This window comes from Negativicoccus succinicivorans (genome assembly GCF_018373335.1).
Taxonomy (GTDB): domain Bacteria; phylum Bacillota; class Negativicutes; order Veillonellales; family Negativicoccaceae; genus Negativicoccus; species Negativicoccus succinicivorans_A.
In genome coordinates this window covers 1-48,845 of record NZ_JAHAHH010000003.1, presented here as the reverse complement: position 1 = coordinate 48,845, position 48,845 = coordinate 1, and the positions used below count along the sequence as shown (strand labels likewise).

The 48,845-nt window shown below is 54.0% G+C and carries 49 protein-coding genes and 1 other annotated feature; of the genes, 43 read left to right on the top strand and 6 right to left on the bottom strand.

Annotation, left to right across the window (positions count from 1 at the left end; all coding sequences use genetic code 11):
- Window positions 1-564: 5'/3'-nucleotidase SurE (surE, locus tag KH813_RS00815; protein ID WP_303992015.1), on the top strand; the 564-nt coding region annotated here is incomplete at its 5' end.
- A 50-nt stretch (window positions 565-614) separates the two neighbouring features.
- Here the strand turns inward: surE and KH813_RS00810 are convergent.
- Complete coding sequence (locus tag KH813_RS00810; RefSeq protein ID WP_303992012.1) at window positions 615-1,751, bottom strand: amidohydrolase; 1,137 nt, start codon at window positions 1,749-1,751, stop codon at window positions 615-617.
- 200 nt (window positions 1,752-1,951) lie between these two features.
- Between KH813_RS00810 and KH813_RS00805 the strand changes: the two genes are divergently transcribed.
- The gene (locus KH813_RS00805) at window positions 1,952-2,683 is read left to right on the top strand and encodes a nucleoside recognition domain-containing protein (protein ID WP_303992009.1); all 732 of its coding nucleotides are present in this window, start codon (window positions 1,952-1,954) and stop codon (window positions 2,681-2,683) included.
- A complete protein-coding gene (locus tag KH813_RS00800) occupies window positions 2,676-3,143 on the top strand; it encodes a YjiG family protein (RefSeq protein WP_303992006.1) in 468 nt (155 codons plus the stop codon). Before KH813_RS00805 ends, KH813_RS00800 begins: the two co-directional genes overlap by 8 nt.
- 44 nt (window positions 3,144-3,187) lie before the next feature.
- Here the strand turns inward: KH813_RS00800 and KH813_RS00795 are convergent, their stop codons facing one another.
- Genes KH813_RS00795 through KH813_RS00785 form a run of 3 tightly spaced genes read right to left on the bottom strand, consistent with a single transcriptional unit; the run spans window position 3,188 to window position 5,839 of the window.
- Window positions 3,188-3,907 carry a cysteine hydrolase family protein gene (locus KH813_RS00795; RefSeq protein WP_303992003.1) on the bottom strand — a complete coding sequence of 240 codons (720 nt, stop codon included), beginning with the start codon at window positions 3,905-3,907 and terminating at the stop codon, window positions 3,188-3,190.
- Between the two features lie 42 nt (window positions 3,908-3,949).
- A complete protein-coding gene (locus KH813_RS00790; RefSeq protein WP_303992000.1) occupies window positions 3,950-4,771 on the bottom strand; it encodes an alpha/beta fold hydrolase in 822 nt (273 codons plus the stop codon).
- 15 nt (window positions 4,772-4,786) lie between these two features.
- The gene (locus tag KH813_RS00785) at window positions 4,787-5,839 is read right to left on the bottom strand and encodes an ABC transporter substrate-binding protein (RefSeq protein ID WP_303991997.1); all 1,053 of its coding nucleotides are present in this window, start codon (window positions 5,837-5,839) and stop codon (window positions 4,787-4,789) included.
- A 398-nt stretch (window positions 5,840-6,237) separates the two neighbouring features.
- Here KH813_RS00785 and KH813_RS00780 point away from each other — a divergent pair, with 398 nt between their 5' ends.
- The 14 genes from KH813_RS00780 to rsmA all read left to right on the top strand — a co-directional run bounded on the left by KH813_RS00780 (window position 6,238) and on the right by rsmA (window position 23,031).
- On the top strand, window positions 6,238-7,788 hold the full coding sequence (locus KH813_RS00780) for an S-layer homology domain-containing protein (protein ID WP_303991994.1): 1,551 nt from the start codon (window positions 6,238-6,240) through the stop codon (window positions 7,786-7,788).
- A 241-nt stretch (window positions 7,789-8,029) separates the two neighbouring features.
- Window positions 8,030-8,854, top strand: coding sequence for a Cof-type HAD-IIB family hydrolase (locus KH813_RS00775; RefSeq protein ID WP_303991991.1), 825 nt, complete (start codon window positions 8,030-8,032; stop codon window positions 8,852-8,854).
- Window positions 8,844-9,746, top strand: coding sequence for an RNase adapter RapZ (gene rapZ / locus KH813_RS00770; protein WP_303991988.1), 903 nt, complete (start codon window positions 8,844-8,846; stop codon window positions 9,744-9,746). The genes KH813_RS00775 and rapZ overlap by 11 nt, the downstream gene beginning before the upstream one ends.
- 3 nt (window positions 9,747-9,749) lie before the next feature.
- Window positions 9,750-11,090 carry a YvcK family protein gene (gene yvcK, locus KH813_RS00765; RefSeq protein ID WP_303991985.1) on the top strand — a complete coding sequence of 447 codons (1,341 nt, stop codon included), beginning with the start codon at window positions 9,750-9,752 and terminating at the stop codon, window positions 11,088-11,090.
- Between the two features lie 20 nt (window positions 11,091-11,110).
- Window positions 11,111-12,055: a DNA-binding protein WhiA gene (gene whiA / locus KH813_RS00760; protein WP_303991983.1), complete on the top strand. Its 945-nt coding sequence runs from the start codon at window positions 11,111-11,113 to the stop codon at window positions 12,053-12,055.
- Window positions 12,052-13,170 carry a hypothetical protein gene (locus KH813_RS00755; RefSeq protein WP_303991981.1) on the top strand — a complete coding sequence of 373 codons (1,119 nt, stop codon included), beginning with the start codon at window positions 12,052-12,054 and terminating at the stop codon, window positions 13,168-13,170. The genes whiA and KH813_RS00755 overlap by 4 nt, the downstream gene beginning before the upstream one ends.
- A 173-nt stretch (window positions 13,171-13,343) precedes the next feature.
- On the top strand, window positions 13,344-14,303 hold the full coding sequence (locus KH813_RS00750) for an aspartate carbamoyltransferase catalytic subunit (protein WP_034437271.1): 960 nt from the start codon (window positions 13,344-13,346) through the stop codon (window positions 14,301-14,303).
- Window positions 14,287-15,576 carry a dihydroorotase family protein gene (locus KH813_RS00745; protein WP_303991977.1) on the top strand — a complete coding sequence of 430 codons (1,290 nt, stop codon included), beginning with the start codon at window positions 14,287-14,289 and terminating at the stop codon, window positions 15,574-15,576. The genes KH813_RS00750 and KH813_RS00745 overlap by 17 nt, the downstream gene beginning before the upstream one ends.
- Window positions 15,573-16,637, top strand: a complete 1,065-nt coding sequence (gene carA / locus KH813_RS00740) for a glutamine-hydrolyzing carbamoyl-phosphate synthase small subunit (protein ID WP_303991975.1) — start codon at window positions 15,573-15,575, stop codon at window positions 16,635-16,637. The genes KH813_RS00745 and carA overlap by 4 nt, the downstream gene beginning before the upstream one ends.
- The gene (carB, locus tag KH813_RS00735) at window positions 16,634-19,852 is read left to right on the top strand and encodes a carbamoyl-phosphate synthase large subunit (RefSeq protein ID WP_303991973.1); all 3,219 of its coding nucleotides are present in this window, start codon (window positions 16,634-16,636) and stop codon (window positions 19,850-19,852) included. The genes carA and carB overlap by 4 nt, the downstream gene beginning before the upstream one ends.
- Window positions 19,839-20,600 carry a dihydroorotate dehydrogenase electron transfer subunit gene (locus KH813_RS00730; protein ID WP_303991970.1) on the top strand — a complete coding sequence of 254 codons (762 nt, stop codon included), beginning with the start codon at window positions 19,839-19,841 and terminating at the stop codon, window positions 20,598-20,600. The genes carB and KH813_RS00730 overlap by 14 nt, the downstream gene beginning before the upstream one ends.
- The gene (locus KH813_RS00725; protein ID WP_303991968.1) at window positions 20,597-21,523 is read left to right on the top strand and encodes a dihydroorotate dehydrogenase; all 927 of its coding nucleotides are present in this window, start codon (window positions 20,597-20,599) and stop codon (window positions 21,521-21,523) included. Before KH813_RS00730 ends, KH813_RS00725 begins: the two co-directional genes overlap by 4 nt.
- A gap of 112 nt (window positions 21,524-21,635) precedes the next feature.
- Window positions 21,636-22,184: a ribonuclease M5 gene (gene rnmV, locus KH813_RS00720; RefSeq protein ID WP_303991965.1), complete on the top strand. Its 549-nt coding sequence runs from the start codon at window positions 21,636-21,638 to the stop codon at window positions 22,182-22,184.
- A complete protein-coding gene (gene rsmA, locus KH813_RS00715; protein ID WP_303991964.1) occupies window positions 22,174-23,031 on the top strand; it encodes a 16S rRNA (adenine(1518)-N(6)/adenine(1519)-N(6))-dimethyltransferase RsmA in 858 nt (285 codons plus the stop codon). Before rnmV ends, rsmA begins: the two co-directional genes overlap by 11 nt.
- Here the strand turns inward: rsmA and KH813_RS00710 are convergent.
- Window positions 23,007-23,576, bottom strand: a complete 570-nt coding sequence (locus tag KH813_RS00710) for a GDSL-type esterase/lipase family protein (protein WP_303991963.1) — start codon at window positions 23,574-23,576, stop codon at window positions 23,007-23,009. The genes rsmA and KH813_RS00710 overlap by 25 nt on opposite strands.
- Before the next feature lie 304 nt (window positions 23,577-23,880).
- On the opposite strand from KH813_RS00710, the gene fsa reads away from it, so the two are divergent.
- The 12 genes from fsa (at window position 23,881) to KH813_RS00650 (ending at window position 36,696) form a co-directional block, all read left to right on the top strand.
- A complete protein-coding gene (gene fsa, locus KH813_RS00705; protein ID WP_303991961.1) occupies window positions 23,881-24,534 on the top strand; it encodes a fructose-6-phosphate aldolase in 654 nt (217 codons plus the stop codon).
- Window positions 24,535-24,546: 12 nt separating this feature from the next.
- Window positions 24,547-25,509, top strand: a complete 963-nt coding sequence (glpX, locus tag KH813_RS00700) for a class II fructose-bisphosphatase (protein ID WP_303991959.1) — start codon at window positions 24,547-24,549, stop codon at window positions 25,507-25,509.
- A gap of 142 nt (window positions 25,510-25,651) precedes the next feature.
- Entirely contained in the window at window positions 25,652-26,224 is a 573-nt protein-coding gene (locus KH813_RS00695; RefSeq protein WP_303991957.1) for an HD domain-containing protein, read from the top strand.
- A 384-nt stretch (window positions 26,225-26,608) separates the two neighbouring features.
- Window positions 26,609-27,685: a 3-phosphoserine/phosphohydroxythreonine transaminase gene (gene serC / locus KH813_RS00690; RefSeq protein ID WP_303991954.1), complete on the top strand. Its 1,077-nt coding sequence runs from the start codon at window positions 26,609-26,611 to the stop codon at window positions 27,683-27,685.
- Between the two features lie 74 nt (window positions 27,686-27,759).
- A complete protein-coding gene (locus KH813_RS00685) occupies window positions 27,760-28,395 on the top strand; it encodes a histidine phosphatase family protein (protein WP_303991951.1) in 636 nt (211 codons plus the stop codon).
- A 57-nt stretch (window positions 28,396-28,452) separates the two neighbouring features.
- A complete protein-coding gene (serS, locus tag KH813_RS00680; protein WP_303991948.1) occupies window positions 28,453-29,742 on the top strand; it encodes a serine--tRNA ligase in 1,290 nt (429 codons plus the stop codon).
- Between the two features lie 138 nt (window positions 29,743-29,880).
- Window positions 29,881-31,257: a trigger factor gene (gene tig / locus KH813_RS00675; RefSeq protein WP_303991944.1), complete on the top strand. Its 1,377-nt coding sequence runs from the start codon at window positions 29,881-29,883 to the stop codon at window positions 31,255-31,257.
- A 41-nt stretch (window positions 31,258-31,298) separates the two neighbouring features.
- The gene (clpP, locus tag KH813_RS00670; RefSeq protein WP_075939582.1) at window positions 31,299-31,907 is read left to right on the top strand and encodes an ATP-dependent Clp endopeptidase proteolytic subunit ClpP; all 609 of its coding nucleotides are present in this window, start codon (window positions 31,299-31,301) and stop codon (window positions 31,905-31,907) included.
- 9 nt (window positions 31,908-31,916) lie between these two features.
- The gene (gene clpX / locus KH813_RS00665) at window positions 31,917-33,158 is read left to right on the top strand and encodes an ATP-dependent Clp protease ATP-binding subunit ClpX (RefSeq protein ID WP_075939583.1); all 1,242 of its coding nucleotides are present in this window, start codon (window positions 31,917-31,919) and stop codon (window positions 33,156-33,158) included.
- 55 nt (window positions 33,159-33,213) lie between these two features.
- Entirely contained in the window at window positions 33,214-35,565 is a 2,352-nt protein-coding gene (gene lon / locus KH813_RS00660) for an endopeptidase La (RefSeq protein ID WP_303991938.1), read from the top strand.
- A 2-nt stretch (window positions 35,566-35,567) separates the two neighbouring features.
- Entirely contained in the window at window positions 35,568-36,230 is a 663-nt protein-coding gene (gene yihA, locus KH813_RS00655; RefSeq protein WP_303991935.1) for a ribosome biogenesis GTP-binding protein YihA/YsxC, read from the top strand.
- The gene (locus tag KH813_RS00650) at window positions 36,223-36,696 is read left to right on the top strand and encodes a hypothetical protein (RefSeq protein ID WP_303991933.1); all 474 of its coding nucleotides are present in this window, start codon (window positions 36,223-36,225) and stop codon (window positions 36,694-36,696) included. The genes yihA and KH813_RS00650 overlap by 8 nt, the downstream gene beginning before the upstream one ends.
- Before the next feature lie 48 nt (window positions 36,697-36,744).
- On the opposite strand, the gene KH813_RS00645 is transcribed toward KH813_RS00650, so the two are convergent.
- Complete coding sequence (locus tag KH813_RS00645) at window positions 36,745-37,680, bottom strand: hypothetical protein (RefSeq protein ID WP_303991930.1); 936 nt, start codon at window positions 37,678-37,680, stop codon at window positions 36,745-36,747.
- A 169-nt stretch (window positions 37,681-37,849) separates the two neighbouring features.
- Here KH813_RS00645 and KH813_RS00640 point away from each other — a divergent pair, with 169 nt between their 5' ends.
- The 14 genes from KH813_RS00640 to KH813_RS00575 all read left to right on the top strand — a co-directional run.
- Window positions 37,850-38,359, top strand: coding sequence for a flavodoxin family protein (locus KH813_RS00640; RefSeq protein WP_075939588.1), 510 nt, complete (start codon window positions 37,850-37,852; stop codon window positions 38,357-38,359).
- Window positions 38,360-38,404: 45 nt separating this feature from the next.
- Entirely contained in the window at window positions 38,405-39,385 is a 981-nt protein-coding gene (locus KH813_RS00635) for an ABC transporter substrate-binding protein (RefSeq protein ID WP_303991925.1), read from the top strand.
- Window positions 39,386-39,506: 121 nt separating this feature from the next.
- The gene (locus KH813_RS00630) at window positions 39,507-40,994 is read left to right on the top strand and encodes a DUF1538 domain-containing protein (protein WP_303991922.1); all 1,488 of its coding nucleotides are present in this window, start codon (window positions 39,507-39,509) and stop codon (window positions 40,992-40,994) included.
- On the top strand, window positions 40,991-41,650 hold the full coding sequence (locus KH813_RS00625) for a P-II family nitrogen regulator (RefSeq protein ID WP_303991920.1): 660 nt from the start codon (window positions 40,991-40,993) through the stop codon (window positions 41,648-41,650). The genes KH813_RS00630 and KH813_RS00625 overlap by 4 nt, the downstream gene beginning before the upstream one ends.
- A gap of 51 nt (window positions 41,651-41,701) precedes the next feature.
- Window positions 41,702-41,771: a sequence feature (ribosomal protein L21 leader region), on the top strand.
- An 11-nt stretch (window positions 41,772-41,782) separates the two neighbouring features.
- Window positions 41,783-42,097: a 50S ribosomal protein L21 gene (gene rplU, locus KH813_RS00620; RefSeq protein WP_303989470.1), complete on the top strand. Its 315-nt coding sequence runs from the start codon at window positions 41,783-41,785 to the stop codon at window positions 42,095-42,097.
- Window positions 42,098-42,100: 3 nt separating this feature from the next.
- Window positions 42,101-42,418 carry a ribosomal-processing cysteine protease Prp gene (locus KH813_RS00615; protein WP_303991917.1) on the top strand — a complete coding sequence of 106 codons (318 nt, stop codon included), beginning with the start codon at window positions 42,101-42,103 and terminating at the stop codon, window positions 42,416-42,418.
- A gap of 4 nt (window positions 42,419-42,422) precedes the next feature.
- Entirely contained in the window at window positions 42,423-42,707 is a 285-nt protein-coding gene (gene rpmA, locus KH813_RS00610; RefSeq protein WP_075939594.1) for a 50S ribosomal protein L27, read from the top strand.
- 114 nt (window positions 42,708-42,821) lie between these two features.
- Window positions 42,822-44,306: a sodium/proline symporter PutP gene (putP, locus tag KH813_RS00605; RefSeq protein ID WP_303992017.1), complete on the top strand. Its 1,485-nt coding sequence runs from the start codon at window positions 42,822-42,824 to the stop codon at window positions 44,304-44,306.
- Between the two features lie 53 nt (window positions 44,307-44,359).
- Complete coding sequence (locus tag KH813_RS00600; protein ID WP_303991912.1) at window positions 44,360-44,947, top strand: C-GCAxxG-C-C family protein; 588 nt, start codon at window positions 44,360-44,362, stop codon at window positions 44,945-44,947.
- 249 nt (window positions 44,948-45,196) lie between these two features.
- On the top strand, window positions 45,197-45,445 hold the full coding sequence (locus tag KH813_RS00595; RefSeq protein WP_303991910.1) for a ribosomal L7Ae/L30e/S12e/Gadd45 family protein: 249 nt from the start codon (window positions 45,197-45,199) through the stop codon (window positions 45,443-45,445).
- A gap of 85 nt (window positions 45,446-45,530) precedes the next feature.
- Window positions 45,531-45,905, top strand: a complete 375-nt coding sequence (gene rpsL, locus KH813_RS00590; protein ID WP_024048631.1) for a 30S ribosomal protein S12 — start codon at window positions 45,531-45,533, stop codon at window positions 45,903-45,905.
- A 37-nt stretch (window positions 45,906-45,942) separates the two neighbouring features.
- Entirely contained in the window at window positions 45,943-46,413 is a 471-nt protein-coding gene (gene rpsG, locus KH813_RS00585; protein WP_303991905.1) for a 30S ribosomal protein S7, read from the top strand.
- An 18-nt stretch (window positions 46,414-46,431) separates the two neighbouring features.
- Window positions 46,432-48,516: an elongation factor G gene (fusA, locus tag KH813_RS00580; RefSeq protein WP_303991902.1), complete on the top strand. Its 2,085-nt coding sequence runs from the start codon at window positions 46,432-46,434 to the stop codon at window positions 48,514-48,516.
- Window positions 48,517-48,543: 27 nt separating this feature from the next.
- Window positions 48,544-48,845: GTP-binding protein (locus KH813_RS00575; protein WP_303991899.1), on the top strand; the 302-nt coding region annotated here is incomplete at its 3' end.

Genomic DNA, 48,845 nt, shown 5'->3' with positions numbered 1-48,845 from the left:
ACCGGGCGGCCCGCCGATTGCGCGAAGTTCGGCATCGCGTATTGGTTGCAGGACACGCCGCCGGATTTGGTGGTGTCCGGTATCAATAACGGCTACAATGTCGGCAGCGATGTGACGTATTCCGGAACGGTGGCGGTCGCGCTCGAAGGGCATTACGAAAAAATCCCGTCGCTCGCGGTTTCGGGGCAGACTTTTGATGAAGAGTTTTTGGAACGGGCGGTACCCTTTGTCCGCGACTTTATTCAAAAAGTTTTCGTGGAAGGCAAATACCCGGGATTGCTGAATTTAAATATTCCCAATATTCCGGAAATCGACTGGCATCATGTCAAAGTTTGTCGTCAGGGCGTGCAGGTGTATGAAAACGCGATCAGTTCGGCGGTGGACGAAAACGGTCAGACTTACTACCGCGTCAAAGGACGCGCGCTGCCGGATTCGGATCAGGAAGATGATGTTTACTTGTTGCATCGCGGCTGGATCACGGTGACGCCGCTGACCTGGTACCAGGGCGCGGACAAGGAGATCGGCGCGATAGAAGATCTGTTGCACGCGATTACGGAATCATAATAAAAGAAATAAAAAAAGACGAGCTCAGCTCGTCTTTTTTTATTGTGAGATTAGCGGTTATGTTCACCGTTGTATTTTGAATTTTCGCCGAGTACTTTGGATACGGCCGTTTTCAGAATTTTTTTGCCGTACGTGAGGGCCTCGGTATTGAAATGCATATCCGGCTGATGCAACCCGGGTTTGAGATCGGCGCCCAGGCCGTAGAAGCCGACATGCAAATTCGGCTTGGCGATGACGTAGTGGCAGAAATCTTCGCCGCCCGGCGTAGTTTGCGCCGGCAATGTGTTTTCACGGCCGAGAACTTCGGCAATACTTTCTTCCAACAGTTCGCACATGTCGTCGTTATATACGGCGGCCGGCAAATCGATCAATGTTTTGCAGGTGCAGGTGCAGGAAAAAGCGGCGACGGCGTTTTCCACGGCGATTTTGATTTTTTCATTGAGTTCCGCCATGGTATCGTTATCACCGGCTCGCATATCAAAAGCGAGCAATACTTTGTCGGGGATCGCGTTTGTCGCGCCGGAATCACAGAGGCAGCGGGTGGCTTTCACGCTGAATGAGCGCTCCGGATTCGGTTGGATTCCCGTGGCGGCGAGAATCGCCAGCGCCGCTGCGTGCAGCGCGTTGTGACCCAAATGCGGGCGCGCGCCGTGCGCGCGTTGTCCTTTGATTTCGAATTCCACGGTGTGGCTTGCCGAGTAGTAGAGGGCGGCGATCGCCTGTCCCAATTTCGCTTCCTGGATCGGACGGACATGTTGCCCGATCAGATAATCGACATCATCCAACACGCCGCTGTCGACGATTGTGTACGCGCCCTGGCCGATTTCTTCCGCCGGCTGGAAAATCACTTTCAGCTTACCGCGTTTGATGATGCCTTCTTTAATAATTTCTTCGCCGGCCGCCAGCGCCATTGCCGTGTGGCCGTCATGACCGCAGCTGTGGATCGCGACATGCTTACCGTCGATGATGTGTCCGAGCGCATCCATGTCGGCGCGTACGGCCATCGTCGGACCGGGTTTTCCGCTGTCGAAAACACCGACGACACCGGTGTGCCCGCCCAGTCCTTCCGTGGCGTCAAAGCCTGCTTCCCGCAGCGTTTTGGCCACGAATTCGGACGTTTTATGCTCCTCCAACCCAAACTCCGGGATGGTATGTAAATATTCCCTAAAATCCTGTTCTCTTGCCATACTATTCCCTCCTTTAGTACCATCAGTATAACACAATCGCTTCTGCTGAACGGACAAATTCTAATTTTCGACTAAAATATGTTGGTAAAGCAAATGATAAATGTTATAATGGACGTAATATTTTTTTAGGAATATTCTATTCCGCCCGACGCGTGCCTTGGCATCGCGCGGTTTTTTTAACAGGAAGGAAGGGGATGCAGATGGCAGAAGAAAAGCAGAAAACTGCCGCGCCGCAAGGCCAACCTGCCGAATCGACAGCAAAGTCAGATCGACGGCAGGAAGCGGAACGTCTGCTCGGCGGTAAAGTCGGTATCGGCGCTTACATCGCGTTGATTGCGGCAATCATTTTTTTCTCCGGCATTTTGATGAAAGTCGACGGTATGAAATGGTTGAGCGCGTTTGACTATACGACCTTGATCGGTAAGTACGGTACGATGAAAGTACCGGAAAAAGCGACTTGGCTCGGTATGGGCGGTTTCGCCGCACGGCAAGGCTTTTTATTCGCGCTTTCGTTGGCGCCGTCCGTGATGCTTGCATTGGGCGTGATCGAAGTGCTTGCGCAATACGGCGCGATTCGCGCGGCGCATAAATTGATGACGCCGTTGTTGAAACCGATTTTAGGCTTACCGGGATTGACGGGGCTGGCGTTGATTACGGACTTGCAGAGTACGGATGCCGGCGCGGCGCAGACGAAAGAATTGTTTGATGAAGGCTTGATCAGTGATAAGGAACACACGATTATGACCTCCTGGCAGTACAGCGGCGCGGGCATGATCAGTAATTACTTCGCCACCGGTTCGGCGGTGTTTGCCGTATTGACCGTACCGGTTATTTTGCCGCTGGGAATTATTTTCGTCATGAAATTTGTCGGCGGCGCCTTTGTCCGCTTTATGTTAAGTACGGTTTACGGAAAGGATTTTGCCAATGAATAACACAGATACGCAAAGCAAAAATCCTTTTGACGTATTCGTCATCGGGGCTCGCAAAGGTTGGAACATCGCGGTCAACAACATGATCCCGAACGTCTTGATGGCGTTTGCGATCGCGCACATTTTGGATCTTCTGGGCGTGCTCGATTTCATGAGCGTGATTTTCGGACCGGTCATGGGGATCTTCGGCTTGCCGGGACAGGCTGTCATGGCGCTTTTGACGGCGTGGCTTTCTCTTTCCGCCGGCGTCGGCATGGCGGTATCGCTCGCGGGGCAGGGCCTTTTGAACGGCACGCATTTGACGATTTTGCTGCCGGCGATGGTTCTGATGGGATCGCAGCTGCAGTACATGGGTCGACTGCTCGCGGTCGCCGATGTCAAAAAGAAATACTGGCCGCTGTTGATGCTGACCAGTATCTTGAATGCCGTAATTGCCATGTTCATCATGCGCATACTGGCGTAACGACAAATAAAAAAGCACACCGAAAGGTGTGCTTTTTTATTGCGTTATTTAGCGTGTTTTTCCCGCGCTTCGTCAAGCAGAGCGATCGTTTGATCGGTCGAGAGTACCTGGCAATAAATCAGATTCATGATTTTCAGTTCCGCGTCGTGAAGTTCCTGCGTCGCGGCCGCGCACGCATCTTCTACGCAAATGACTTGGAAGCTGTCGTCCGCTAAGCCGCGCACCGTTCCGGCGACGCATTGGTCGGTGACGATGCCGCCGACGACCACCGTTTTAATGCCCATATTGCGCAAAATACGGCAAATATTCGTGCCGGTCGTCACGCTGTCGGTCGTTTTGTTGAAAACGAGCTCATTGTCTTGCGGGGTGAGTTCTTCCACCATCGCGGCTTCCGTCGAATCCGCGTGAATGAAGATGCCGTTCCAGCCGTCCGACTTCTGTACGGTTTCCCGATCTTCTCCGTCAGGCAGCAAACAGGCGATTCGTCCGAATGTGACGCGCAATTCATGGTCGCGGAAATAATCGAGCAGGCGTCGCGCGTTGGGGATCGTCGTCGTTTTCAAACGATCGCGGAAATACTTCCAGCGATCCCATGTGCCTTCTTTTTTCAATTCCAGCGCTTCGCCCATTTCATCATGGGCGAATTCGTTTTGCAGATCGACGAGCAACAAGGCCGTTGTTTTCGGATCCAGATTCAGCTCCGGATAGGTTTCGACGTCCTGGTAGTAAAACGAACGGTACTTCGGATCCACTTGAATTTTCATAAAAGACCTCCTTAAATAATATACACTTCTTTATTGCCAATATTACTTCCCAAAGGAAATGACAGCCTGATTGAATTTTTCCGGCTGTTCAAAGAAAAAGAAATGACCGGCATCGGTAAATTCTTTATAATCGCCGCGCGGCAACAAGGTCGTGATGTGCTGACCCTGCGTAACGCCGGCGGGGAAGACGTGGTTGTCCGAACTCATGACAAGTGTCGGTACGCTGACGGTCGGCAAGACCGCGGAAAAATCATTCGCCAGATAATCGTTGTAAATCGCGACCGCGCTCCATGGAGCGGCGGCGCGCATGTCCTCGAGAGCAAACGCCGCATCGACGGGCGGCTCTCCGTGCCAACATTTACGGAAAAACGCTTCGGTAAAACCGTCGCGATCGTTAAGGTATTGGTTGACCTGCGCATTCCATTGATCCGCGTTGAAACCTTTCAGCGCATGACTGTTCCAACGCTCGGGACTGTAGGGGAACGGCGTCATATCAATCAGCAGTACGCCCGTGACGCGGCCTTCCGTACCGAACTGGTCCCAGTAGGAAAGCACGGTCGGTCCGCCGAGCGACCAGCCGCCTAAGATAACGTCCTGCAAACCGAAATTTAAAATAATTTCGTGAATATCGGAAGCATATTGACGGATCGTGTGCCCCGCCAATGTTTTCTGGGAGCGACCGTGGCCCCGCAAGTCCAAAGTAATGACCTGAAAGTGGCGATTGAGTTCGTCACGATTTTTTTGCCAGCAGCGACCGGAACAGAGCCAGCCGTGACACAACATCAGCGGTCGGCCTTTGCCGGAAATCTCCACGTAGAGTGACGTGCCGTCTTTGGTCTTGAAATACAGCGATCCGTTTTTCATCTCGCACCTCCGTAATTATTTCAAACTGTCATATGCGGCCTGCCAGCTTTGTGTCCGAATACAGGTTTCGGCCGCGAGGTCATGTTCCATAAAACCGTTGACCCGATACCAGGCAATTTGCTTGGCGATATCATCGGTCGCAAGTTTACCGTCGCGATCGATGTAGGGAAGACTGCGACTGACATCGGCGGCCGGCGTTTGCGTATACCGACTGATGATTTCGACCACTTCGCGAAAACGCGCATCCGTTTCCAGACGTTTGGCCGGCGTCACCGCCGGTGCGTCGGCGAACACCGCATCATAGTAGTCTCTGCAGGCGCGGATATACGCTCGCATAAAACGCTTCCCGGCGTCATTATTTTGGGCAAAACGCGGCGCGTAAAAAACGGCTGAGGTCTGATAGGTCAAGCGTTCTCCCACCGGCGTCAGCAATTTTACCTGACCGCTTTCCAACAGCTGGGAGGCAAAGGGTTCATTGACAATCGCGCCGTCAATTTGTCCCGATGTCAGCGCCGCTAAAACGGCACTCACTTTGCCGAGGTTCGCATAATTTACTGCGGCGCGATCCAAGCCTGCCTGCTCCAGCAAATGACCTGCCATGTACTGGTAAGTGGAACCCGCCTGCGTATTTCCCAGCGTTTTCCCCGCCAGATCTTTCACCTCGTGCACGCCCGTCGCATACGCTTGCGGCGTTACAACAAGAAAGCTGCCGGAGTGTTCGGGAACTTCCCGGCCTTTATCGGCGACAAGGTAGGGAACCTGTCCGGCCGCCGCCAAATTGTAAAGACCCGCCGTCAAACCGGTAGCGCCCACGTCAATGGCGTTCGATGCCGTCGCGACCGCGATCGGTTGCGCCGCGTCAAACCAGACCGGTTCCGGCGCGATGCCCTCCTCCGCAAAATATCCTTTTTCGATGCCGATGAAAAGCGGCGCGGAACTGGCCAGCCGCAACATTCCCACTTTGACGGGGATGGGCGTCGCGGAAGGGGACGCGGACTCTTGGCCGCAACCCGCCAGCATCAATACTCCCAAACAAAGCGCCAGCAGGCGCCACAAAGTTTCTTTCATAATACCCCCTTACCTTATTGTTATTATACCATTCTTGACTCGTCAATGCGTGCGTAAAACCGGATTTGTCGTCGGCGCAGATTCGCTAAAACCATCCGAGCGTAAAATGATATCAATTTATGATCGCAAAAGTATTACAAACAGGCAGCCATCATGTACGTTTTTTACTGTTTGAAAATTTTTGCAGCACACCGTCGGGCACGATATTCGGCGCTTTCAGAAAAGAATACCGGCGCGGCAAGTACGGTTTCTGTTCCCGTAGAGAATTAAAAATGGTTTTTAGTCTTGACGTATCATGATGCTTTCTTTATAATTAACGGGAAAGATTTATAAAAATGTCAAATGTTGTTAGACTTTTTGACACCTAATTGAGAATGAAGAGTAGAGGAGTTTATTTTATGAAATTAAAATCCGCAACATTGTTGCTTGTGTTGGCGGGCGTGGTAAGCGCGCAGGCAGCGCATCCGTTCAGTGATGTAACGCCGCAGGATTGGGCGTATCAAGCGGTACGGCAGTTGGCTGCCGAAGGGATCATCGAAGGGTATCCCGATCGGACGTTTCGGGGAGAAAACGCGATCACTCGTTACGAAATGGCGCAATTGGTCGCCCGCGCGATGGTCAAAAAAGACCGAATGAATGCGGAACAGCAGCAACGGTTACAACAACTCGAAGCGGAATTTGCGAAAGAGCTCAGCAGTCTGGGCGTTCGTGTCAGCGCACTGGAAGACCGCGTCGGCAATGTGAAAGTCAGCGGCGCGGTTCGTTTATCTTACCAGACCGGCGATTCGGATATTCGTGATGGTTACGGCAGCGGTGATGATCGTGTCGAAGCGAAAGCCGATATTAAATTTGCCGCCCAAGTCAGCCCGAAAACCACGGTGACCACGGTTTTGGAATCCACGCTCAACCTCAACGGCGAACCATATACGGATGCGGGGTATGACGGATTTAAAGACTACAATAACTATGAGAATTTGGAAGTCAAATATCTTTTTGCGCAGCATCATTTCGACAAAGGCTCGCTCGTTTTCGGTAAATACCGCGCGGACTTGGGCGTAACCGGTATTTTCTACAATGACGCGTTCAGCGGTATCGGTCTGACTTTAGGGGACCCGACGCGGGGCAGCCATGTTAAAGTTTCCTACGGTAATGTACAGAGCCTGAACATGCCGTTTGTCCATCCGATGCTCGCTGCCTACGACATTCAGAGTCGTGAAGATCATTCGGCATTTACACCGGAGTCGTTATTCCTCGAATATGCCTATCACCAGCAGCGCAAAGTCGATTTTACCGCTTGGCACTTGCTCCCGAGCAGCAAAACCGGTGAAGTCGTTAAAGTGTACGGCGCAGGCCTGTCCGTTTGGCCGCATCCGTTCGTCAACATTCATGGCGACTATATTTTGAATAACGCGAAAAACATGGTGAATAACGAAAAACCGAAACTCTGGACCGCCGGCGCGTCTTTCGGCATCGCGCATCCGGCGTATCCGAGTTCCTTCCAGGTCGGTATTGATTACTTCTCCAGCGATGCCGGTTCGTACTTTGGCGGCAACAAATTGGAAGTACTGCGTCCGTACCTGAGCGGCATGCAACAAGCGGATGCTCACTTCCTGCAAGGTGATTCATGGAAACCGACGGACAACCCAATCTATGATGGCGCGCAGGCGCAAGTCAAACAGCATCTGGAAGCCATTTACGGTAACCAATCGACCGCGTCCTACTTCGCCGGCATGATGGAGGAATGGACATTCGATCCGAAAAATGCGCCGCGCTACTTCCGCCAGAACTACAATCGAAAACACGGTGGCGCGGAAGGCTGGATGGCCAGCCTCAAATATGTACCGGTGAAAAACGTGTACATGGAAGCGTTCTACGTTTTCGATGTGAAAAATAAAGCGGGCGCAAAACTCGACGATACGTTCCGCATCCAGGCGACCTATCTCTTCTAATGATAAAAAAGCGGCTTCGGCCGCTTTTTTGTTGCGTTATTTACAATCGGATTTTGCCGATCGTCTGCCGAAGCAAAGCGCAGGTATAACAAGATCGCAGAAAATCTTTCGGCGACACTCAACTTTTTGTCAAAATACTCGCCGTAAAAAGAAGCGCAAAAGCGCGTTAAAAGACTGTCAAGTAAGGGCAACGAAAGATGGAACACGCCGCTCCGTGTTATAATACACTCGAGGTGATGAAGTGAATCCAAATATTCGTATGTTGGCGATCGACATGGACGGCACGCTGTTGCATGACGACACGACGATTTCGCCATACACACATGACATATTGACGCGGGCGCTGGCAGCCGGCGTTCGGGTGGTTGTGGCGACCGGGCGCATGTTTTGCTCGGCGCGACAACTGGCGACCGAACTCGGGCTGGGCGATGTGCCTCTGGTCACGTATTCGGGCGGCTTGATCGCCAAGTGCATTTCCGGTGAAATTTTATATCATGCGCCGATTCCGCTGGCCACCGCGCGCGAAATCGTGGCGACGGCGCGCGAGTTGGACGCGTTCGTACATGCCTATGTGCATGATGAATTGTGGGTGCGCTTTCGCGACCGGCGCGTTGACGATTACGAGAAACATTGCCGCATCGAAGCGAAAGTGATCGGTGCTGAAATGGATGCATTAGCAGCCGCGCCGACGAAACTTTTGATTAATGAACCCGATCCGCAAAAAATAGCGCGCATAGCCAAAGTATTGCGGGAAAAATTTGCCGGGCGGGTGCACTTTGTACAGTCATCGCCGATGTTCTTTGAAATGGTGGCGCCTCACGTCAGCAAAGGGGTCGCCGTCGAGCAGCTGGGACTTCGGTACGGTATCGGTATGAAACAGACGATGGGATTCGGCAACGCGCAAAATGATTTTGATCTGTTGCGTGCGGTCGGCTGGCCGGTGGCGGTCGCCAATGCCGTGCCGGAACTGAAAGCGGTAGCGGGGTATATTGCGCCGAGCAACAATGAGGACGGCGTCGCGAAAACAGTCGCGAAATATGTATTGGAGGCAAATGATGGCCGGTGATTTTCAGCTGATTATTATGACGGGCATGTCCGGGGCGGGAAAGTCTCGCGCGCTCCAAATTTTGGAGGACATGGGTTACTTTTGTGTGGACAATTTGCCGCCGGTACTGATTCCGAAATTCGCGGAAATCTGTCGCGAAGGCGGTCCGAAAGTCCAGCACGCGGCGCTGGTCGTCGACATTCGCGGCGGTGAATTTTTCGCGTCGCTCGTGGACGCGCTGCAACAATTGGCGGCGGGCGGTTACCATTACCGGCTGCTCTTTTTGGACGCGACGGATAATGTGCTGGTGCGCCGCTATAAGGAAACCCGTCGGGCGCATCCGCTGGCGCCGCGCGATCGTATTTTGCAGGGCTTGCAAAAAGAGCGCGCGCTTTTGCGTGGCATTAAGGAGCAAGCGAACTCGGTGATCGATACGAGCGAACTTTCTTTGCAGGGATTGAAGGGTCTGTTGCAGCAGCAGTTTAAAAATTACAGCACGGCGGAAGGGTTCAACATTACGGTGGTGTCGTTCGGATTTAAGTTCGGAACGCCGCTGGATTTGGATATGATGCTGGATGTGCGTTTCTTGCCGAATCCTTTTTACTTGGAAGAATTAAAACACTCGTCGGGACGGGTACCGGCGGTGAGCGAGTATATCGGCAAGTGGGATGTCACCAAAGAATTCATGCAAAAACTCACGGAATTGGTCGATTTTCTCACGCCGCACTATGAGCAGGAAGGTAAACAACAGTGGATTATCGGTGTCGGCTGTACCGGTGGCATGCATCGTTCCGTTTGGGTAGCCGAAGCGCTTTCCCGTCACTTCAAAGAAGCGGGGTACAGCGTGTCGACGGAGCACCGCGATTTATTTAAAAATGACGTGCACGAGGATTACGCGCCGGCAAAGGAGTAGCTTATGTGGCATTCGGCATGGCGCTGGCTCTATCCGGGGCTGCGCATCAAGCGCTGGGTCCTGCTCTTTTCGGTAGGACTTCTGTTCTTGGTCTTAGGTCTGACAACAATTATTAACTACCAGGTTTTCGGCGTACTGGAAGAATTTTTGTTCCGCGTTCTTTACGAGACGACGGGACGTTACAATTACACATTGCTCGCCGGCGTCGGGGCGATCCTGATCATCGTCGGCGCGCTGGTCATGATTTTCTCGTTCCAGCGTCTGATGCAGCGTATTTTGCAGAGTATCGCGCCGGAAGGCTCCGGCAAAGTCAGTCAGATGATGTTGGAGCGCGCGCGGCGGGATCGCGGTCCGGCGATCGTCTCCATCGGCGGCGGCACCGGCCTTTCGAAACTGCTGCGCGGTTTGAAAACGAAAACCTCCCATCTGACAGCGATCGTCACCGTCGCCGACGACGGCGGCTCATCGGGACGTTTGCGCGAGGAAATGGATATTATCGCGCCGGGAGATTTGCGTAACTGCCTGGTGGCTATGGCGGACAAAGAAAGTCAGATGGAATACATTTTCCAACACCGTTTCGGCGGCACAGGGGAACTTGCCGGTCACAGTTTGGGGAATCTTTTCCTGGCGGCATTGATGGAAGAATATAAGGATCCCGTTTTGGCACTCGAAGCGGCAAGCGAAATTTTGAACGTGCGCGGGGAAGTGGTGCCGGCGACGACCGAACCGGTGCGTTTGCGCGCGGAAATGACGGACGGCGTCTGCGTAATCGGTGAGTCCGAAATTCCGGAGTACGGCGGTCGTATTCAACGGCTGCATATTTTACCGGATATGCCGCAGGCGGTGACGGCAGCCTTGGAGGCGATCGAAGCGGCGGATGTCATCACGCTTGGGCCGGGGAGTCTTTACACGAGTATTTTACCGAATCTTTTGGTGCCAGAAATTGCGACCGCCTTACGACGCAGTGACGCCACCAAAATTTATATCTGCAACGCGATGACCCAACCCGGGGAAACGGACGGTTATACGGTGGCGGATCATTTGCGGGCGTTGATCGATCATATCGGGCCGGGAGTGGCGGATTACGTCTTGGTGAACGATTACGAGCCGGCCGGCGAAGTGCTCGAACGTTACGCGGCTATGGGTTCCTATCCCGTGATCTGCGACACCGAAGCGGTGCAGGCGCTGGGCGTCAAAGTCGTGCGCGCGAAACTGATCGCGGACGGTATGACGGTAAGCCATGCGCCGGACCTGGTCGCCGATGCGATTGTGAACATGGTGCACGCGGTGCAGTCGGATCTTCATCCGCAATTATTGGATTACTATTTCGATCGCAGTTTATAAGCGTCAGAAAGGAGGCGGCGATGTCCTTTGCCGAACAAGTAAAAGACGAATTGGCGCGAGTGGTGCCGACGGAAGTCGATGCCCGTCGCGCGGAACTCACCGCCTTATTGCGCATGGGAGGATCGCTGGTCATGGGGAACGGCGGCGCGGGCATTCGGTTTGTGACGCATCATAATCCGACGGCGCGCAAAATGCTGACCTATGTCAAAGCAACGGGCGGTATCGTGCCGCAGGTGATGGTGCGGCGCGGCAATAAATTGCGCAAGAAAAATGTCTACACATTGACGATTTTACCGGGACCGGTCGGCCAGCGTTTTCTGGAAGAATTGGGATTACTGCCCGTGACCGAGATCCGTGACGATGAAATGTTTCGCGGTCGGGAAACCCGTCGCGCTTACTTGGCCGGCGCTTTTTTAGGCGGTGGCTCGGTCAATCGTCCGCAAGGTGATTACCATTTGGAATTCGTCACGGAGTCCGTCGCTTTCGCGAAAACCTTGGTGCGCATGCTTAAAACCTTTCGTCTGCAGGGGCGAATCGTCGAACGCAAAGACGATTACATCGTTTATCTTAAAACGGGAGAAAGCGTGGCGCGGTTGTTGCAGATTATGGGCGCGGATCAGGCGTTACTGGAATTTGAAAATGTCCGCGTGTTGAAAGATATGCGGAATCAGGTCAACCGCGTGGTCAATTGCGAGACGGCCAATTTACAAAAAACGGTAGACGCCGCGGTGCGACAGCTGCGTGACATCGAACTGATCCGCAGCGTGCAGCCGCTGCACACCTTGCCGCCGCGTTTGAAAGAAGCGGCGGAACTGCGGTTGGCGCATCCTGATGTGCCGCTTCGGGAACTGGCCGGTTATACCGATAAAAAAATGACAAAATCAGGATTGTATCACCGATTCAGAAAATTGTCGGATCTTGCGGACGCATTGCGGGCTCAAGGTCAGGACAGGGGGAAATCATGAAGCAAACCTGGAAGAATTGGCTCAATATTGTCGGCGGAATGCTGGTAGCGTCGTTAGTCAACGGTCAGGCGGAAGCGTATCCCGCTGCGGAGTTATCCTCTTGGCAGGCGCCGTATGAAGGGGAAGAGCAGGCGGCGATACGTAGGGATGACAGCGCGACCTTGGTGTTTTCCGACAGTCCGGAGTATGTCAAGGGGGAAGGTCTGCTTTGCCAAGGAACGATTGACGGCCATGGACGGCTTTACTTTTACCATGTCAACGGATCTCCGCGGCCGATGCAATTGGTGGTGTATGCGCTCTCCGAAAACGCTGACGCGGCGATCGGCGTGACGCGGGAAGTAGTCGGCATGCCGGACAGCTTTTATACCCGCCACGGTCGGGAATTATCGCGCAAAGAACTTTTCGCGCCGGCGGCGCAGCGGGTGTTGCGCCTGACGGAAGGGCGGCCTGAACTGCTGCTCCAAGAAGAACGGATTGTCGTGCAGCCGGGTGAATTGATTTCAGGCATTTTGGACTTGGAAACGTCAGCTCCCGTCAATGTGCGAGTCGCCATGCTTGGCACTTCACGCACCGCGTTGCACCGCTTGGCGTACTTACCGTCCTTAGAACACGATGCGGCGCATGACCGCGGCACCTTTCCCGCTACGGCGCGCGAAGTCGAGCTCGCACCGTATCGTCCGGATCGGGACGGCATGCGTGTCATTCATTTGGCCGACGGTACTCGCGATCCCTATCTTGTCGGGCGCGATGAAATCACCGGACGCGAAGTGACCTTACGCGGTAATTACGGCATGACGTATACCATTAAAATTCCTCTCATCGGACTGGGGCCGGTGGATCTCTTTTTCAATCCGCAGGGAGGAGGCTATGCCGGCGATATGGCAATCGAAGCCAACGGCCGTTGGCGACCGGTATCGCTCGCGGGCCATTACCAAAAACGCGCTATCGGTACCGATACGGTGCGGGATACGATTCATCTCGGAACGTTTCCTACCGAAAGCACGGTGACGGTTACATGGACGCCGGCGGGGGCGTCTTTCCTGCCTGTACGGATATGGCTGGTACCGCACACCATGGGCGCTTCCCAAGTCGCTCGCGAGCAGGAAAACGATTGACAAAAGAACCGGCAATGAGTACAATAGTACAGAAAACATTACCGCTTGCGAGCGGTGGTGAGAGCATCTTTTAAACTGGTCCCGTGAGGCTAGTAAGGGTGGTCGTAGCTGTGTTTGCTATGCAACCTCTTTGTCCCGGGACAAAGAGGTTTTTTTCATGAGGAGGCAACAGCATGGTCGACTGGCAAGGCCGTTCGCTGATTGATTTGGCGTCACTCACGGCGGCGGAAATCGAAGCGATTTTGACGCAAGCTCTGGCAATGAAGAAATTCATTGCGAGCGGCGCCAAAAAAACGGATTTATTACGGGGCAAAGCGATTGTCAATGTGTTTTCGGAAAATTCGACACGCACGCGCAGTTCCTTTGAGCTCGCGGGGAAGTACCTCGGGGCGGATGTCATTAACATCAATAAAAGCACCAGTTCAATGACCAAGGGCGAAAGCCTCCGCGATACGTTGTTGACGGTGGCGGCGTTGGCGGCGGACGCGATCGTCATGCGTCATGAAGCATCGGGCGCCGCGGCCTATGCGGTGGAAATCGGTAAACGTTTCCCGCATTTTCCGGTCGTTATCAATGCCGGTGACGGTTTGCACGCGCATCCGTCGCAGGGACTTTTGGATCTCTTCACCGTGCGGGAACAGAAAGGCAAGATTAAAGGACTTAAATATGTTATCGTCGGCGACATTCTGCACTCGCGCGTCGCGCGCAGCGATCTAGCCGGCTTTACCAAACTCGGAGCCGAAGTGCACATGGTCGGCCCGCGTACGTTGGTGCCGCGCGAATTCGCCGAGCTCGGCGCGATCCTGCACACGGATCTGAAAGAAGCGCTGCGGGACGCTGATGCGATTCAGATTTTGCGCTTGCAAAACGAACGCGCGGCGGCCGGTTTTATTCCGAATAATCGCGAGTATGCCCGCACCTACGGGATCTCGAGCGCATTGTTGCAAGAGGTGGCGCCGGACGCGATGATCATGCACCCGGGCCCGATTAATCGCGGCGTGGAAATTTCGCATGAATTGGCGTATGCGCAAAACGCCTTTTTACAGACGCAGGTCAAAAACGGCGTATGCGTACGGATGGCTATTTTAAATGAAGTATTGAATGGGGGTAACGGCATTGAAGCGCTTGCTTAAGAACGGCACGATTATTAATCCCGCCGCAGGTCAAAAGGCGGTCGGCGATGTGCTTTTTGAAGACGGTAAGATACTCAGTGTCGGCGAAACCATTACGGCGACCGACGGCGTCGAAGTGATTGATGTAACCGATTGCTACGTCACGCCGGGTTTGATTGATATGCACGTGCATTTGCGCGAACCGGGGCAGGAAGCGAAAGAATCCATGACAACCGGTACGCAGGCGGCGGCGGCCGGCGGGTTCACGCGCGTTGCCACTATGGCCAATACCACGCCCGTCATTGATGACCTCGTCACTTTTAACGGTGTCAAAGAACGCGCCCGCGCGGAAGGACGCGTGAAAGTGGACATCATCGGCGCGGTTTCCCAAAATTTGGAAGGACGCGTTTTAAGCGACATGGGCGATCTGGCGCTCGCCGGCGCCGTGGCGTTTTCGGATGACGGGCACTATGTGGAAAGCGCGGACTTCATGCGCCGCGCGATGGAATATGCCGACACCTACGGCAAAATGATCATCGACCATGCGGAAGATTGGACGATGGCGGCGCAGGGTTTTATGCATGAAGGCAAAGTTTCGACGGCGCTGGGCGTTGTCGGACGACCGCGCGCGGCGGAAGATATCGCCGTTGCTCGCGACATTTTGCTTGCCGAAATGACGGGCGCGCATATTCATATCGCGCACGTGAGCTCCGCGCATGCCGTGGAACTCATTCGGGCGGCGAAACAACGCGGTGTCCGCGTTACCTGTGAAGTGACGGCGCATCATTTGGCGCTGACGGATGCCGAAATTCAAAATTACGACGCGGCGTTTAAAGTGGCGCCGCCGTTACGTGAAGAAGACGATCGTCAGGCGCTGCTGGCAGCGCTGGCGGACGGCACGATCGATGCGATTGTGACGGATCATTCGCCGCATGCCGATGAAGAAAAAGACGTACCGTTCTGCTGCGCGCCGAACGGCATGAGCGGCTTGGAAACATCGCTCGCCGCCGTCATTACGTACGCGCTTACCCCCGGTCACATCGACTGGGAGCGGCTGGTCGACGCGATGTCCGTGCAGCCGGCGCGACTTTTGCAGAGGGAAGCGGGCGTGCTGAAAGCGGGCGCGCCGGCGGACATTACCGTCATCGCGCCGCAGAGCCAATGGACGGTGAAACCGGAAAAATTATATACGAAATCTCTATTTTCTCCGTTCGCGGGCAAGACCCTGACCGGTCGCGCCGTGCAGACGTGGGTGGACGGTGAACAGGTAATGCGGGAAGGAGCTGTACGATGAAAGAAGGATATCTGTACTTGGCGGACGGCCGGAAATTTCCGGGTTACCTTGTCGGCGGACACAGTAAAGCGGCGGAAGTCGTTTTTAATACGGCGATGACAGGCTATGAGGAGTCCTACACGGATCCTTCCTATACCGACCAGATTTTGACGTTGACCTATCCTCTGATCGGTAACTACGGTGTCAATCACCACATTTGGCAGGGCGAAAGACCGTCGATTTCGGGCGCTATCGTTTCGGAATTGACACGTTTCCCGAGCAACTGGGAAAGCGAAGATTCGCTGGGCCGATTTTTCAAGGCGAATCAGATTCCGGTGCTGATTGGCGCGGATACCCGGGCGATCACCCGCGCGATTCGTAAAGAAGGCACACCGATCGGGGTGCTTGCGACAGCCGCGGAAGAAAATTATGTGAAAGAAGCGCTTGCGCATCCTTTGCCGCAGGATCAGATCGCGCGCGTGACAACGCCGGTCGCTTATAAAATGGGCGAAGGCCGGTTGCGAGTTACCGTCATCGACTGCGGTATTAAACGGCGCATGCTGGATCATCTCGTGGCGGCCGACTGCCACCTGACGGTCGTGCCGGCGCAGACCAAAGCGGCGCAGATCCTCGCGACCCAACCGGACGGCGTTTTCATCAGTAACGGCCCGGGCAACCCCGCGGATGTACCCGATACGATCCAGACCCTGAGTGAGCTCGTCGGTAAAGTGCCGATGTTCGGTATTTGCATGGGCCATCAGTTGCTCGCGCAAGCGTTGGGCGCAGTCACGTTTAAATTGCCCTTCGGTCATCGCGGCGCGAACCACCCGGTCATCGATCTTGCCACGAAAAAAATCACGATGACGGCGCAAAACCACGGTTACGCCGTCAGTGAAGAAAATTTCCCGGCGGAGCTCGTGGTTACGCACCGTTCGTTGAATGACGGTACGATCGAAGGCTTCCGCCACCGCACGCTGCCGATTCAGGGCATTCAGTACCATCCCGAAGCGGCGCCGGGACCGACGGACAACGAATACTTATTTACGGATTGGATGAAAAGCCTGAAAGGAGAACGCGCATGAGTAAAGAAATTAAGAAGGTTCTCGTGATCGGCTCCGGCCCGATCGTCATCGGTCAGGCCGCGGAATTCGACTATGCCGGCACACAGGCTTGCCTGTCGTTAAAAGAAGAGGGCTGTGAAGTCGTTCTGATCAACAGCAACCCGGCGACGATCATGACGGATACGGATATCGCCGATCGCGTGTACATCGAACCGCTGACGCTCGATTTTGTCACATCGGTCATCGCGCAGGAACGTCCGGACGGGATTCTGGCGACACTGGGCGGTCAAACCGGTTTGAATCTCGCGATGGAACTTTTCGACAAGGGCATCTTGGAAAAATACGACGTGGAACTTTTGGGCACGCGCATGGACGCGATCCGGCAGGCGGAGGACCGCGAATTATTTAAGGAAGCGATGCAGCAAATCGGTCAACCTGTGCCGGAAAGCCGCACTTGCAACACGTTAAACGAAGCGTTGACTTTTGCGGAAACGATCGGTTACCCGCTGATTATTCGTCCGGCGTTTACATTGGGCGGCACCGGCGGCGGCGTCGTACACAACGAAACGGAAATGCGCGAAATCGGTCAGCGCGGTTTGGTGCTGAGCCCGATTCACCAAATTTTGGTGGAACGCTCGGTCGCCGGCTGGAAAGAATTGGAATATGAAGTCATGCGTGACAGCGATGACAACTGCATCATTATTTGTAATATGGAAAATATTGATCCGGTCGGGGTCCACACCGGCGACAGCATCGTCATCGCGCCGAGCCAGACGCTGACCGATAAGCAGCATCATATGTTGCGCACGGCGTCGCTCGATATTATTCGGTATTTGGAAATTGAAGGCGGCTGCAACGTTCAGTACGCGCTCGATCCGCATTCGAATCAGTACTATGTCATCGAAGTCAATCCGCGCATGAGCCGCTCGTCCGCGCTCGCGTCCAAAGCGACCGGTTATCCGATTGCGAAAGTGGCGGCGAAAGTGGCGCTCGGCAAATCGCTCGGTGAAATCGAAAACGCCGTTACCGGCAAGACGAAAGCGGCGTTTGAACCGACGCTCGACTACATCGTCATTAAAATTCCGCGCTGGCCGTTTGAAAAATTCAATCTGGCGGATCGCGAACTCGGTACGCAGATGAAAGCGACCGGCGAAGTCATGGCGTTGGCGACGAATGTCCCCGCCGGTCTGCAGAAAGCGGTGAGATCGCTCGAAACCGGCACGGATTCGCTCTATTTGCCGAAGTTGGAACACTTGTCCCACTACGATATCAAAATGCTTTTACGGCGCGTGGACGATGAACGGCTTTTCGTCATTGCCGAAGCGTTGCGGCGTGGGTTTGACGTGCAGGAAATTTACCACACGACCAAGATTGACCCGTTCTTTATCACGCAGATCCAGCGCATCGTCAACTGCGAACGCAAGCTGATGAACGAAGGCTTGACGCAGGAATATGTGGAATTAGCGAAGTACCTCGGCTTTTCGGATCACCGCATCGCGCAACTGACGCATGTGGAAGAAAGCGAAGTAGCCGCGTTGCGCAAACAGAAACATATTACCGCCTCGTATCGCATGGTCGATACCTGCGCGGCGGAATTTGATGCGGCATCGCCGTACTACTACTCGGCGTACGGCGTGGCCGATGAAGTCACTCCGCAGGAACACAGCGTCATGGTTCTCGGTTCGGGTCCTATCCGCATCGGTCAGGGCGTGGAATTCGACTACTGCTCCGTGCAGGCGATTCGTGCGTTGAAACGGTACGGTTATCGTTCCATCATGGTCAACAATAACCCGGAAACGGTTTCCACCGACTTTGATATGTCCGACGCTCTGTATTTTGAACCGCTGGTGCCGGAGGACGTTTGCCAGATTATTGAAAAAGAACAGCCGCAAGGCGTTATTACTCAGTTTGGCGGGCAGACCGCGATTAATTTGGCGGGGAAACTCGCGGCGCACAACGCGCCTTTGTTGGGGACCGATGTTGACGGCGTAGATCTGGCGGAAGACCGCAAACGCTTCGACGCATTGCTCGAATCGCTCCACATCGAACGTCCGCGCGGTTGTATGGTGACATCGCTTGCGGAAGCGCACGAAGCCACCAAAAAATTGAAATATCCGCTGATCGTACGGCCGAGTTATGTGCTCGGCGGACGCGCGATGCAGATCGTTTACCAACCGCGCGAACTCGATACCTACCTGCGGGAAGCCGTAGTCGCATCGTCCGAGCATCCGGTTTTGATTGATGAATACCTCGTCGGCCGCGAACTCGAAGTCGATGCGTTGTGCGATGGTGAAAACGTCTTTATCCCGGGCATCATGGAACAGATCGAACGCGCGGGCGTTCACTCGGGCGACAGCATCGCCGTATTCCCTCCGCAACATATTGATCAGGCCAAAATCGATGAAGTGGTCGAACATACGGAACGCATTGCGCGCGCGTTGGACATTCGCGGCATTGTCAATATCCAATACATCATTGCCGGCGGGAAATTGTACGTGATCGAAGTCAATCCGCGCTCAAGCCGCACGGTGCCCTTCATGAGTAAAGTGACGGGTTACAACCTGATCGCGCTTGCGACCGGTATTTGTGTCGGCAAGACCTTGCCTGAACTCGGCATCACGCCGGGGCTGGCGCCGACGCCCGATTATGTAGCGGCCAAAGCGCCGGTATTCTCGTTCGCTAAACTTGGTCTGGTAGAAATCGCGCTCGGACCGGAAATGAAATCGACCGGTGAAGTCATGGGAATCGGCAAAACGTATTCCGACGCGTTGTATCGCGCGATCGTCGGCGCGTACATGGGCATTCCCGACGGCGGCAACGTGCTGATTACGGTCAGCGACCGCGATAAAGAGGAAACCGCGCAACTCGCTGCGGAGTTTGTCGAACACGGGTACCACATTATGGCTACGCACGGCACGGGCAGCTACTTGGAAGAAAAAGGCATCCCCGTACAAATCGTCAATAAAATGCATGAAGGCGGCGACGTCACTTGCGCGACATTATTGCGTGACGGTTCCGTCGACATGGTGGTCAATACAATCACGTACGGCAAACGTCCGGAACGCGAAGGTTTCCGTCTGCGTCGAATGGCCGTCGAACTCGGTATTCCCTGCGTGACCTCGCTCGACACGATGCGCGAAGTAGTGCGCGTGTTGCGCGAACGGAAAAACAATGATTTGCCGAGCGTCAAAGCCATTCAGGACTACCAAAAGGAGCGGCGTCATGAACGCGCTTGAAGTCGGACCGATTCGGACGAATGAACGCGTTTCTGCCGATATGTATCGGCTGGTGGCGGAGCTGCCGCGTTTGGCGCAGACGACACGGCCGGGTCAGTTTTTACACGTGCGCACGGCGCGCGGCTGGGATCCGTTGCTGCGGCGTCCGTTTTCGCCGTCGCGCGTCGATCGCGAAAACGGACTGGTCGAAATGGTCTATCGCGTTGTCGGCCGCGGCACGGAGTTGATGACGCGGATGCGCGCGGGCGATGAAATCGATGCGCTCGGTCCGCGCGGCACGACATTTACGCTGGACGGAAAAATGTTGATGGTCGGCGGCGGGGTGGGGATCGCTCCGATTCTTTTCGCCGCGCAACAGGCGGCGGCGGGAACCGCTACCGTCATCATCGGCGGTCGCAGTCGGGAAGAACTGTTTTGGCAGGACTATTTTCCCGATACGATCAATGATTTGTTACTGACTACGGACGACGGTTCGGTCGGCCATCACGGTTATGCGGTGGATCTTGTGCCGGCATTGCTCGCATCCGGCGAGTTTGATCGGGTGCTTTGCTGCGGGCCGACCATTTTGATGAGTAAAGTCGCCGCCGCGGCGTATGCGGCCGGTGTGCCTTGCGAAGTTTCGTTCGAACGACGGATGGGTTGCGGCACCGGCGGCTGCTACGCCTGCGTGTGCGATCGTAAGGACAGAACGCATGCGAAAGTATGTCAGGAAGGTCCTGTTTTTGACAGCCGGGAGGTGATCCTGTGAGCGCGAATATAGCCGTCAATTTTTGCGGGGTCACGATGGCGACGCCGATTATCGCCGCCTCGGGCACGTTCGGATTCGGACTCGAATATACGCCCTATCTTGACTTGGATCAGGTCGGCGCCGTATCGGTCAAGGGACTGACACGGGAACCGCGACGCGGCAATGCGGGTGTGCGGATTGCCGAAACGCCGGCCGGAATTTTAAATTGCATAGGTTTGGAAAATCCCGGCGTAGAAGCGTTTTGCACGGATATTTTGCCGCAGATTCACGCCGCGTCGTCCATTCGCGTGATGGCGAATATTTCCGGCAATACGGTGGCGGATTACGCGTACATGGCGGAACGTCTGAATGATGAGCCGGTCGATTTTCTGGAAGTGAATATTTCCTGCCCGAATGTCAAAAAGGGCGGGATGAGTTTCGGTGTTGATCCGCACGCGGCGGCGGAAGTGACGCGCGCGGTCAAAGAACACACGCGGCTTCCTGTCGTCGTGAAGTTGAGCCCGAATGTGACGGATATCCGCGTCATCGCGAGCGCCGTGGAAGAAGCGGGCGCGGATGCGGTATCGCTGGTCAATACTTTTATGGGTCTGGCGATTGATGCGAAAACGCGGCGGCCGCTGCTGGGCAACGTCACCGGCGGACTTTCCGGCCCGTGCGTTAAGCCGATGGCCTTGCGTTTGGTCTGGGAAGTCGCGCAAACGGTCCATATTCCGATTTGCGGTTTGGGCGGGATCATGACCGGGTTGGACGCCATCGAATTCATGATGGTCGGCGCGGACTGCGTTTCCGTCGGCACGGCGACGATGCGCGATCCGTCAGCCTGCGTAAAAATCGCGGGCGAAATGGCCGCCTGGTGTGATGCGGAAGGTGTCAAAGATATTTCGGAAATCGTCGGCACGTTGCGTATTCCGGGTGAAAGCTGAAAAATCCCGTCGACTGACGGGATTTTTTTGTGGAAAGGATATGGCGTGGTAAAAAGTCGCAATACGTGTCGTACACGTTTAATTTTTCCGCGCGCTATGCTACACTTTTATTATGAAAATCAAAGAAGTCATTATTGTTGAAGGAAAATCGGATATTGCCCGCGTGCGTCAGGCGGTAGATGCGGAAATCATTCCGACATACGGATTTGGCCTGAGCCCGGAAACGCTTTCGGATATTGAAGCGGCGTACCGGCGGTGCGGAATTATTATTCTCACCGATCCGGACGGCGCGGGGGAGCGTATTCGTCGCTATTTGACGCAGCGCTTTCCGGAGGCCAAGCATGCGTTCGTGCCGAAAGAGGACGCGATTGCCAACGATGATTTGGGCATCGAACAGGCGAGCCCCGAGGCCATTCGCAGCGCTCTCAGCAAAGTGCGCAGCGTCGCGCCGACGAATGAGGCGCATTTTACGGTGGCGGATTTGTGGCAGGCGGGCGCGGCGGGTACGCATGATGCGGCCGCACTTCGGGCGCGTCTCGGCGCGCGGCTCGGCATCGGTTACGCGAATGCCAAACGTTTTTTGGTGCGTCTGAATCATTACGGCGTCACCCGTGAAGAATGGGCGCAAGCTCTTCGGGAGGAGCAGACCGATGGAATATGAACTCGCACGCAAAGGAACGGTTCGTCGCCTGACCGAGCATTTCGGTTTACGCATGCAAAAAAAATGGGGACAGAATTTTCTGATTCGTCCCGAGGTTGTTGAAGACATTGTCGACGCGGCGGAACTCGGACCCGATGACCGTGTTTTGGAGATCGGTCCCGGCATCGGCACGCTGACGCAGGGATTGGCGCGCACGGGAGCGCAGGTCACGGCGGTGGAATTGGATCCGAAACTGCCGGAAATTTTGGCGGAAACGCTCGCGGCGTATCCGAATGTGCGAATTGTCCTGGGAGATATTTTGAAAACGGACGTGCGCGCGCTGATGGGGGATGAACCTTTTACCGTCGCGGCCAACTTGCCGTACTATATTACGACGCCGATTCTGATGTACCTTTTGGAGCAGAAGTTGCCGCTGGTGCGTCTGGTGCTGATGATGCAGCGCGAAGTGGCGGAACGTTTGGCGGCAAGCCCCGGTACGAAAGCGTACGGCGCGATCACGCTCGCGGTGCAGTACTACACGGAAGCGCACGTGCTTTTCGATGTCGAACCGGAATCGTTTTGGCCGGCGCCGAATGTCGTCTCAAGCGTCGTGGAGTTTATTCCGCGCAAGCAACCGCCGGTGGACGTGCGGGATGAAAAATTACTTTTCCGTCTGGTGAAAATCGCCTTCGCGCAACGCCGCAAAACGTTTCGTAATAATATAAAAGCCGCCGGCTATGAGTCAGCGACGGCAGATGCGTTGTTGGCGCGGGCGGAGATCGACGGCGGTCGCCGCGGCGAAACATTCAGTTTGGAAGAATTCGCGCGCCTGGCCAACGTGCTTTACGAGTGGGAAGGGGCAAAATAAGTTTGCGCGCGCTTCGCCATTTTGGCGTAGCCGTAGATGTTCGGATGGACTCCGTCATCGTATTCGTTGGAGGCAAGAAGACGGCGAAAATCGAGTGTCGCCTGCGGAAATGCGCGCACGAGCGCATCACCGTATTCTTGGAACGCGGCGACCGCGTAAGGAAAGGCGGGCGCGCTTTGCCAGCCGGTGTAGATCGCCTCTTTTGTAATCTCCGGCGGAATGCCGATGACGATGGGCAATGCGGCATGAGCGGACGCGAATGCAGTGATTTTTCGGACGAGCGGTCGGATATCCACCGGCTGCTCGTTTTCTGCGTCTTGCATGATATCGTTGCTGCCCGCCATTAAAAACAACAGATCATACGCGCCGGGTTCGCGCAACGTTCGTTCGGCGCGTTGCAGTACCTGATCCAGTCCCGCGCCGCACATGCCCAAGTTGGTGACCTGCAGGTCGGGTAACGCCGCGGCCAATTTGGTCAGCCAGCGGGAAGGCATCGGCACGTCAAAGCCGTAGGTTAAGCTGTCGCCTGCTGCGAGTAAATGCATGGTTTCACCTCGCGTTCATTGTAGCGGGCGTACAACTCGGTTTCAAGTCGGCGGCGCGCTTCATTTCGTGCTACAATGAGGATAACAAACCGACCTTACGGTCAAGGAGGCGATTTCTATGCGGATAATCTTATTTCTGATCGGCATGGCATTCTTGATGCCGGTAATTTTCATTACGGTTTTGACGGTTTTCTTTTGGAAATATTTGGCGAGCCGAAAAAAATGCTCGCAGGAGAACTGTGACAAAGCGTAATGATGTCGTTTGTGCTACAATAAATATCGATTGTGATGAAGGGTGAACGGAATGAAATTTTTTATTGATACGGCGATTGTGGATGAAATTCGCGCGGCGCACCGCCTGGGAGTGGTGGCCGGCGTAACGACGAACCCGTCGCTGATGGCAAAAGCGGGCCAGGACCCCAAAGAAGTTATCCAGGAAATAGCTTCTTTTGTGAACGGTCCGATCAGCGCGGAAGTATTGGCGGAAGACGCGGACGGCATGGTGCGCGAAGGTCGCGAATGGGCGAAAGTGGCGCCGCAAGTAACGGTCAAGGTACCGCTTACCGCGGAAGGTTTGGCGGCCACACGCGTATTGGCTGACGAAAGCGTCAAAGTCAATGTCACGTTGATTTTTAACGCGAGCCAGGCGCTTTTAGCGGCGCGTGCGGGCGCTGCGTTTGTCAGTCCCTTCATCGGACGGCTGGATGATATCGGCTCGAACGGGTCAGATCTCGTGCGCACGATTGCGACGATTTTCAAAGAACATCATATTGCAACGGAAATTATCGCAGCGAGCATCCGACGCCCGCTCGATATTACCGAAGCCGCTCTGGCGGGAGCGCACATCGCGACGGTCCCGTATAAAGTGCTTCTGGCGGCGCTCGAGCACCCGCTGACGAAAACTGGGATCGAGCGTTTTGCGGAAGACTGGCGGCAAGTGACACAAAAGACAAAGTAGGAGGCGCAAGTAATGGACAGGATTTTGACATTGGAATTTGTACGGGTGACCGAGGCGGCGGCGATCAAATGCGGACGCCTGGTCGGTCGCGGCGATAAGATCGGCGCCGATCAGCTCGCTGTTGACGGTATGCGCAGCGAATTTGAAAAGGTGCACATCGACGGTGAAGTCGTAATCGGCGAAGGGGAAATGGACGAAGCGCCGATGCTTTACATCGGTGAAAAGGTAGGCCTCGGCGGTGACGCGGTGGATATCGCGGTCGATCCGCTCGAAGGTACCAACCTGGTCGCCAAAGGACAAAACGGCGCCATTGCGGTACTCGCGATTGCTCCGCGCGGTTGCCTTTTGCACGCTCCGGATATGTACATGGAAAAAATCGCGGTCGGACCGCGTGCGGCCGGACGCATTGATATCAACGCGCCGGTCAAAGAAAATCTGCGCCGGGTTGCGGAAGCGATGGAACGCTCGGTCGATGACTTGAGCGTCGTCATCTTGGATCGGGAACGGCATGCCGATATCATTCGTGATTGCCGTGAAGCGGGCGCGCGAATTCGTTTGATCACGGACGGCGATGTCACGCCGGCGATCGAGGTCGGCATTGAAGGTTCGGGTGTGCATATGCTCATCGGTACCGGCGGCGCGCCGGAAGGCGTTTTGGCCGCGGCCGCTTTGAAATGCCTTGGCGGCGATATGCAGGGACGTTTGGTGCCGCACAGCGATGAAGAAGTACGTCGCGCCAAAGAAATGGGCGTCGCGGATATTCATCAGATATTTACTATTGATGACCTTGTGAAAGGCGACGACTGCATTTTCTCCGCTACCGCGATTACACCGGGCAATACGTTGCGCGGTATTCAGTATTTCGGCGGCGGCGCGCGTACACAGACCGTCGTGATGCGCTACAAGACGGGCACCGTTCGTTTTGTCGACACCATTCATAAATTCGGTAACCGCGGCATGAGCATTAAACTGTAAAAAACAGTCGGTAAATCATACGTAGCATCCGGTTTTGCCGGAGTATAAAAAGGAGCGGCGGCGGCCGCTCCTTTTTCGTGTCTGTTTTGTGTTTGCCGACAATGCGTGATATAGTGATGAAAAACGAAAAGGGAGTGTTGCAATGAAACCGACACGGGAACAGGCGAAACAACTTTTACTGGAATACACGGACTCCCAGGCACTTATTCGCCACGCGCTGCAAGTGGAAGCGGCGATGTTGCATTTCGCCGATTATTTCGGTGCGGAGAACCGGGAAAAATGGGGCGTGATCGGTCTTTGCCATGATTTGGATTATGATCGCTATCCGGATCAGCACTGCGCGGTGACGAAGCAGATTCTGGAAAAAGAAGGTTGGGACGAAACCTATATTCGCGCCATTATGTCGCACGGTTACGGCATGGTGACGGATGTCAAACCGGAAACGACGCTGGAAAAAACACTCTATGCGGTGGATGAACTCACGGGCATTATCAATGCCGCCTGTCTGCTGCGGCCGAGCAAATCGGTATTGGATCTGACGGTGAAATCGCTCACGAAAAAATTTAAGGATAAACATTTCGCCGCCGGTTGCAATCGTGATGTGATTACACAGGGTTGTGAAATGCTCGGTATGGAGCGCCAGGAATTTTTTGCGGAAACAATCAAAGGTTTACAGGAACGCGCGGAAATCGTCGGCCTGAAAGGCAACATATAAGTCGAAAAAAGCGGTGCATACCGCTTTTTTGTGCGTATGCAATGGCGCGTGTTGACATTCGCGAGGCTTTGTGATACGCTTTGGCTAATTAAAAAAGCAATGCCACGAAGGAGAATATCCGTAACCGAAGGCACAGAGAGCAGGCGGTGGTGCAAGCCTGTCCGTACGTTACGAGGTTCCGCTCCGGAGCAACAGGTGAAGAGCCTGGCGGGCACGCCCGATACAGCGTAACAAAGTTGGCCGTAGGCAATTTGGGTGGCACCGCGAGATCTCTCGTCCCAGTGAGGATGGGAGCTTTTTTATTACCGAAAATATTGGTCACATTCCGCTCGTTATTCACGACATGGTGCGCGCTATGAAGAGTGCGAGCGGGGGAGGATTTATATGATGGAACGCGCATTTAATTTTCATGCCGGACCGGGCGCGCTGCCGGCAGAAGTACTTCAACAGGCCGCCGCGGAAATGATGAACTACCGTGACACCGGCATGGGCGTTATGGAGCTTTCGCATCGCAGCGACGTGTATAATCGTTTGCATCAGGACGCGCGGCAGCGATTGCGTAAATTGCTCGCGATACCCGCGACGCACGATGTTCTTTTTCTGCAGGGCGGCGCCAGTCATCAATTCGTGATGATTCCGGCGAATTTCGCCCAAGGCGGTCGGCTCGGCTATGCCGATACCGGCATCTGGGCCAACAATGCGATGCAGCAGGCGAGTTTGTACGGCGCGACTTACAAAGTGACGGACGCGAGCGCGGGCGGGTACCGTACGATTCCCATGGATTTCCATGTGAAAGAAGACACATCTTATGTGCATATTACGTCGAATAATACGATTTACGGTACGGCGTACCGGAACTTTCCGAAGCTCGACGCGCCGCTCGTCGCCGATATGAGTTCGGATTTGCTGTCGCGGCCGCTTGATGTCGGACAGTTCGGCTTGATTTATGCGGGCGCGCAAAAAAATATCGGGATCGCCGGCGTGACGATCGTCATTATTGATCGCGACTGGATGGCCAAAGGCAATGAACGCTTGCCGAAAATTTTACAATACCGCACGCATGCCGAGGCGGACTCGATTTTCAATACGCCGCCGACGTACGCGATATATGTTTTGGGACTCGCGTTGCAATGGGTCGAAGCGCAGGGCGGTGTGGCGGAAATGGACCGTCGCGCGCAGGCGAAGTCCGAGCGGATCTATGAAGTGCTCGATCGCTACCCCGAAGTCTATCGGCCGCACGCCGAACGCGCTTGTCGATCGCGGATGAACGCGGTGTTTACATTGTGTGACGAAGCCGAGACGGAGGATTTTGTGCGGGCGGCGGCCGCCGCCGGTTTTGTCGGCATCCAAGGGCATCGTCGCGTCGGCGGGTTGCGCATCTCGCTCTACAATGCCGTACCCCGGGAAGGGGTCGAAAAACTGGCCGACTGGCTGGACGATTATGCGCAACGCCATCGGTAACGAAACGTATATTTCATGCGCAACGGCGCGGCCGATGAGCGCCGGAACGGCAAAAAGAGACGGGAGGGATGCCGATGTTACGATTGTTGTTAGCGCGGCACGGCGAGACGAAATGGAATCTTGAAGGACGCTACCAGGGGCAGGTCGATACCGAACTTTCCGACCTCGGGCAAACGCAAGGCGAAAAGCTTGGCGAGAGTTTACGCGCGGTGCCGATCGACGCGGTATTGGCGAGTCCGTTGCGCCGCGCGCGGGAGACGGCGGAGTATTGCGCGAAGTGGCACGGACTTCCCGTCGTTGCCGACGCGGATCTGACGGAGATCGCTCACGGCGCCTGGGAAGGGAAATTGGTGGCGGACGTAGCGCACGCCGACGGTGATCGGCTCACCGCCTGGCGCACAAAGCCGCAGACGGTGACGATGCCGCAAGGCGAATCGCTGCATGATGTCGCACGGCGTGTCGAGCGCGCGTTGGCGCGCTACCGTACGCAGTATGACGGTAAAACGCTGCTGGCAGTGGCGCATGACGCGGTGAACAAGGTGGCGCTTTGCCGGATTCTCGGGCTCGACTTCAGCCATTTTTGGCAGATTCAACAGGATAACGGTTGCGTCAATGTGCTGACTTACGACGGCGGCTGGCGAGTGCTCGCGGTCAATGTCAATACGCACCTCGGTTATTTGTACAGTCAAACGGAGCAAAAAAGCCTTTAATACCGTCTTTACAAAGACGTGAGATAAAGTTGTTTAGAAATAAAAAGGAGCGATATTATGCTGGATATCAAATGGATTCGTGAAAATGCCGATCGCGTACGGGAAAATTTGAAAAATCGTCATCATGACGCCGATGTGGATGAAATTATCCGCTTGGACGAAGAACGCCGCACGCTGCTCGCGGAAGTGGAGAAATGGAAAGCCGACCGCAACGCGGCGAGCAAGGAAATTGCCAAATGCAAAAAAGAGGGCGGCGACGCATCCGAGATTATCGCCCGTATGAAAAAAGTCAGCGATGCGATCACGGGCCATGATCAACGGTTGCGTGACGTGGAAGAAAAACTTCATCAACAGATGCTTGAAATTCCGAATATTTGCGATGCCAGCGTACCGGTGGGCGAAGATGAAAACGATAATGTCGAAGTGCGTCGCTACGGTACACCGCGCGAATTCGGCTTTGAAGTGAAAGCCCATTGGGATATCGGCGCGGGTCTGGGTATTTTGGATCCGGAAACGGCCGCGAAAGTTACAGGCACGCGCTTCCACTACTACCTCGGCGCGGGCGCGCAACTGGAACGCGCGGTGTACAATTTCATGTTGGATATGCACACGCAGGAATTCGGCTTTACCGAAGTGATTCCGCCGTACATCATCAATGAAGACAGCATGATCGGTACCGGTCAGCTGCCGAAGTTCGCGGAAGACATGTTCAAATTGGAAGGCCTGCCGTACTACTTGACACCGACGGCGGAAGTGCCGCTGACGAACTTCCATCGCGATGAAATTATCAACGGCGAAGTTTTGCCGCAGCGGCTCTGCGCTCTTACGCCGTGCTTCCGCGCGGAGGCGGGATCGGCGGGACGTGATACGCGCGGTCTGATTCGCCAGCACCAGTTCCACAAGGTGGAAATGGTCAAATTCGCGAAGCCGGAAGAATCCTACGAGGAACTTGAATCCATGACGCTCGAAGCGGAACAGATTTTGCGCCGACTGGCGTTACCGTATCGCGTCATCACTCTTTGCACCGGTGATATCGGTTTCTCCGCCGCGAAGACATATGATATTGAAGTGTGGATGCCTGCCCAGGAAACCTATCGCGAAATTTCTTCCTGCTCGAACTGCGAAGCGTTCCAGGCGCGTCGTGCCAACATCAAATTCCGTCGCAGCGCCAAAGATAAACCCGAGTACGTACATACTTTGAACGGTTCGGGTCTTGCCGTCGGGCGCACGGTCGCGGCGATTTTGGAAAACAATCAGCAGCAGGATGGCTCGGTCATCGTACCGAAAGCCCTGCGTCCGTACATGCACGGCTTGGAAGTGATCACGCCGGTTAAGCCGCTGCGTTAATCGTATTGCTGTATCTTTTACTGACAACCGCCCCGCTCAAGGGGCGGTTGTCAGTTTGATGGTTATATGGTAATATTTATTTTATGAGTATATGAAAATGAGATTGCTATGACTGCATTTAAAGGAGGACATATTTAGATGAAAGTAGAAGTTAAACCGGTAGATCAGCACCAGGTATCTTTGTTGATTGAAGTACCGGCAGATGCTGTTAACCAAGGTATCCAATCGGCAGTGCAACGCATCAGCAACCAGGTAACCATTCCGGGTTTCCGTAAAGGCAAAACGCCGCGCAAAATTTTGGAAGCGCATTTCGGTAAAGACGCGATCATGGCGGAAGCCAGCGATCTGATCGTCAATAAATACTACGACGAAGCGTTGCGCGAACAGAATTTGGTGCCGGTCACCCGCGCCGATATCGACGTAGAACAGTTTGAAGAAGGCAAGGACATGAAATTCAAAGCCACCTTCATCAAAAAACCGGAAGTCAAATTGGGCGACTACAAAGGATTGGACGTCGAACATAAACATCAGAAAGTCACCGATAAAATGGTCGACGAACAGTTGGAAGCCATTGCCAAACAGCATGCCAAACTGACCGTTGCCGAAGGCGCGGAATTGGCGAATGGCGATTTGGCGATGATCGACTTCAAAGGCTCGATCGACGGCAAACCGTTTGACGGCGGCGAAGGTAAATCCTATCCGCTCGAAATCGGTTCCGGCAGCTTTATTCCGGGCTTTGAAGAACAGCTGATCGGTCACAAAGCGGGCGATGAAGTGACGGTCAAAGTACAGTTCCCGAAAGAATATTTCGTGCAGGAACTCGCCGGCAAAGATGCGGAATTTGCGGTCAACGTGTTGGACGTAAAACGCCGTGAAATGCCGGAATTGAACGACGAATTTGCGAAAACCGCGAGCTCGTTCGAAACGCTTGCTGAATTGAAAGCAATGGTTCGTCAACAGATGCAGGAGCACATTGACAACCATGACCGCGAAGAGTTCCAGAACAAGCTGATCAAAACGGCAGTGGACAACGCGGAAACGGATATTCCGAATGCGATGGTGGAAAGCCGCATCGATCAGATAATCGAAGAGCTCAAGCTGAATTTGGAAAGCCGCAACATGAAGTTTGAAGACTACTTGGAACAGTCGAAAAATTCGCTGGACAAATTGCGTGAAAACTATCGCGAAGCGGCTCTTACCAATGTCAAAACGGACTTGGTACTGGAAGCTGTTTGCCAGGCGGAAGATATTCACGTAACGCCGGAAGATATGAACATGGAAGTGTACCAGATGGCGCAGAACTTCGGCGCCGATCCGAAAGATGTCTGGGGCATTATCCAAAAAGAAGGACGCATTTCGATGCTCGCGGGTACCGTAGCGCGTCGTAAAGCAGCGGCCTTCATCATCAACAACGCGAAACATGATCACGAAGAAGTAGCGGAAAAAGCAGCGACGAAAGAAGCTGCTGAAGATGCAGACAACGAAGAAAAGGACGCTGAAAAAGCGAAAAAATAAGACCGTCGTTTTCTTCCGTAAAGAATAACGAGGTGGATTCATTGAATTATGTACCGATTGTGGTAGAGCAAACGGCGCGGGGCGAACGTTCCTATGACATTTACTCCCGCCTGCTCAAAGACCGTATTGTCTTTTTAGGGGGTCCGATTGACGACAATGTCGCCAACATCGTGATCGCTCAACTGTTATTTTTGGAAGCGGAAAGTCCGGATAAAGACATTCACATCTATGTGAATAGTCCCGGAGGCGTCGTTACTGCAGGTCTTGCGATTTACGACACCATGCAATACATCAAGCCCGACGTCTCGACGATTTGCGTCGGTTCGGCCGCCAGCATGGGCGCCGTTCTCTTGGCGTCCGGCGCGACCGGCAAACGCTACGCGTTGCCGCATTCGCGCGTGATGATTCATCAGCCGCTCGGCGGCGTGCAGGGACAGGCGACGGAGATTGAGATCCATGCCCGCGAAATCCTGCGCATGCGTGAAGAATTGAACAACATTTTGGCACGCCACACGGGGCGTACGCTCGATGAAATCAATAATGATACCGAACGCGACCATTTCCTTTCGGCGGAAGAAGCGCTGAAATACGGTCTGGTTGACGAAGTTCTCGATCGTCCGTTGCCCCCGCCGGGTGTCGCGACGAAATAAGGAGGACATGTGCGCAATACTACTGCTACACCACCGGTCTGCAGTTTTTGCGGCCGGTCCAACGATGAAGTCAAAAAATTAATCGCCGGTCCCGGGGTCTATATCTGCGATGAATGCATCGGCGTGTGCGAACACATTTTACAAGAAGAATTGCGCGCCGAACACAAGGCGGGCGCGGAAGAACTGGTAGTACCGTTACCGCGTGAGATTAAAGACCAACTGGACCAATACGTCATTGGTCAGGAGGACGCCAAAAAAAGTTTGGCGGTCGCCGTGTACAACCATTACAAACGGTTGCAGAGCGATGTCGATTCCGATGACGTTGAATTGCAAAAATCCAATATCGTGCTGATCGGTCCGACCGGCAGCGGTAAAACGCTGCTCGCGCAAACGCTGGCGAGGTTTCTGAATGTGCCGTTCGCGATTGCCGACGCGACCAGTCTGACGCAGGCGGGATATGTCGGCGACGACGTGGAAAATATTTTGCTGCGGCTGATTCAGGCGGCGGATTATGATATTGAACGCGCGCAACGCGGGATCATCTATATCGACGAGATCGATAAAATCGCGAAACGCACGGAAAACACATCGATCACGCGCGACGTTTCCGGGGAAGGCGTGCAACAGGCGTTGCTCAAGATTTTGGAGGGGACTGTCGCAAGCGTTCCCCCACAGGGCGGGCGCAAGCATCCCAACCAGGAAATGATCATGATCGATACGACGAACATTCTCTTCATTTGCGGCGGCGCGTTTGACGGGATCGACCGTTACATTTCGCGACGTATGGCGAAAAAGACGATCGGTTTCGGCGCGGATATCGTCCGCAAAGAGGAAAAGAATGTGGCGGAAATTCTGACGCATGTGCAGCCGGAAGACCTTCTGAACTTCGGTTTGATTCCCGAGTTCATCGGTCGTTTGCCCGTGCTTGTCACGCTCGATCCGTTGGATAAAAAAGCCTTGCTCAGAATTTTGACGGAGCCGAAGAATGCGCTTGTCAAGCAATACCGTAAATTGCTGGAAATGGACGGCGTGGACCTCACCTTTACGCCGGACGCGCTTTCCGCCATTGCCGACGAAGCGCTCGCGCGCAACACCGGCGCGCGCGGTTTGCGAGCCATCATTGAGAAAGTGATGCGCAACGTGATGTTTGAGGTGCCGACGCTGAAGAACGTGAAGCAGGCGACGGTGACAAAAGAAACCATTCAGGACGGAGCGGAGCCGGAACTGGTATATCGCTCGCAGGTTGAGTAAAAACGGGTTCCTCCGGGAACCCGTTTGTTTTATAGTAATCAGATAAGGAGGGAATATGGCGCAAAAAGAAATCGAGGGCAGCATGAAGTTTCCGTTATTGCCTTTACGTGATGTGACGCTTTTCCCCCAGATGGTGACCGGTATCGAAGTCGGTCGGCCGCAATCGGTAGCTGCCGTGCGTGAGGCGATGCAGGGCGACGGCTATGTGGCCTGCGTGATGCAGCGTCACGCGGATACGGATAACCCGGACATTGATGACTTGTATACGATCGGTACCATCGGTAAAATAAAACAAATCTTGCAGCTGCCGGACGGCGTGCTGCGGGTGCTTTTGGAAGGGGTTACGCGAGTTCACTTGCTGGATATCGAAGCGACCGGCGCGTGGCAAACGGCGGAAGTCATCGACTGTGTGCTCGAAGAAACGGATTCGCCCCTGTTGGAAACCTATCGCCGCGATGTGGTCAAGCGGTTCGGGGAGTGGTTGGAGCATGCCCAAATCACGATGGAAAGCGATGCGCTTGCGCAATTTGAAGCATTGACGGATCCGGGTGAAGTGGCCGACTTCGTGACGATGTACCTGCCGCTTGCACCGGCCGTACGGCAGCGTATTCTCGCGGAACTTTCCGTAGAGCTTCGGCTGGCGGCCGTACGCAAATTTCTCTTGGCGGAGCAGGAAATCGCCGCGTTGGAGAAAAAGCTGAACGCGGAAGTCCGCCAAGGCATGGATAAAAATCAGCGCGAATACTATTTGCGCGAAAAATTGCGCGTTATCCGCGACGAACTCGGCGATCACATGGAGATCGACGAAGAAGTTGACGAGTACCGTAAAAAGTTGGCGGCGCTCGAGCTTCCCGCCGCGTCCGCGGAAAAAATTGAAAAAGAAATCAAACGCCTGGAAAAAACGCCGCCTTTAACACCGGATGCGGCCGTTTTGCGCAACTATCTGGACTGGATCTTCGACTTGCCGTGGAACACGGAAAGCACGCTCGCGACCGATCTGAAAGAAGCGCAGACGGTACTGGACGCGGATCATTTCGGTTTGACGAAAATCAAAGAGCGGATTTTGGAACATTTGGCGGTGCGGCAGTTGACGCAATCGCAAAAAGGCCCCATCCTTTGCTTTGTCGGTCCGCCGGGCACCGGTAAAACCAGCTTGGCGCAATCGATTGCGCGGGCGCTCGGCGCCGAATTTACCCGTGTTTCGCTCGGCGGCGTGCACGACGAATCGGAAATTCGCGGTCATCGCCGGACGTATATCGGCGCGTTGCCCGGACGACTGATTCAGGGCATTGCGCGCGCGAAGACGAAGAATCCGGTATTTTTGCTGGATGAAATTGACAAACTCGGTAACGATTTTCGCGGTGATCCCGCCTCGGCTTTGTTGGAGGCGCTCGACCCGCAGCAAAACGGCACGTTCAGCGATCATTTCATCGAATTGCCGTTCGATTTTTCCAATGTCTTTTTCATTACCACGGCCAACACGACCAATTCGATTCCGGAGCCGCTGTTGGATCGCATGGAAGTGATTACGCTTTCGGGCTACACCGAAGAAGAAAAAGTGGAAATCGCCAAACGTTACCTTTTGCCGCGGCAAATCAAGGAAAACGGCCTGGCGAAAAGCGATGTTCGTCTCAGTCAGGCGGTGCTGCGCCGCTTAATTCGCGATTACACGCGCGAAGCGGGCGTGCGTCGTCTGGAACAGGTGATTGGCAGCGTTTGCCGCAAATTGGCGAAACGCAAAGTGATGCGGGAAGAAACGCTCACTGTCACCGTCAAAAATCTTGAAACCTTGTTAGGGCCGGCACGGTACCTGACTCCGCCGCAAGATCGTCGCGACGAAGTGGGACGCGTGACGGGGCTCGCCTGGACGCAGGTCGGCGGGGAAGTTTTGAACACGGAAGTGACGGCGTTTAGCGGGTCTGGTAAAATGATCTTGACAGGCCAGCTCGGCGACGTGATGAAAGAATCCGCGCAGGCGGCGTACACCTATGTGCGGAGTCGAGCGGAAAAGTTGCATCTGGCAGCCGATTTTTATCGCACGATCGATATTCACATTCATTTACCTGAAGGCGCGATCCCGAAAGACGGACCGTCGGCAGGTATTACGATGGCGACCGCTATCGCTTCGGCCGTGACGAAATGTCCGGTACGAGCCGATACCGCGATGACGGGGGAAATCACCTTGCGCGGGCAGGTGCTTGCCGTCGGCGGCATCAAAGAAAAGGTGCTGGCGGCGCATCGGGCCGGTATTCGCCGGATCCTTTTACCGAAAGAAAATCGCCGCAATCTGGCGGACATTCCGCAGAGCGTGCGTGACGATTTGGTTTTCCATTTCGTTTCCCATATGGATGAAGTGCTGCAGCAGGCTATGTCTGAACCGGTAAAACAGAAACGGGGTGAGGCGTAACGATGACAGAGGAATCATTTCGTATTGTAGAATCATCCTACTTGTTATCCGCGGTGAAATTATCGCAATGCAAGAAAGATGATTTGAAAGAGATCGCCTTTATCGGCCGATCCAATGTCGGAAAATCATCACTCATTAACTCGTTGTGCAATCACCGGGGGCTGGCGATGGTCAGTCGCGAACCCGGTAAAACGCGCACGATTAATTATTTTTCCATTCGCTCGAAGCAGGCGGTTGACGGCGCGGGCGATGAAGGGGAAACGGAACAGAATTGGTACCTGGTGGATTTGCCGGGATACGGATTTGCGAAAACCGGTCACGACAATCGCGACGCGTGGTCGGGATTTATTGCCGACTATGCGGCGAATTCGCGACACTTGGCGCTGATGTGTCTGCTGATCGATCTGCGACATCCGCAGTTGCCGATTGATAAAAAAGCGTATCATTGGCTGCGCGGCTTGGGTATGCCCCTGCAGGTCATCGGCACGAAAGCCGATAAGCTCGGGCAAAGTGATCGCCAGAAAAATATTCGGACGATCGCGCATGAATATCCGGGCGATTATCCGCCGCTGATGTATTCATCGAAAAATCATTTGAATCGTCAGGCTTTATTGCAGGTGATTCAAAGCTTTGTAGTCGATCCGCAGGAGGAACCGTATGCATAAAAAAATGGCCTCGCTGTTGCTCGGCATCGGTATCGGCATGATGCCGTGGACAACGTTTGCGTATAATCACTACGCGCCGAACTCGTTTGATGAAGTGGAACGCTACACCGAAGGATATCAGGCGGCCGCGACGTTGATTGAAGCGGGAGCGGCTCCCGGTTACGACGCGACGTTGCTTGAACGTCCGCATTTGACGCGCTTTGAATTGGCGCGCGCCGTGGCGGCTATGCTGCGTGACGGTCATTTGACTCCGGCACAACGGGACGTATTGGCGCCGACGCAAAAGGAATACGCGCGCGAACTTAATGCGTTAGGCGTCGGGACCGAGTCCAAACCGCGCGGTAACATTGAAATCAGCGGCGATTTACGTTTGCGTCACACCGAAGGAACCGAGTCCGAAAATGATGCGCGGGTACGTATCGGCGCCGTCTATACGACGAACTCGAAAGTGTCGGCAGAGGAATAACGGATTTTTCGGACAATAAAAAAACGGCTCGAATGAGCCGTTTTTTGTTTACCAAAGTTTCCATGAAGTCGGTACGTACAGTAAATCGGTAATGCCGTGCGGCGCCGGTTGCACCAGGAAGAGACACAACACAGCGAGAACGACAAGACCGAGCGCGATCGGATTGGCTTCGCCGCGCTCGCTGACCCGGTAGTAGCCGAAGAGGCGAATGGCGATCGTCGCCGCCAGCGCTGTGATCAAACCGGAAAGGCTGATGATGCCGTAGACGACATTGGCCGCGACAAACGTGAGAAACACGACCGGAACAGTGACGATCGCCAGGTAGCGGGCGAGTGTCGAGACGCGTTGACGTTTGAAATCGCGCAGCCAATCGCTCAACTCCAGCCCGCAGAAACCGAGCAGGAACCAGGCGGTATAAATCACCGCATCCCAAGTGCTCTGCAAGCGTTTACGATTTTTGCCGAGCCAAAAAATAAGTCCCGAGACGACGAGGATCAGGGCCCCGCAAACGAGGTAATAATACGACGCGGGAATCACGGACAGCGCCAGCAGACCGAGCAGCGCCGGAATGAAACCGCAGACGGAATATTTTACGAGCGTCATGCGCGTCGGGCGTTGATCAATCGGTAACTCCAGATAGAGCATCGCCAGGACTTCCATCAGGAAGAAGCCGACGAAGGACGCGATCGCGTAAAACGGATTGGCGACGAGCGTGAAAGCGACAAACAGCACCGGAATTAAAATTCGCCAGCCCTTAAAAATTCGTAACGTTTTGAAGTTTAAGCGTTCTCCCTGCGTATGAATGGTCAACTGCATAAATGCGAGGAAGGTCAGCATCATGCCGATCGTTTGCATCGGCGTAGCGCCTAAATACAGGAAACAGCAAAGCACCAAAGCCGACAGATTGGCGCCGGTGAAACGCGCGAGCAACGCGCAAAAAAAGCCGATATTTAAATACGGCAGCGTGGCGAACAAGAAATCCATAATTAACTCCTTTAACCTCTATTAATATTCTTTAAGTATAACGGAGTAGCCGCCGACTTTCAAGTAAGGACTTGCAAGTAAACGGAAGGAATTCATTATTTGCAGGAACGTTCATTCTTGCTACAATAAAAGGAGAGCATTTACTGACAGAGATCCTGGAGGGGATAGTATGGCGCAAACAATTATGGTGACCTATGCGTCGCAAACCGGTAATACCAAACAGGTGGCGGAAGCCATTGCGGAGGAATTGGGCGTTTCGGCCGTGGCCATGGCGGAGGCGGATCCGTCGCAAGCGGAATGCATCGCGGTGGGATTTTGGGTGCACGCCGGCAAACCTTGCGAAGAAGCAACGCGTTTTCTGGAAAGTCTTTCGGGGAAAAAAGTGTTTTTGTTCGGCACCATGGGAACGCATCCTTCGGAAGAGCACGCTATCCTGAGCTCGCGGGCGGCGCGTGATATGATCGCGGAACGCAACTTGCTATTGGGGCAATTTGTCTGTCAGGGTAAATTGGCGGATACGATTCATAAGGAAGTGACCACATTGGTTCGTTTTCCGTACGGCGAACCCGTGACATTGACGCGGGAGATGATGGCGGATTCGGCGTCGCATCCGGATACGGCGGATCTCGAAGCGGCTCGTAAGGAGGCCCGCAAAGCATTTGCCAAAGTACGCCGGTAAATTCCGCTTGTCACCGCGACAAGCACTCTGTAAAGCGAGGCCATAATGAATCGAAAACGAAAACGAAAATGGATGATCGTCATCGGTGTGATCGTTGTGCTGGCCGCGGCTGTACTGCTGTTGCGCGGAGTCGGTGAGAAAACGCCGAAGACGGTGAAAACGACGCAGCAGCTGACATATACGGACAGTTTGGAACGGGAAGTGACTTTTAACGCGCCGACGCAGCGCGTGATTGCGCTGGATAATATCGAAGCCAAAATTGTGGACGCGTTAGGCGTGACGCCGTTGGCGGTTACGACGCATGCGAGTTTACCGCAACGTCTGGCGGACAAGTGGAAGGCGTTGCCACAATTGAGCGCGCGTCCCAATCCGGCGGAAATCGCCGCCCTTTCACCCGATATCGTTGTGGGTCCGGCCACGCATGTATCGCCGGAGTGGATCACTGATTTGGCGGAAGATAAGGTGCCGGTGCTTTTTTGGAAAACGGAATCGTTGGCGGATATTCAAAACCGGATTTATTTCTGGGGAGCTGTTTTGGGACGAGAACCGGCCGCGGAAAAAATTGTCCACAATATGGAAACGAGCATTGAAAAAACACGCGATGCATTCGCATCGGTGCCTCCGAAACATGTGTTGATTATTGATGTGAACGATAACGGTGTAGGCGCCTGCGACAGTCATACGCTGATCGGAAACTTGGCGCAGCTGATTCCGATGGTCAACCTGGCCGATGAATTGGCGGATGCGCCGCGTGACAAGGAAGGCCTGATCCCGATCGAAAACGTGATGGAGGCCAACCTGCAACCGCAAGCCGTGATCGTTCTGCGCGAACAGGATTCGGCATCGACGGGAGCCGCGGCTTGGGAAGAGTTGGAATCGTCCGCTTATTGGCAAACATTACCGGCGCTGGCATCCGGCAATGTAACGATGTTTACCGATGACGAGATCTCCGCTACGGTAAGCGTGCGGGCGGCGGATGCTGTTGCACTGCTTGCGAAAACTTTATACGGACCGCGCGATTCGTAACAAACACGATGATCAAAGAGAGGCGCTCGCCTCTCTTTTTTTGTATCGCCATTTCGGGAGAGTAATTAAAGCATTATGTTATAATAATTTTATCTGAATCGGGAAAGTTTGGGGTGAATTGATGGGGATATTCGGTGAAAAGTTAAAAGAAGTGAGCCAGTCGGTGTTGCCGATTGTAGTATTAATTTTTTTACTCCATTTTTTTCTGGCGCCGCTGTCGTTTGATGTTTTGCTGCGTTGCGTGGTAGGTACGGCACTGATTATCTTGGGATTGACCGTGTTTCACGTCGGCGTGGAAATCGGCGTCAGTCCGATCGGGATGCATTTAGGTCATGCCGTAACGAAATACGGCAAGATGATTATGGTCGTCATGAGCGGTCTTGTCCTCGGCTTTGCCATATCGATGGCGGAGCCGGATCTGCGAATCTATGGACAGCAGGTAGAACTCTTTACATCGGGTTACATGACGGAAATGATGCTGGTGTACGCGGTGTCGGCGGGGATTGCCGTCACGCTGGCATTCGGATTATGGAGGATCGTTCGCTCCTTGGCGCTGAAGCATGTGTTTTTCCTGTTTTACGCAATGATCGGTCTGCTTTGCCTTTTGGTGCCGCGTGAATTTATCGCGCTTTCGTTTGACGCTTCCGGCACCACGACCGGGGCGATGACGGTGCCTTTTTTCCTCGCGTTGGCCGCCGGCGTTTCCAGTTTTAAGTCGTCGGACTCGGTAGCCGCTGAAGAAGACAGTTTCGGCTTGGTCGGGATCGCCTCCGCGGGCGCGATTCTGGGCGTATTGCTGATGGCGTTCGGTACCGCGCAGCAACCGTTTGCGGCGAATGTGACGGTGCCGAATCAGGCGGCGTTGGAACCCTTTTGGCAAAGTCTCGCGCATTTGGTTCCGCATATGTTTTGGGAAGTCTTTTTAAGTATTTTACCGGTTACCCTGCTTTTTTATTTAGCCCATTTTTGTATCGAAAAAGTGCAGGGCGTGGAGCTTTTCCGAATTAACGCGGGTCTCGTGTATACCTACCTCGGTCTCGTGATTTTTATGACTGGCGTCAATTTCGGTTTTAACCGAGCGGGCTATGAGCTGGGGATGGAGATCGCCCGACTGGAAGGATCGGTTGTTTTGGTGCTCGTCGGTTTGGTCATCGGTCTCGTTGTTATTTTGGCGGAACCGGCCGTGTTTCCGCTCGTCAACCAGATTGAAGATATTACCAGCGGTTATGTACCGCGCAAACTGGTCTTAATCTCGTTATCACTCGCGGTCGGCAGCGCGGTGGCGTTCTCGATGCTGCGCATTGTGTTGCCGGGGCTGGAATTGTGGCATATGCTGCTGCCCGGCTACTTGATCGCGATTGCGTTGTCGTATTTCGTGCCGAATCTCTTCGTCGGCATGGCCTTTGACTCGGGCGGCGTCGCGTCCGGTCCGATGGCGGCTACGTTCGTATTGAGTTTTGCCAGCGGCGCGGCGCGACACTTTCCGGGCGCGGATGTATTTTTGGACGGATTCGGTGTCGTGGCCTTGATTGCGATGATGCCGATTGTCGCCTTGCAACTTCTGGGCATGGTCTTTCAATGGAAACAGAAACGGGGGAACGAGGCATGAGAGAAAGCTGCTATTGGATAATGGTCTTCGTGTTGAATCACGGCGAGGGCGCGGACTTGAGCGCGGCGTTTCATCATGAACACGTCAGCGGCGTCACCGTGATGCCAGCCAAAGGCACGGTCTCGAACTCCTTTTTAGCCAAGCTGGGAGTACGGGAAATTCGCAAAGACCTGGTATTCGCCATTGAAGAACGCGAGCGGGCGCGTGTGCTCCTGCCGCAAATGGTCGAACGTTTCAAACTGGTGAAGAAAAATCGCGGGATCGCCTATGCGCTTCCCATTACCGGTATCTACGGATCACATGCGCTGAACGAATGCAAAGTTGAAAAGGAGGAAGGGGAAGACATTATGTGGCAGGTCATCTATACGGTCGTCGATAAAGGGGGCGCCAACGCTGTCATTGAATCGGCAGGGGCCGCCGGCGCACGCGGCGGTACGATTTTGCGCGGTCGCGGTTCGGCGTCGCGCAACACCACGATGATTTTCGACTTCCCGATTGAACCGGAAAAAGAAGTCGTTATGGTTTTAGCGCCGCAAGAGAAAGTACAAAATATTGTCGATGCTATTTCCGACAAGCTGCACATTGATGCGCCGGGACACGGGATTATTTTTGTACAGGATGTGGCGGCCGCTTACGGCCTGGTCGAACAAAAATAAAACTTGACTTACCGATATCGATTCTATATAATTGAAAAGTCATAGTGTGTGACTATGACACAACCGCTCGAAGAGGTTTTCAAAGCGAATGCTACCATATTCGGCGAGTCTGGTTATAGAGGAGGTGCAACTATGTACGCAATTATTCAAACCGGTGGTAAACAGTACCGTGTCGAAGAAGGCAAAGTTATTACGGTCGAAAAGCTCGCGCAGGCAGCGGATGAAGCGATCGAATTTGCCGACGTGTTGTCCGTGGTAGACGGTGACAACATCCAGTTCGGTGCTCCTTTCGTTAAAGGGGCCACGGTCAAAGGCAAAGTGCTTACACAGGGGCGCGGTAAAAAGATCCGTGTCTTCAAGTACAAATCGAAATCGAATTATCGTCGTCGCCAAGGTCACCGTCAGCCTTTCACCAAAGTCTTGATCGAATCGATCGCTTTGGCGTAAGCCATGATCCTGGTAGAGACACAGGTAATGGACGGATTGTATACGGGTTTTTCCGTCAGCGGACATGCGGATTATGCCGAGCACGGCTCCGATATCGTCTGCGCGGCGGTTTCTGCCGTGACATTGACAACGGCCGGCGGTCTTAAGGATGTAGCGAAATTTCGCGGACATTATGAGACGCAGTCGGGAATGCTCACGGTTCAACTTGCGGATGCGCCCGATGCCCGTTCCCAATTACTGATTGAAACTATGCTGAACGGATTGCGCCAAATTCAGGCGCAGTATCCCGAACGGCTCACCATTGCAGAAAGACGGAGGTGAAACCATGTTTACATTTGATTTACAGCTGTTTGCTCATAAAAAAGGGCAAAGTAGTACGCGTAACGGTCGTGATTCCGAAAGCAAACGCCTCGGTGTCAAAGTTCACGACGGTCAGATGGCTAAAGCCGGTGCGATTATTGTTCGTCAACGCGGCACGAAGTTCCATCCGGGTACCAATGTGGGTATCGGCAAAGATGACACGCTGTTTGCGAAAACGCCCGGCGTGGTCTCCTTTGAACGTCTGGGACGCTACCACCGTCAGGTCGTAGTTCGTCCGGTCGAAGCGTAACAGAAATAAAACGCCCGTACGGGCGTTTTTTTGTTGCGGAAAAGAGGGAAAATTTCGCTTCTGCGGCGCATTGTGGTAAAATGAAAAAATATTAGGGTAAAGGAAGTGGAGTCATTGGCAACGAACTGGCATGTCATCAGCGCCTTCGCTATTTATTTAGGCGTTATGATCTATATCGGCGTGTATTATTATCGCCGTTCAAACGAGCTGAGTGATTATATTTTGGGTGGGCGGAGCTTGGGTCCGTGGATCACCAGCATGAGTGCGGAAGCATCCGATATGAGCGGTTGGATGCTGATGGGACTGCCGGGACTTGCGTATTTGTCGGGGCTGCCCGCGATGTGGACGGCCGTCGGTCTGGCGCTCGGCACATGGGCGAACTGGGTGTTTATTTCCAAGCGCTTACGTAACTATACGGAAATTGCCAATGACAGCTTGACGATTCCCGATTTCTTAAATAATCGCTTTCATGATCACAGCAACATGCTGAACCTGGTTTCGGCGATTTTTACCTTTATTTTCTTTTTAATTTATACGTCGTCTGGTTTTGTCGCCGGCGGCAAATTGTTTGAAACGGTGTTCGGACTGCCGTATGTCTGGTCGTTGTTGATTACCGCGGGAGTGGTTATTTCCTATACGTTTCTGGGCGGCTTCATGGCGGTCAGCTGGACCGATTTCATTCAAGGGATCATGATGTTCTTTGCCATTCTTCTGGTGCCGATGACGGGCATGTTCGCTATCGGCGGCTTTGAAGAGACCATGGCTCGTTTGCAGGCGACGGTGCCCGGCCATTTTGCTCTTTTTGATCCGGCCATCGGTACGGGCGCGACGATCATCATGCTGATTTCATCGCTGGGCTGGGGACTCGGATACTTTGGCCAACCGCACATCCTGGTGCGCTTTATGGCGATTCAGGATGCGGACGAATTGCATAAAGCTACCCGCATTGCCATGACCTGGGTGGTCATTTCGCTTGCGGCGGCAGTCTCGGTCGGTTTTGTCGGTCGCGTTTACTGGCCGACGCTCTTGGAAGGCGCGGATGCGGAACGTATTTTCCTGCTGATGAGCAGCTCGTTGTTCACTCCTTTCGTCGGCGGTTTTATTTTGTCGGCGGTCTTGGCGGCGATTATGAGCACATCCTCGGCGCAGCTTTTAGTGACGTCGGCGACGATCTCGAAAGACTTTTATAAAAATTTCGTGCATCGCGGCGCCGGTGAGCGTGAATTGGTCTATGTCAGTCGATTGACGGTACTGTTGGTGGCTGCCTGCGCGATTTTGCTCGCGCTCAATCCGAACAGCTACATTTTAAATATCGTTGCCTATGCCTGGGCGGGATTCGGTTCCGTCTTTGGACCGGTGGTAGTGTTGGCGCTCTTTTGGCGGAGGATGACGCGCAACGGCGCGTTGGCCGGCATGCTTGTCGGCGGTATTACCGTACTCGTGTGGAAACAATTTGAGTGGTTCGGTTTATATGAAATCGTTCCGGGCTTCTTATTCGCGTCGCTGGCGATTATCGCGGTGAGCTTGTTGGATGCGCCGCCGCATAAAGGAATCACGGATGATTTTGATGAAGCCAATCGTCGCCATATTCTCGGCTGACTGGTTTTTTTCGTCGCATTCTCTTATACTGTAAGTAAAGGGGAGGGGAGCGTATGGAAACGATCGATTGGAGCAAATTGACGCCGGAAGAACGTGTCGAGCAGTACGCCATTGAAAATTATAAGCACGGCTTAAACTGCGCGGAATGCGTGCTCTCCGCGTTGCAGCGTGAGGGAGCACTGGACATTTCCAAAGAAGCGGTCGGTATGGGGGTCGGTTTCGGTGGCGGAATTGGTCTTTCGGGATTAACTTGCGGTGCGCTATCGGCCGCCGTCTTGGCGAACGGCCTACGTTACGGTCGTAAGGATCCGTATACCGTTCCGGCAGAGGAACGGGGTAAGGAAGTCGCCGGGAAATACTACCGACGTTACCATGCGCTCGTGCGCGAGTTTGTCGCGGAAAACGGTTCACCGATTTGCGCTGAAATTTCCGCACCGCATGGTGCATGGGAATCGCGGGAACGCCGCATTCATTGTCTACAACTGATCGGACGCGCCGCGCGACTCGCCTATCGGTATTTGCAGATGCCGCAAGACGAAGCCTTTGCACTGCCGTACGAAGGCAAGACGATGAAACAGTTTGACGGCGCGAAACCGGAAACATTACCGTATCCCACGCCGCATTTGGTCATCAGAAAATAAATAATGAAATTCTAATCTGGACAAAGAAATGTCGTTTTGGCAATAAAAAAGGACACAGGGCATTGTCTCTGTGTCCTTTTTTGAGAGGAGTTTTGAACACCCGGTGACGTGTGATAGATAAATGCGATAAACAGGAGCTTTATGAATAAAAATTATTGACATGTTCGATTCGCAATGATATACTATCTGAGTGTCTGTAATGACGTAAGTTTTATTACTTGCGCACTAACGACGGAAAGGATGAGACCGATGGACTTGAAAGAATTGGCCCAACAGCCTTTTGTTGTCGGAGCGAAGGAAGTCGGCCGCGCGGTTCGTGACGGCCGCGCCAAAGAAGTGTGGCTGGCCCACGACGCACAAGAGCGGATTACCCAACCCTTGCTGTTTTTGTGCCAGGAACAGGGCGTGCCGGTGGTCGCGACGTACAGTCGTGCCGAACTTGGCGAGGCGTGCAAGCTGCCGGTCAAAGCGGCGGCGGTCGCCATCCTTTGCAGCTAGTCTGATTTTGGTAATATTTTTTGCCGTCATCTGACGGCGGGAAATCAATTATAAATCTTCATGATTGAGGAAGGAGGGAATTCTAATGCCGACAATTAACCAGTTGGTTCGCAAAGGTCGTGAGACTTTGCAGGAAAAATCCAAAACTCCGGCGCTGAAAAACAGCCCGCAGAAACGTGGTGTCTGCACTCGTGTGTACACTGCTACGCCGAAGAAACCGAACTCCGCGTTGCGTAAGGTGGCGCGTGTACGTTTGACGAACGGCATCGAAGTATCGGCTTACATCCCGGGGATCGGCCACAACTTGCAGGAACACAGCGTTGTCCTGATCCGCGGCGGTCGTGTCAAGGACTTGCCGGGTGTTCGTTATCATATTGTTCGCGGTGCTCTGGACACAGCAGGTGTACAGGGGCGTATGCAATCGCGCTCGAAATATGGCGCTAAATCCGCGCAGAAATAATAAGATAACAAATACCATTATATAAGGAGGAACTGACATGCCGAGAAAAGGCCCAGTAACGAAACGTGACGTTCTGCCGGATCCCGTGTATGGATCTAAAGTAGTTACACGTTTCATCAATAAAGTAATGCTGGATGGCAAAAAAGGCATTGCGGAAAGCATCGTCTATGACGCTTTCGATATTATTCGTTCGAAAACGGGCAAAGACCCGTTGGAAGTTTTTGAACAGGCGTTGGAAAATGTTATGCCTGTCTTGGAAGTACGTGCTCGCCGCGTCGGCGGTGCGAACTACCAGGTGCCGGTTGAAGTCCGCTCGGATCGCCGCTTAACATTGGGCATCCGCTGGATGGTCGGCTATGCTCGCCAGCGCAGCGAACGCACGATGCGCGAACGCGTTGCGGGCGAATTGATGGATGCCGCCAACAACACGGGCGCAGCCATCAAAAAGAAAGAAGAGACACATAAGATGGCGGAAGCAAACAAAGCGTTTGCCCACTATCGTTGGTAATTATGAAAGGAATCTATCGTGGCTAGAGAATTTACATTACAAAATACTCGCAATATCGGTATCATGGCGCACATTGATGCCGGCAAGACCACGACCACGGAACGTATTCTGTTTTACACGGGACGCGTGCATAAAGTCGGTGAAACACACGAAGGTGCCGCGACCATGGACTGGATGGACCAGGAACAGGAACGCGGGATTACGATCACGTCCGCGGCGACGACTTGCCATTGGAAAGGCAATCGTATCAATATCATCGACACGCCCGGTCACGTGGATTTTACGGTCGAAGTTGAGCGCTCCTTGCGCGTGCTCGACGGCGCGGTCGCGGTGTTTGACGCGAAGAGCGGTGTAGAACCGCAATCGGAAACGGTTTGGCGTCAAGCGGATCACTACGGTGTACCGCGTATCGCGTTCATCAACAAAATGGATACGACGGGTGCGGATTTCTACGCAGCCGTTGAATCGATGAAAGAGCGCTTAGGCGCTAACGCTGTGCCGATCTCGTTGCCGATTGGCGCGGAACAGAATTTTGAAGGCATCATCGACTTGATCAAGATGAAAGCCTACCATTATGAAGGCGATCACGGTATTGATATCGTCGAAGGCGAAATTCCGGAGGATATGCTGGATAAAGCCAAAGAATATCGCGCGAAACTGATTGAAGCGGTAGCGGAAACCGATGACGATCTCATGATGAAATATTTGGAAGGCGAAGAACTCACTACCGAAGAAATTCAGGCGGGCATCCGCAAAGCGACGATTGCCACCACGATGAACCCGGTAGCCTGCGGCTCCGCTTACAAGAACAAAGGCGTTCAGGAATTATTGGATGCGGTCATCGCGTACATGCCGGCTCCGACGGATGTGCCGCCGATTAAAGGCGTTCATCCGGAAACGGGAGAAGCGGACAGCCGTCCTTCGGACGACAACGCACCGTTCTCGGCCTTGGCGTTTAAGATCATGACCGACCCCTATGTCGGTAAACTTTCTTTCTTCCGCGTGTACTCCGGTACGCTCGAAGCGGGCTCCTACGTTTACAACTCGACGAAGGGCAAACGCGAACGTGTCGGCCGTATCTTGATGATGCACGCTAACCACCGCAGTGAAATTGACAAAGTATACAGCGGCGATATTGCAGCGGCCATCGGTTTCAAAGATGTCACCACCGGCGATTCGCTCTGTGATGAAAAGAACCCGATCATTTTGGAAAAAATGGAATTCCCGGAGCCGGTTATCTCCGTTGCGGTAGAACCGAAAACGAAAGCCGACCAGGAAAAAATGGGTATTGCACTGCAGAAACTGGCGGAAGAAGATCCGACGTTCAAAGTTCATACCGATGCCGAAACCGGTCAGACGATCATTGCGGGCATGGGCGAACTTCACTTGGACGTACTGGTTACCCGCATGTCGCGTGAGTTCAAAGTCGAAAGCAACATCGGTAAACCGCAGGTCGCTTACCGTGAAACGATCCGCAAGGAAGTCGAATCGGAAGGCAAGTTCGTACGTCAGTCCGGCGGCCGTGGTCAGTATGGTCACTGCTGGTTGAAACTCGAACCGATGGAACCGGGCTCCGGCTTCATCTTCGAAAACAAAATCGTCGGCGGCGTGATTCCGAAAGAATACATCGGACCGGTACAGGCCGGTGTGGAAGAAGCGATGCAGATCGGTGTTGTTGCAGGCTACCCGATGGTGGACATCAAAGTTACCGTTTTCGACGGTTCGTACCATGATGTCGACTCCTCGGAAATGGCCTTTAAGATTGCCGGCTCGATGGGCTTCAAAGCCGGCGCGCAGAAAGCGCAGCCGGTACTCCTTGAACCGTACATGCGTGTCGACGTTGTCGTGCCGGATGACTACATGGGCGACGTTATCGGTGACTTGAATTCCCGTCGCGGTAAAGTGGAAGGCATGGAACCGCGTCGCGGCGCGACGAGCATTAAATCGTTCGTTCCGTTGTCCGAAATGTTCGGTTACGCGACCGACTTGCGTTCGAAAACGCAGGGCCGCGGTAACTACAGCATGACGTTTGATCATTACGAAGAAGTGCCGAAAGCGGTCGCGGAAGAAATCGTCGCGCAGCGCAGCGGCAAAAAAGAATAAATCATCAACTATTAGGAGGAAATTCCAATGGCAAAAGCACATTTTGAACGCAGCAAACCGCACGTTAATATCGGTACCATCGGTCACGTTGACCATGGTAAAACGACCCTGACCGCAGCGATCACGAAAGTTCTTTCGGAAAGCGGTCAAGCGGAATTCCAGGACTACAACCAGATCGACAAAGCGCCGGAAGAACGCGAACGCGGTATTACCATCAACACCTCGCACGTAGAATACGAAACCGAGAACCGTCACTACGCTCACGTAGACTGCCCGGGTCACGCCGACTATGTTAAAAACATGATCACCGGCGCCGCGCAGATGGACGG

Excerpts from the sequence above, each read along its gene's own strand:
- tig (WP_303991944.1), top strand. The coding sequence starts at position 29,881 with ATGAAAGTAGAAGTTAAACCGGTAGATCAGCACCAGGTATCTTTGTTG.
- KH813_RS00625 (WP_303991920.1), top strand. The coding sequence starts at position 40,991 with ATGAGAGAAAGCTGCTATTGGATAATGGTCTTCGTGTTGAATCACGGC.
- KH813_RS00805 (WP_303992009.1), top strand. The coding sequence starts at position 1,952 with ATGGCAGAAGAAAAGCAGAAAACTGCCGCGCCGCAAGGCCAACCTGCC.
- KH813_RS00650 (WP_303991933.1), top strand. The coding sequence starts at position 36,223 with ATGCATAAAAAAATGGCCTCGCTGTTGCTCGGCATCGGTATCGGCATG.
- KH813_RS00795 (WP_303992003.1), bottom strand. The coding sequence starts at position 3,907 with ATGAAAATTCAAGTGGATCCGAAGTACCGTTCGTTTTACTACCAGGAC.
- KH813_RS00600 (WP_303991912.1), top strand. The coding sequence starts at position 44,360 with ATGGAAACGATCGATTGGAGCAAATTGACGCCGGAAGAACGTGTCGAG.
- KH813_RS00695 (WP_303991957.1), top strand. The coding sequence starts at position 25,652 with ATGAAACCGACACGGGAACAGGCGAAACAACTTTTACTGGAATACACG.
- whiA (WP_303991983.1), top strand. The coding sequence starts at position 11,111 with ATGTCCTTTGCCGAACAAGTAAAAGACGAATTGGCGCGAGTGGTGCCG.
- KH813_RS00685 (WP_303991951.1), top strand. The coding sequence starts at position 27,760 with ATGTTACGATTGTTGTTAGCGCGGCACGGCGAGACGAAATGGAATCTT.
- KH813_RS00630 (WP_303991922.1), top strand. The coding sequence starts at position 39,507 with ATGGGGATATTCGGTGAAAAGTTAAAAGAAGTGAGCCAGTCGGTGTTG.
- rpsL (WP_024048631.1), top strand. The coding sequence starts at position 45,531 with ATGCCGACAATTAACCAGTTGGTTCGCAAAGGTCGTGAGACTTTGCAG.
- rplU (WP_303989470.1), top strand. The coding sequence starts at position 41,783 with ATGTACGCAATTATTCAAACCGGTGGTAAACAGTACCGTGTCGAAGAA.
- KH813_RS00635 (WP_303991925.1), top strand. The coding sequence starts at position 38,405 with ATGAATCGAAAACGAAAACGAAAATGGATGATCGTCATCGGTGTGATC.
- KH813_RS00710 (WP_303991963.1), bottom strand. The coding sequence starts at position 23,576 with ATGCATTTACTCGCAGCAGGCGACAGCTTAACCTACGGCTTTGACGTG.
- KH813_RS00730 (WP_303991970.1), top strand. The coding sequence starts at position 19,839 with ATGAACGCGCTTGAAGTCGGACCGATTCGGACGAATGAACGCGTTTCT.
- KH813_RS00755 (WP_303991981.1), top strand. The coding sequence starts at position 12,052 with ATGAAGCAAACCTGGAAGAATTGGCTCAATATTGTCGGCGGAATGCTG.
- KH813_RS00810 (WP_303992012.1), bottom strand. The coding sequence starts at position 1,751 with ATGGCAAGAGAACAGGATTTTAGGGAATATTTACATACCATCCCGGAG.
- KH813_RS00800 (WP_303992006.1), top strand. The coding sequence starts at position 2,676 with ATGAATAACACAGATACGCAAAGCAAAAATCCTTTTGACGTATTCGTC.
- fsa (WP_303991961.1), top strand. The coding sequence starts at position 23,881 with ATGAAATTTTTTATTGATACGGCGATTGTGGATGAAATTCGCGCGGCG.
- rnmV (WP_303991965.1), top strand. The coding sequence starts at position 21,636 with ATGAAAATCAAAGAAGTCATTATTGTTGAAGGAAAATCGGATATTGCC.
- KH813_RS00640 (WP_075939588.1), top strand. The coding sequence starts at position 37,850 with ATGGCGCAAACAATTATGGTGACCTATGCGTCGCAAACCGGTAATACC.
- serS (WP_303991948.1), top strand. The coding sequence starts at position 28,453 with ATGCTGGATATCAAATGGATTCGTGAAAATGCCGATCGCGTACGGGAA.
- lon (WP_303991938.1), top strand. The coding sequence starts at position 33,214 with ATGGCGCAAAAAGAAATCGAGGGCAGCATGAAGTTTCCGTTATTGCCT.
- yihA (WP_303991935.1), top strand. The coding sequence starts at position 35,568 with ATGACAGAGGAATCATTTCGTATTGTAGAATCATCCTACTTGTTATCC.
- serC (WP_303991954.1), top strand. The coding sequence starts at position 26,609 with ATGATGGAACGCGCATTTAATTTTCATGCCGGACCGGGCGCGCTGCCG.
- rapZ (WP_303991988.1), top strand. The coding sequence starts at position 8,844 with ATGGCCGGTGATTTTCAGCTGATTATTATGACGGGCATGTCCGGGGCG.
- KH813_RS00595 (WP_303991910.1), top strand. The coding sequence starts at position 45,197 with ATGGACTTGAAAGAATTGGCCCAACAGCCTTTTGTTGTCGGAGCGAAG.
- KH813_RS00790 (WP_303992000.1), bottom strand. The coding sequence starts at position 4,771 with ATGAAAAACGGATCGCTGTATTTCAAGACCAAAGACGGCACGTCACTC.
- yvcK (WP_303991985.1), top strand. The coding sequence starts at position 9,750 with ATGTGGCATTCGGCATGGCGCTGGCTCTATCCGGGGCTGCGCATCAAG.
- rpmA (WP_075939594.1), top strand. The coding sequence starts at position 42,423 with ATGTTTACATTTGATTTACAGCTGTTTGCTCATAAAAAAGGGCAAAGT.
- KH813_RS00615 (WP_303991917.1), top strand. The coding sequence starts at position 42,101 with ATGATCCTGGTAGAGACACAGGTAATGGACGGATTGTATACGGGTTTT.
- KH813_RS00780 (WP_303991994.1), top strand. The coding sequence starts at position 6,238 with ATGAAATTAAAATCCGCAACATTGTTGCTTGTGTTGGCGGGCGTGGTA.
- rsmA (WP_303991964.1), top strand. The coding sequence starts at position 22,174 with ATGGAATATGAACTCGCACGCAAAGGAACGGTTCGTCGCCTGACCGAG.
- rpsG (WP_303991905.1), top strand. The coding sequence starts at position 45,943 with ATGCCGAGAAAAGGCCCAGTAACGAAACGTGACGTTCTGCCGGATCCC.
- carB (WP_303991973.1), top strand. The coding sequence starts at position 16,634 with ATGAGTAAAGAAATTAAGAAGGTTCTCGTGATCGGCTCCGGCCCGATC.
- KH813_RS00645 (WP_303991930.1), bottom strand. The coding sequence starts at position 37,680 with ATGGATTTCTTGTTCGCCACGCTGCCGTATTTAAATATCGGCTTTTTT.
- KH813_RS00785 (WP_303991997.1), bottom strand. The coding sequence starts at position 5,839 with ATGAAAGAAACTTTGTGGCGCCTGCTGGCGCTTTGTTTGGGAGTATTG.
- glpX (WP_303991959.1), top strand. The coding sequence starts at position 24,547 with ATGGACAGGATTTTGACATTGGAATTTGTACGGGTGACCGAGGCGGCG.
- KH813_RS00750 (WP_034437271.1), top strand. The coding sequence starts at position 13,344 with ATGGTCGACTGGCAAGGCCGTTCGCTGATTGATTTGGCGTCACTCACG.
- carA (WP_303991975.1), top strand. The coding sequence starts at position 15,573 with ATGAAAGAAGGATATCTGTACTTGGCGGACGGCCGGAAATTTCCGGGT.